Consider the following 51,517-nt stretch of genomic DNA (forward strand, 5'->3'; position numbering starts at 1 on the left):
CGACCCGGCCGAACGCGTCGGCCACGCCGTCGAGCCGGCGGCGCACGTCCCGGTAGTGCAACACCGTGCGCCTGTCGTCGTGCACCGTGCCTCGGGTGCCGTCCAGCCGCAGCGGCATCGCGATCGTGACCACCCGCCGGTGCCCCAGGTCGCGCAGGTAGCGGGCCATCTCGGCGATGCCTCGGCGCTCGTCGATGTCGATCAGCGGGACGCCGTCCGCCTTGGGGCCGTCCACCGCGACCAGCGGCACCCCACGCTGGCGCAGCAGCTCCAGCGCCGGGTCGTCCTCCAGCCCGCAGGTGGCGAAGATCGCGGCGTCCAGCGGGATCCGGGCCAGTTGGTCGAGCCCCGGGCGACCGGTCTCGCCGGCCAGCAGGAGCAGGCCCACGCCGTGCGGGCCGAGCACCTCGGTGATGCCGTCCAGCAGCTGGATGGCCACCGGGTCGCGGAACGCGTAGAGCAGCCGCTCGCCGACGAACGCGCCGACCACCCCGCTGCGGCCCCTGCGCAGCGACGCGGCCAGCGGGTCCGGCCCGGCGTAACCGAGCTCTTTGGCCGCCGCGAGCACCCGAGCCCTGGTCTCCGGCGCGACCCGGGGGCTGCCCGCGAACGCCAACGACGCCGTCGAGGCGGACACCCCGGCGCGGGCGGCGACCGAGGCGAGCGTCGGTCGGGGTTGCACCTTCACGGCCGAAACGCTAGTCGCCCCGCGCCCTACCTCGCCCGCAACCATCCACAACCCGTCGGAGCCGCCCACAGTCCGTCCGCGTCGCTTGCCGTCCGCGTTCCGTTCCGAGGCGCGGTGGCCGTGCCCATACCCGACACCGGCAAAGCCACCCCGCCTCGACGGCGCATCGGTTACGCTGGAGCCGTCGAATCGATTCGACAAGATGACGGGGCGGCGGGCGACGTCGGCGACGACAACAACGACAAAACGCGCATTGCAACGACAACGGGGGCACGGCCGCTGACGAGCGGGGGACGGGGGGATCTGTGACGAGGCTGGCGGTAGGCGTGCGGTCCGGCGAGCTGACGCGGGCGCGCACCGCCGTCGTGGCGGCGTTCGCGGTGAACGGGCTGTGCTTCGCCTCCTGGCTGTCCAGGGCGCCGGCCGCGCGGGACGCGCTGTCGCTGTCGCCCGCCCAGCTCGGGCTGTTGTTGCTGTGCCTGTCCGGCGGGGCGTGCGTGGCGCTGCCCACCTCCGGGCCGGCGGTGCACCGGTTGGGCGCCGCGCGGGTTGTGCTGCTCGGGTCGGTCGCGGTCGGCGTCGGGATGCTCGGGCTCGCACTGGGGCTGACCACCGGGTCGGTCTGGCCGGCGGCGGCCGGGCTGGTGCTGACCGGGGTCGGGATGGGCAACTGGGACGTGGCGATGAACGTCGAGGGCGCCGAGGTGGAGCGGCGGCGCGGGCGGACGCTGATGCCCCGGCTGCACGCGGCGTTCAGCCTCGGCACGGTGACCGGCGGTGGGGTCGGCGCGGCGTCGGCGGCGTTGACCGTCCCGCTGGCCGGCCAGGTGGTGGCGGCCGCGCTGCTCGCGCCGGTGAGCATGGCGCTCGCCACCCGCCGGTTCCTGCCGGTGGCCGCGCGCGAGCCGGGCCGGCCGAGGGAGCGGGCCGGCGGGCTGCGGGCATGGCGGGAGCCGCGCACCCTGCTGATCGGGCTGCTCACGCTGGCGTTCGGGTTCACCGAGGGGTCGGCGAACGACTGGCTGGCCGTCGCGATGGTGGACGGTCACCATGCCGGCGAGGTGTTCGGCGCGATCGGGTTCGGGGCGTTCGTGACGGCGATGACGGCCGGGCGGTTGTGCGGCGGCGCGCTGTTGGAGCGGTTCGGCAGGGTCGTCGTGCTGCGGGCCACTGCGGTGCTCGCGGTGGCCGGGCTGGTGCTGGTCATCCTGGCGTCCTCGCTGGCCTGGGTGTTGGTCGGCACGCTGCTCTGGGGGCTCGGCGCCTCGCTCGGGTTCCCGGTCGGGATGAGCGCGGCGGCCGACGAACCGGGTAGGGCGGCGGCGCGGGTCAGCGTGGTCAGCTCGATCGCGTACACCGCGTTCCTGGCCGGCCCGCCGCTGATCGGCTTCCTGGCCGAGCACGTCGGCATCTTGCGCGGGCTGTTCGTGGTGCTCGGCGCGCTCGTCGTCGGGGCGCTGGTCACGCCGGCGGCCAGACCGCCGCGACCCCAGCCGCCGCCTCCGAGCCCGCGGCCGCCGAGCCCGCCGCGTCCGCCGCGCCCTCGGCGGCCGGCCGATGATCGACGCGGCGTGCGCCCGTAGCCTCGGACCGTGAGCTACCGCTCGAAGCTGACCGACGACCGGATCGCCGAGCTGCGCGACTGGCACGAGCGTGCCTACCAGGAGCTTCGTACCGCGCGCGAGCGCACGCTGAGCTACCTAGGGCTCGAGCTGGTGGTGCCGCCCGGCGTCTTCCCGCCCACCCCGACCTCGGACCTGCTCGGCCGCGCGGTGATCGACGAGTGCACGGCCGCCGACCGGGTGCTGGACATGGGGACGGGCTCCGGGGTGAACGCCATCCTGGCCGCCCGCGCCGGCGCCGACGTGCTCGGCGTGGACGTCAACCCGGCCTCGGTGGCCGCCGCCGAGCGCAACGCCGCGCGGAACGGGGTGACCGCCCGGTTCGCGGTCAGCGATGTGTTCGAGGGCCGTGACGTCTCCGACGGCACGTTCGACCTGATGGTCATCGACCCGCCGTTCCGCTGGTTCGCCCCGCGCGACCTGGCCGAGCGGGCGATCACGGACGAGGGCTACGCCGCCACCGCGAGGTTCTTCGACGGCGTGCCGGAGCGGCTGCGCCCCGGCGGGCGGGTGCTGATGTTCTTCGGCACCTCCGGCGACCAGGAGCACATCCTCGGCCTGGCCGAAGGCGCCGGCCTGCGCGCCGAGGTCGTCGCCACCCGGCGCCTGACCCGGCGCGGCACCACGGTGGACTACTCCACGTTCCGGCTCACCCGGCCGGCACCCTAGGAAGGTGCGTTCGGGGAGCCGTCCGAGCCGCCGATGTTCGCGACCGTGTTGGCGAACGACGGCCGGGTGGCCATCGCGTAGGCGTAGACGGCGGCGGCGAACACGGCGATGGTGACCGAGCCGGAGACGATGCCGAGCGGGCCGCCGCCACCGGGCAGCAGCGACTCCTCCGAGCCGCCGAACTCGCCGAAGTAGCTGATGACGGTCATCCCGGCGATCCAGAGCACGCACCAGGACCCGCCCCGGAAGTCCAGCGCGGGCAGCGGGCGCCCGGCGAACCGGCGGTAGCCGGCCAGGAAGGCGTATCCGGCGACGATGGCCAGGAACAGCTTCTCGTTCACCGACCAACCGGTCCAGAACACGATCAGGTTCGCGGACAGGAACGCGAGGTAGGAGATGACGTCACCGCCGGGCAGCCGGAACGGCCGGGGCTGGTCGGGCAGCGTCCGGCGCAGGATGCCGTAGGCCACCGGACCGATGGCGAACGTCAGCACCGTGGCGGAGGTGATGAATCCGACGATCTTCTGCCACCCGGGGAACGGCAGGAACAGCAGGCAGCCGGCGACGAACGTCAGCGCGGTGGCCACCCACGGAATGCCCCAGCGGTTCAGCCGGGTCAACGCCGTCGGGGCATTTCCGTTCTGTGCGTTCGCGAACGCTATTCGGGTGGTGACGGCCGCGTAGATCAGGCCGGTGTCGCCGGGCGAGAGGATCGCGTCGGCGTAGATCGCGATCGCCAGCCAGGTCGCGCCGAGAATGGTGGCCAGGCCGGCGAGAGGCCCGGCGACATCGGTGAACGTCACGTTGGCCCAGCCGGCGCCGAGCAGTTCGCTGGGCAGGCCGGTGATGAAAGCGATCTGCAACAGCACGTACAGCGTCCCGGTGACCACGATCGACCCGATCACGGCGAAAGGCACGTTCCGCTGCGGGTTCGTCGACTCGCCGGCGAACTCGACGCCCTGGCGAAATCCGAGAGAGGCGAACACGATGCCGGCGGTGGGCAGCGCGGTGAACACCGACCCCACGCCGGAGGGGAACATCCCGCCGTGCGCGACCAGGTTGGCGCCGTGGAACGACAGCGCGAACAGCCCGCCGATGGTGACGATGATGATCGCCAGCTTCCACCACACCAGTACGTCGTTGAACCGCACGAACGCCTTCACGCCGAGCACGTTGATGACGCTGAACGCGGCCATCAGCCCGATCGCCACCAGCAGCCCCGACGACGTGGTGACCGGCACCCCGTCCGAGGTGGTCATCAGCCACGGCAGGTAGCGCTGCGCGTACTGGAGCACCGCGAGCACCTCGCTGGGCGCCGACGCCGCGCAGGCCACCCAGAGCGTCCAGCCGGCGAAGTAGCCGGCGAACGAACCCGACGCGTACTGGGCGAACCGGATGACCCCGCCGGCGACCGGGAACATCACCGCCAGCTCGGCGAAGGTCAGCCCGATCAGCGTGACCATGATCCCGCCGACCACCCAGGAGAAGATCGCGGCCGGGCCGGCGATCTTCGCCGCGTTCAGCGCGCTGAACAGCCAGCCCGAGCCGATGATCGATCCGACACCGGTGAACAGCAGGCTCCGCCGGCCGATGTCCCGGCGCAGCCCGGTGTCCATTCGTACGGCGGCGCGGCGGGCCACCGGGGTGGCCGATGGGGGTGTGGACATGGGCTCCATTGCCTCGCGATCGGGGTTGTCCTGTTTTCAGTCGCCGCGGTTGAGCAGTTCGCTGAGAAAGATCTGGGTCCGGGTGTGCGCGATTCCCGGGGTTCGCTGCAGGCGCAGGATGATCTGTTCGAGATGGTCGGTGTCTCGCGCCCTGATCAGGGCGAGGGCGTCGGCGTTTCCGGCCGTCGTCCAGGCCCGCACTATCTCCTCCTGTCCGGTGAGTGCGTCGGTCAACTGTTCGCGCGTGGTCCCGGTGGCGGCGAATATCCCGATCAGCGCCTGCAATCCCAGTCCGAGCGCGTGGTGGTCGAGCCGAACCGTGTATCCCTTGATCACTCCCAGTTCTTCGAGACGAGCTATGCGACGTTTGACGGAGGATGCGGCCAGGCCGGAAACGTGCGCAAGGTGAGCGAGCGAGGTTCGTGCGTCCTGGCCGAGTTCGTGCAAGATTCTGCGATCCATGTCGTCCATGGCGCCTGATCCTTGCATCGCGCCCGGATTCGCGCCCGGACTCGTCGACCGCCCCGGTGGCCGGGACATAGCGTCGCCGTCATGCAGATGCGCAGTTCGACGCCGATCGAGGCCCTCGCCGCGTTGGCCCGTGACCTGTTCGACGTGGACGCGGTGGCGGCGCCGCTGCCGGGCGAGCGGCACCGCAACGCCAGGCTGGACGTGGGCGGACGCCCGGCGTACCTGCTCAAGGTGTACGCGAGCGACTGCGGGGCCGACGACGGGGCCGATGACGAGCCGGAGCTGCAGGACGCCGTGCTCGCCCACCTCGCCGGCCGGGGCCTGCCGGTGCCGAGCCTCGCGGGGTCCGCGACCGCGCGCATCGACGGCCGGGAGCACCAGGTGCGGCTGTTGAACTGGGTGGACGGGCGGGTGTGGGCGAGCGCGGGTCCGCCGGACGCGCGGCGGCTCGCCGGCCTCGGGGCGGCGGTGGCCCGGCTGGATGCGGCGCTGGCCGGGTTCGAGCACCCGGCGCTGGACCGCGAGTACCGCTGGCATCCGCTGCGGGCCACCGCGCTGGCCCGGGTGCTGCCGCTGCTGGACGATCGGGACCGTGAGTTCGTCGGCTCCAGCCTGGGCCGGCTGGACGAGCTGGCGCCCGAGCTGCGGGCACTGCCCGCGCAGGCGGTGCACAACGACGCCAGCGAGAACAACGTGCTGGTCGGCGCGGACGGCCGGGTGGCCGGGATCATCGACTTCGGCGACGTGGTGCGGGCGCCCAGGATCTGTGGGCTGGCGGTCGCGGTGGCCTACGCCCAGCTGGGCGTGCCGGATCCGGTCGCGGCGGCGGCCGCCGTGGTGGCCGGCTACCACGCCGAGGCACCGCTCACCGCCGCCGAGCTGCGGCTGCTGCCCGACCTGGTGGACATCCGGTTGGCCATGAGCATCGCCAACGCCGCCGAGCAGCGCCTGGTTGACCCGGACAACGCCTACCTGGACGTCAGCCAGGAGCCGATCCGCGCGCTGCTCGCGGCCTTGGGTGACCAGCCACGCGAGCTGCTGGCAGCCCGGTTCCGGGACGCCTGCGGGTACCGGCCGGTCGCCAATGAGCGGGCGGTGGTGTCCTGGCTGCGGTCGGTGGGCTGCGACCCGGCGCCGATGCTGCGCACCGACCCCCGCACCGCGCGGATCCACCACGTCGACTGGACCGAGGACGGGCCGGAGGAACTGCGCATGAGCCACGGCCCGGAGCGGGTGGCGGCCGCCATCGAATCGCGGATGCGCGCGGGCGGCGACACCCTGGCGGTCGGCCGGTACCGGGAGGACCGTGTCGTCTACCAGGGCGACGCCTTCGGCCCCGGCAACGGATACGGCGGCCACGGAAACGAGAACGGAAACGGCGGCAACGGGAACGGCGGCAACGGGAACGGCGGCAACGGGAACGGCGGCGGGCCGGGGGAGCGGCGCAGCGTGCACCTGGGCATCGACCTGTTCGCCGACGCGGGGGAGCCGGTGTTCGCCCCGTTCGACGGCGTCCTGGCCGCTGTGGACTTCCGCGACCGGGACTACGACTACGGCGGTGTGCTGATGCTGGAGCACCGCACCGCCGACGGCACGCCGTTCTGGCTGCTCGTGGGGCACCTCAGCGAGCGCAGCTGTGCCGAGCTACGGCCCGGCGCGCGGGTCCGGCGCGGCGAGCGGATCGGACGGGTCGGGGCGGCGGCGGAGAACGGCGCCTGGCCCCCGCACATCCACGTGCAGCTGTTCACCACCCTGCTCGGCCGCTCCACCGACCTGCCCGGCGCGGTCCGCCCCAGCGAGCTGGACGTCTGGGAGAGCGTCTCCCCGGACCCGAACCTGCTGCTGCGCGCCCCGCTCACCCCGGCGGCCGCCCCGGACCGCACCGCCGCCCAGATCACCGCCCAGATCACCGCGCGCCGGGCGGCGAACCTGTCCGCCACCCTGTCGCTGAGCTACGCCGAGCCGCTGCACATCGTGGCCGGCGCCGGCGCGGAGCTGGTGGACGCGCACGGGCGGCGCCATCTCGACCTGGTCAACAACGTCTGCCACGTGGGGCACTGTCATCCGCGCGTGGTCGAGGCGCTGTCCACCCAGGCCGGGCTGCTGAACACGAACACCAGGTACCTGCACCCGAACATCACCGAGTACGCGCGGCGGCTGGCCGCCACGTTCCCGGACCCGCTGAACGTGGTGATGTTGACGAACTCCGGCAGCGAGGCCAACGACCTGGCGCTGCGGCTGGCCCGCACCGCGACCGGGCGCGAGCACGTGCTGGTGCTGGACTGGGCCTACCACGGCAACCTGGGCTCCCTGATCGAGATCAGCCCGTACAAGTTCAACCGCGCCGGCGGCTCCGGCCCGGGCGGGCGGGTGCGGGTGTGCGCGCTGCCCGATCCGTACCGGGGCGAGTTCGGCGGCGACGGGCCCCGGTACGCCGAGGATGTCGCGGCGCACTGCTCGGAGCTGGCCGCCTCGGGGACGCCGGCCGCCGCCTTCGTCCACGAGTCGATCCCGGGCTGCGCCGGCCAGGTCGAGCTGGCCGGCGGCTACCTGCAGGCCGCGTACGCGCACGCCCGCGCGGCCGGTGCGCTGTGCATCGCCGACGAGGTGCAGTGCGGCTTCGGGCGGGTGGGCACGCACATGTGGGCGTTCGAGCGGCACGGCGTGGTGCCGGACATCGTCACCCTCGGCAAGCCGATCGGGAACGGCCATCCGATCGGCGCCGTCGTCACCACACCCCGGGTGGCCCGCGTCTTCCGAACGGGCATGGAGTACTTCAACACCTACGGCGGCAACCCGGTGTCCTGCGCGGTCGGGCTGGCCGTTCTGGACGTGGTGCACGACCAGCGGCTGATGGCGAACTGCGCGCTCGTCGGCGAACGGCTCGAGGCGCGGCTGGCCGCGATGGCGTCGCGGTACCCGGTGATCGGTGACGTGCGCGGGCGGGGCCTGTTCCTCGGCGTGGACCTGGTGACCGACCGGGCGTCGAAGCGGCCCGACCCCGTGACCGCCGCCCGGGTGGTCGAGGCGGCCAAGCGGGACGGCGTGCTGCTGTCCACCGACGGCCCCGCCGACAACGTCCTCAAGATCAAGCCGCCCGCCGTGCTCACCGTGGAACAGGCCGAGCGCGCGGCCACCGTGATCGAGTCGGCCCTCGCCGAGCTGAGCCCGCGCCGGTGATCGAGTACGTTCCGGGACACGGACATGACACGGACACGGACACGACACGGACACGACACGTGACGGGGAGGCGGCCGGTGACGTCAGGGCGGAAACTGGAGCGGCTCGGCGACGGGCCCGAGCCGCAGTGGCTCACCGACGAGGCGATCGGCGCCGTCGAGGTGCTGGAACCGCCCCCGTTCGAGCCGGCGGAGTACGACGCTCGGATGCGGCGGGTGTGCGCCCGGCTCACCGAGCTGGACGCCGACGCGCTGCTGGTGTTCCGTCCGTCCAGCGTGGAGTACCTGTGCGGCTACCACACCCAGGAGACCGCGCCGCAGCCGTTGCTGGTCACCCACGAGGGCGCCCGGCTGTACGTGATGGACCTGGAGGTCGGCCGGGCGCTGGCCAGCTCGTCCGCCGACGAGATCGTCTACACCGGCTACGACAACACGCGTGACCGCGACGAGCTGGTGACCGCGCACGTGCGGCGGACGCTGGGTACGGGCGGGCGGCTCGCCGTCGAGCTCCAGGGCGCCACGACCCCGCCGGCGGTCATCGACCGGCTCCGGTCGCTCGGGCTCGCGCTGGTGGACGGGCGGTTCCTGGTGGAGACGCTGCGGCTGGTGCTCTCGCCCGCCGAGCTGCGGTGCATGGAGGAGGCGGCGCGCATCACCGCGCTCGGGCTGGACGCGGCCGTCGGCGCGGCCCGCGAGCCCGCCGCCACCGACTCCACGGTGGCCGCCGCGATCGCCGCCGCACTGCACCGGGAGGCCGACTCGCGCTCCGCCTGGGGGCCGCTGGTGGTCAGCGAACCGCGCGCGGGCGTCCCGCACTCGACGTTCCGCTCCGAGCCGCTCGCCGCCCCGGGCTCGACGTTCCTGGAGTTCGCCGGTACCCACCACCGCTACCACGCCCCGGTCATGCGCACGGTCGTCCGGGGGCGCCCGTCGCCGGTCACCCTGCGCCTGGCCGACCGTTCGCGCACGGCGCTGGCCGCCGTCCTGGCCCACGCCAAGGCCGGCGTGGCGTGCTCGGAGGTCGCCCGGCGGGCCCGCGAGGCGCTGGGCCCGCTCGAAGCCGACGAGGTGTTCCACTGGATGTTCGGATACCCGGTGGGGCTGGCGCACCCGCCGCACTGGATGGACGGCGCGCCGTTCTGCCTGACCGCCGACAACCCGGGCCTGCTCCAGGCGGGCATGACCTTCCACGTGCCGGCGTCGTTCCGCTCGTTCGGGGCGCAGTGCGTCGGCCTGAGCCAGACGTTCGTCGTGGAGCCGGACGGCGCGCGGGCGCTCACCCACGGCGCCGCGGAGCTGATCGAGCTGTGAGCGGGCGATAGGGTACGCCCGTGTCAGGTTTACCCGAGGTCACGCAGGTCGACGCGAGGGTCGTCGCGGACTCGGTGAACGACGCGGGCGACCGGCTGACCACGATGGTCGTGACGCTGCCGCGCTCCGCGTTGGCCGAGCTGAACACCCACCGCGCGTTTTCCCGCAACTCCGCCTCCTCGCGCGCCGTCCCGGTCAAGCGGATGATCGAGTACGTCCAGCGCACGCCGTACGTGCCGCGCGCGTTCTCGGTGAACAAGCCGGGCATGAACGCGCACGAGTTCATCGAGCCGGGCTCGCCCCGGTGGCCGGACGTGCACGCCTGGTGGATGCGCAGCGTCGAGACCGCGCTGGGCCAGGCGCGGGCGGGGCTCGAGCTCGGCGTGCACAAGCAGGAGGTCAACCGGATCCTCGAGCCGTACCTGATGCACACCGTGGTCATCTCCAGCACGGAGTGGGACAACTTCTTCGCCCAGCGCCTGGACACCGACGACACCGGCGCGCCGCTGGCCTACCTGCCGATCTACGACGCGGCGTTGGCGATGAAGGACGCCCTGACCGGCTCCAGCCCGTCATCCGTGGCCGTGGGGGACTGGCACACGCCGTTCATCACCGCCGAGGAACGGGACGCGCTCGCCCCGGAGCAGGCACGGGCCGTCGCGGCGGCGCGCAGCGCGCGGGTCTCGTACTTCACCCCGACCGGCGACCGGGTGGTCGGCGCCGGCCCCTCGATCGACGCGGACCTGCGGCTGTACGAGCGGCTGCTCAACCCCGGCCAGGGCTCCGCCCTGCACCTGTCCCCGTTCGAGCACGTGGCGACCCCGGCCACCCCCGGCAGCGGGAACTTCACCGGCTGGCGCCAGTGGCGCGCCGACGTCGAAGCGGGGGCCGTTACAGCGCGCCCAGAACCCGCGAGGTGATCAGCACCTCGGCGAGGGCGGTCACCGCGACGACGGCCAGCGCGATCGCGCCCACCACGAACGGCCGGAAGCCGGTGACCCGCATCTGGCGCAGGTCGAAGTTCAGCCCGACGCCTGCGAAGGTCAGCAGGAACGCCCACTTGGACAGGTTGCCCAGGCTGGTGATCTCGGGCTTGCTGAGCACGCCGGCGGTGGCCAGCGCGGACACCGCCAGGTAGCCGAGGACGAACTTCGGGAACCGCTCCCAGACGAACCCGGCGCGCGCGGCCAGCCCGGTGCCCACCGACGCGGCCTGCCCGCGCGAGGACCAGTACAGCGCGTAGAGCAGCACCACGAAGCCGATCAGCGCGTTGCGGGTGTTCTTCACCAGCACGGCGACGTCCTGGGCCTGCGGGGAGTAGAGCGCGCCGGCGGCGGTGGTCTCCGCCGTGTTGTCCACCGCGAGCCCGGCCCACACGCCGTACTCGGTGTCGGTCAGCGCCAACCCGTGCCCGATCAACGGGAACGTCAGCAGCGCCACCGCGCCCAGGGCCAGGATGGCCGCGATCGCGTACCCGGAGTCCTCCTCGTCGGCCTCGATGGCGCCGCGCCCGGCGATGATCGCGGATACCCCGCAGATCGCGGTGCCCATGGCCAGCAGCGAGGTGAGCTTGCCGCGCAGCCGCAGCCAGCGGCCGAGCAGCAGCACGATCCCGCTGGCGATCACGATGTCGATGAACACCAGCACCAGGCTGACCCCGCCCAGGCGCAGCACGTCACCGATCAGGAACCGGGCGCCGAGCAGCACGATGCCGATCTTGAGCCACAGCTCGTAGGTGCCGACGCCGGGCCGGAACACGCGCGGGATGCCGACGGTGTTGCGGATGACCGCGCCGAGCAGGATCGCCCAGAGCACGTACTCGATGTCCGGCAGGGCGGTGTGCGTGGCGGTGCCCAGCGCCTTGATCTCGCCCTGCGCCCACTTGCCGATCAGGCCGATCACCGCGAGCAGCGCCAGCCCCGGCAGGTAGGACACCAGGGTGGCCGGGGCGCGCCTGATCACGGTCGACGGGCTGGCCGCCCGGGTCACCACGGGATCACCGGCAGCAGCCCGAACCCGACGGCGAGCACCAGCACGCCGGCCACCAGCACGGCTATCCAGTCCACGGACAGCCGCCGGCGCGGTGGCTGGGTGTCGACGGGTTCTGGCGTGCTCACCTGGTCGCTCACCGGGTCGCTCACCGGGTCACCGCCAATCCGCGGGCTCGCAGCACCCGCCGCTCCACCGGCCGGAACACCAGCAGCTCGATGCCGATGCCCACGATCAGGATCAGGAAGATCGCCGCGATCACCTTGGGCATGTTGTTGTAGTCGCTGCCGTCCTTGAGGTACGCGCCGAGCCCGAACCCGAGCAGCGGACCTGCCGCGATGATCTCGGCGGCCATCAGGGACCGCCAGGAGAACGCCCAGCCCTGCTTGCAGCCGGCCAGGTAGCCGGGCAGCGCGGCCGGAAGCAGGATGTGCCGGGCGCTGGTCAGGCCGCGCGCGCCGAGCACCTGGCCGACCCTCGGCAGGATCGGTGGGATCTGGTCGATGCCCGCGACCAGGCCGTTGGCCACCGACGGGATGGAGCCGAGCAGGACGACGAAGTAGATGGTGGCGTCGGTCAGCCCGAACCACAGCACGGCGGCCGGCACCCAGGCCACCGAGGGCAGGCTCTGCAGCCCGTGCAGCAGCGGCCCGATCGCGGCCCGTACCACCCTTACCTTGGCCACCAGCAGCCCCAGCGGGGTGGCGACCAGCAGCGCGATGAAGAACCCGAGGAACGCCCTGCCGATGGACGTCCACAGGATCGACCACACCTGGCCGCTGTCCACGGCGGCCAGGAACTCCCGCCAGACTGCTAGGGGTTCGGGCAGCTTGAACTCCGGCCAGAACGCGGCCGCCCACAGCGCCTGCCACACCGCGAGGAACAGCACCACCGCGACCACCGGCGGCCCGAAGGCGGCCAGCGCACGACGCCAGCCGGGGGCACGCTGCTCGGTGGGGGTGTCCAGCGCGTCCAGGCCGGCGATCGCGGCCCTGTCGTCGGTCAGCTCGCCCGGGCGTTCGGCGGTGGTGGTCGCGGTGGTCGCGGTGGTCGTCGGCTCAGGCGGCATGACGGCTGATGACCTCGCGCAGCCGGCCGGTGATCTCGTCGTGCAGCTCGTCACGGCCGGTCGGGTCGTCCGGGCCGACCGTCGACCACTCGCCGACCACTGTGCCCGGCCGCGACGACAGCAGCACCACCCGCTGGGCCAGCCGCAGCGCCTCGCGCACGTCGTGGGTGACGAACAGCACGGTGGTCCCGGTGGCCCGCCAGACCCGCAGCAGCTCGCCCTGCAGCACGTCCCGGGTGATCGCGTCCAGCGCGGCGAACGGCTCGTCCATCAGCAGCAGCCCGGAGTCGGCCCCGGAGTCGACCCTGGAGTCGACCCTGGAGTCGACAGAGCCCGGCTGGGTGGCGTGTGCCAGCGCGCGGGCCAGCGCCACCCGCTGGCGCATGCCGCCGGACAGCTCGTGCGGCCGCTTGCCGGCCTGCCCGTCCAGCCTGACCAGCTCCAGCAGCTCGCGGGCCCGGCGCCTGCGGTCGCCCCGGCCCACGCCGCCCAGCCGCAGCGGCAGCTCGACGTTGCGCCCGGCGTCCAGCCAGGGCAGCAGCGCCGGCTCCTGGAACATGAACGACGGGCTCCCGGTGCCCAGCTCGATCGCGCCGGTCGTCGGCCGGTCCAGCCCGGCGACCAGGTTGAGCAGCGTCGACTTGCCGCAGCCGGAGGCGCCGAGCAGGCAGACGAACTCGCCCGGCCGCACCTTCAGGTTGATCTCCCGCAGCGCGGTGACCGCGTTCGCGCCGGAGCCGAACGTCTTGCCGACTCCGGACAGCGTGACCGCCGTCGTCTCGGCGTCCGAACGGGTGTCCTTGGTAGGGGCGTCGTTGAGAGCGGTGACGACTGTCATGCCCGGATCACCTCTGTGCCTTGTCGAGGCCGGCGGCGTCCACCGCCGGCTTGCCGGACGCTCGGAGGACCTTGTTCAGCTCGGTGACGTTCACGAATCCGGTCAGGTTGGTCTCGGTGGGGGTGGCGCCCGCCGTCACGCTGTCCTTGGCGAGCTGGGGGAAGGTGCCGGCCAGCGGGTCGAGCCCGAAGGACAGCTCGGTGAACGCCCGGTCCAGCACCGCCGGGGCCAGTGAGGCGCCGGTGAGCCGCTTGATCGCCTCGTTGGTGACGGTCCTGGCCTCGGCGGGGTTGGCGGCGGCGAAGTCCACGGACTGTTGCAGGCCGCGCAGCAGCCCGGCCACGGTGTCCGGGTGCTGCTGCAGGTAGTCGGTGCGCACGATCAGCACAGTGGTGGGGAACTGGCCGCCCGGCCACAGCGTCTTCTCGTCGACCAGCACCTTCGCCCCGGCGTCCACCAGCCGCGAGCTCCACGGCTCGGGCAGCCAGCCGCCGGCCACCTGGCCGGACTTGAACAGGTCGAGGGTGCGGGGGTTCTCCAGGTTCTGCACGGTGACGCCGTCCGCGCCCTGCGGGATCTTGTGCTCCTTGAGCCACTTCTTGAGCGCCACGTCCTGGGTGTTGCCGGCCTGCGGGGTGGCGATCGTCTTGCCCTTGAGCTGTTCCGGGGAGGTGATGTCCGGCTTGACCACGAGCTGTGCCCCGCCGGAGGTGGTGCCGGCGACGAGCCGGACGGTCTCGCCGTTCGACTTGGCGAAGGCGTTGATCGCCGGGCTTGACCCGATGAACGCGGCGTCCAGGGAGCCGCCGAGCAGCGCGTTGACCTCCTCGGGGCCGGCGTTGAACGGCTGGGTGATCAGCTTGGTGTTGCCGAGCTGGCCGGCGAAGTGGCCCTTGTCCTGCCCGATCAGCGCGGGTGCGTGGGTGATGTTCGGGAAGTAGCCGAGGCGCAGCTCGGCGGCCGGCCCCTGGTTGGCCTGGGCCTGGCCGGCGGTGCCGCGGTCGGCGCGCGAGCACGCGGCCGCCGTCGCGGACAGCGCCACCACAGCGAGCAGGGTGGCGAGGAGGCGGGCACGGCGCGTCATAGGTAATCCGATCAGTTTGATCAAGTTTCAGGCCGGACGATCGGTGCTTGCCGAGGACTGGTGAACAGCGCGGAAACGGCGCTGGAAGGACCGAGGGTCAGCGGCAGGATGTGGCGAAGACGCGCATCAGGTCGACGTGCAGCCGACGGACCAGCAACGGCCGGAGGGGCCGGTCGGTCCGGGAGCAGGCACGCACCCACCGATGCTTACATTCCTGAGCCGCTTAGTCAACAAAATCCCAGGTAACGGGCTGTGAGGCTGGTCGCCGCGCGCTGGGTGAGAATGACGGCGTGCAGATCTCGGCGAGGGCTGACTACGCGCTGCGGGCGCTGTGCGTGCTGGCCAGCGCGCCGGAACAGTGTGCGGTCAAGGCGGACGAGATCGCGGCGGCGCAGGGCATTCCGCGCACGTTCCTGGACGGCATCCTGGTCGAGCTGCGCCGGGCCGGGCTGGTGGAGAGCCGGCGGGGTCCGGACGGCGGGCACCGGCTGGCGCGGCCCGCGTACGGGATCTCCCTGGCCGACGTCATCCGCGTGACCGACGGCCCGCTCGCCCTGGTCCGAGGCCAGCGCCCGGAGAGCCACGCCTACGAGGGTGCCGCGCGTCATCTACAGGATGTCTGGGTGGCCGTCCGCGCCAGCCTCCGCGAGATCCTCGAGCTGACCACGGTGGCGCAGGTCGTCGAGGGGAACCTTCCGGACGCCGTGGTCGCCCAGACCAGCAAGGACCGGTCCTGGCGGTCGGTCTGGCCGACGGGCTGAGCTTCCGGTCAGGAGACGTGCGCGAGCCTTGCGGCGGCGTCGGCCAGCGCGCCCTGGTAGCGGTCGAGGACCACGTCGGCGACCGCGTCGTCGGCCCCGAGCGGGGCGGCCAGGCGCACGGCGGGGTCGGCGGCCAGCGCGGCGCGGGCCACCCGGCTCGGCAACAGCCCGGGGGCGAGGAACCAGCTGGCCACCGCGATCCGCCCGGCGCCCCGCGCACGCAGCAGCTCGACGGCCTCGGGGACGGTGGGGGACGCGGCGGTCGCGAAGGCCGCCACCGCGCCGCGCCAGCCATGCTCGGCCGCCAGCGTCGACGCGATCCCGGTGACGTGGTCGTTCGCGGCCGGGCGCGACGAGCCGGTGGCGGCGAGCACCACGCCCAGCTCGCGCTCGTCCGCCCGATCCACGGCGTCGCCCAGCCGGCGCAGCGCCACGTCCACCAGCCGAGGGTCGGCGCCGAGCACGTCGGCCACCCGCAACCGCAGCCGGGGGTGCCGGCGGGCCGCGCGGCCGACCATGTCCGGCACGTCCACCCGCGCGTGGAAAGCGTCCCCGAGCAGCAGTGGTACGACGACGGCCTCCCGGTGCCCGTCCGCCGCCACGGCGGCCAGCGCGTCGGACAGCCGGGGCGTACTCAGGCCGAGGAAGCTGACGCGCACGTCCAGGCCGGGACGCCGCAGGCGGACCCGCTCGACCAGCGCGGAGATCGTGGCCGCCGAGCGCGGATCCCGGCTGCCGTGCGCCACCGCGACCAGTGCGGGCATCAGGCGACGGTGCCCAACGTCAGCGGGGTGCCGACCAGGCCGGCGGCCAGGGTGTTGCCGGTCGGCGGGTCGATGAGCAGGAACGACCCGGTGGCGCGGCTGTCCGCGTAGTCGTCGACCGGCAGCGGGTCGGCGGTGCGGATGCTCACCCGGCCGATGTCGTTGATCTCGAGCCGGTCCGGCGTGGTGAGCGTCAACGTGTCGGTGTCCAGCCGGTCGTGCAGCGCGCCGACGATCGCCTGGGTCACCCGGGTGCCGTGCTTGAGCAGCAGCCGCGCGCCGGGCCGCAGCGGCCGCTCGGCCAGCCAGCACAGGGTGGCCTCCAGCTCGTCGGTCACCGCTGGCGGCTGCGCCGCGTCGACGATCACGCTGCCGCGCGCCACGTCCAGGTCGTCGGCCAGCCGGACGGTGACGCTGCGGCCCACACCGGCCTCGGGAAGCTCGCCGTCCGCGGTATCCACCGCCTCGACGGTGCTGGGCAGCCCCTCCGGGAGTACCAGCACCGGCTGCCCGGGGCGGACGGTCCCGGCCGCGACCTGGCCGGCGTAGCCCCGGTAGTCCGAGCGGGCCGGCCGGATCACGTACTGCACCGGCACCCGCAGCGGGGCGTCCGCGTCCGGGCTGCTGACCGGCACCGACTCCAGGTGCTCGAGCAGCGTCGGGCCGGAGTACCAGGGCGTGTTCGCCGAGGCGTCCACCACGTTGTCCCCGACCAGCGCGGACACCGGGATCGTGACCACCCGCTCCTCGGGGTAGCCCAGCGCCCTGGTCAGCCCGTTGAAGTCCTTGGCGATCGCGGTGAACACGGCCTCGTCGTAGTCCACCAGGTCGATCTTGTTGACGGCCAGCACCAGCCGGGGCACCCGCAGCAGCGCGAGCACGGCGGCGTGCCTTCTGGTCTGCTCGACCACGCCGTGGCGGGCGTCGACCAACAGCACGGCCAGCTCCGCGGTGGACGCGCCGGTGACCGTGTTGCGGGTGTACTGCACGTGCCCCGGGGTGTCGGCGAGCACGAACTCGCGGCGTGGCGTGCCGAAGTACCGGTACGCCACGTCGATCGTGATGCCCTGCTCGCGCTCCGCGCGCAGCCCGTCCACCAGCAGCGACAGGTCCGGCGTTGCCAGCCCCTTGTCCACCGAGGCGCGGTGCACGGCCTCGATCTGGTCGGCCAGCACCGACTTCGTGTCGTAGAGCAGCCGCCCGACCAGCGTGGACTTGCCGTCGTCCACGCTGCCGGCGGTGGCGAACCGCAACAGGTCGCGCTGGGTTGGCGAGCTCATCTCTAGAAGTAGCCCTCTCGCTTGCGGTCCTCCATGGCGGCCTCGGAGAGCCTGTCGTCCGCGCGGGTGGCGCCGCGCTCGGTCAGCCGGGACGCGGTGACCTCGGCGATCACCTCGTCCAGGGTGACGGCCGTGGACTCGACGGCGCCAGTGCAGGAGCCGTCCCCGACGGTTCTGTAACGCACTGTTTTCAGTTCGAGCAGCTCGCCGTTACGCGGGCCGCCCCACGGACCCTCGGCCAGCCACATGCCGTCGCGGCGGAACACCTCGCGCCGGTGCGCGTAGTAGATGGACGGCAGGTCGATCTCCTCGCGCTGGATGTAGCGCCAGACGTCCAGCTCGGTCCAGTTCGAGATCGGGAACACCCGCACGTGCTCGCCCGGCGCGTGCCGGCCGTTGTACAGGTTCCACAGCTCAGGGCGCTGCTTGCGCGGGTCCCACCGGCCGAACGCGTCGCGCAGGCTGATGATCCGTTCTTTCGCCCGCGCCCGCTCCTCGTCCCGCCGCCCGCCGCCGAACACCGCATCGAACCGGTGCTCGTTGATCGAGTCCAGCAGCGGCACCGTCTGCAGCGGGTTGCGCGTCCCGTCCGGCCGCTCGGTCAGCCGCCCGTCGTCGATCCACTCCTGCACGGGCGCCACCACCAGCCGCAGCCCCAACCGCGCCGCCAGCCGATCCCGGAACTCGATGACCTCCGGATAGTTGTGCCCGGTGTCCACGTGCAACAGCGGGAACGGCACCGGCGCCGGCGCGAACGCCTTCACCGCCAGGTGCACCAGCAGCGTGGAGTCCTTCCCACCGGAGAACAGGATCACCGGCCGGTCGAACTCGCCCGCGACCTCCCGAAAGATGTGTATCGCCTCGGACTCCAACGCGTCCAACGCATCAAACGTCCGCGTAATCGCAGGCGCACTCACAGCTCAACTCCGTTTCCCCAGCTCAGAGGCCGTGAGTGGTAAGCGGTGCCAGAGCACCGCTTACCACTCACGGGTTGTGACCTGCGCGTTCTCATGCGTGGAGGCCGCATTCGGTCTTGGCGCGGCCGGCCCAGCGGCCGGCGCGCTTGTCCTCGCCGGGCAGTGGCTTGCGGGTGCACGGCGCGCAGCCGATGGACGGGTATCCGGCGTCCACCAGCGGGTTGACCAGGATGTTGTGCTCGGCGATGTAGGCGTCCATGTCCTCGTCGGTCCAGGCCGCGAGCGGGTTGACCTTGACCAGGCCGAACTTCTCGTCGTAGGTGATCAGCGGGGTGTTGGCGCGGGTGGGGGCCTCGACGCGGCGTACGCCCGTGACCCAGGCGTCGTAGTTGGCCAGGGTGTTCTGGAGCGGGACGACCTTGCGCAGGAAGCAGCAGCGGTCGGGCTCGCGGGCGAACAGGTCCTTGCCCTCGGCGGCGTCCTGTTCGGCCACCGTGTGCTCGGCGGTGGCGTTCACGATCCGCACGCCGTGCACGGCCTCCACCGCGTCGCGGGTGCCGATCGTCTCGGCGAAGTGGTAGCCGGTGTCCAGGAACAGCACGTCCACGCCGGGGCGGGCGCGGGCGGCCAGGTCGACGAGCACGGCGTCCTGCATGTTGGACGCCACGATGAAACGGTCACCGAACGCGCGGGCGGTCCAGTCCAGGACCTCGTGCGCGGAGGCGTCCGGGCCCAGCTCGGCGGCCCCGCGATCCGCTAACTCGCGTAGGTCCTCGGCGGTGGTCACGCTCATTCCGAGATCGCCCCCTCCGGGACTCCGATTCCGACGAACTTCACCGCGAACGTGCGCAGGCAGCCCGCGCAGCGCCACGCGCCGTGCGGTTCCTCCACCGGCGCCAGGTCCTCCTCGCCGCAGTAGGGGCAGTAGAACGGCACCGCTCGTTCGGTCACGTCAGGCTCCTCACTGCAGGTCCGCCTCCTCGGCGCGGGCCACCCACTGGGCGAACCGCTCGCCCTCGGTGCGCTGCGCGGCGTAGCGGCGGACCACCCGGTCCACGTAGTCGCCCAGCTCGGACGAGGCCACCTTCAGCCCGCGCAGCTTGCGCCCGAACCCGGCGTCCAGCCCGAGCCCGCCGCCCAGGTGCACCTGGAAGCCGGCCACCTGGTTCCCGGACGCGTCGGTGATGATCTGGCCCTTGAGGCCGATGTCGGCGGTCTGGGTACGGGCGCACGCGTTGGGGCAGCCGTTGAGGTGGATGGAGATCGGCTGGTCCAGGTCGGGCACGTCGGCAAGCCGGGACTCCAGCTCGGCGACCAGGTCGGCGGCGCGCGCCTTGGTCTCCACGATCGCCAGCTTGCAGAACTCGATGCCCGTGCAGGCCAGCGTGTTGCGCCGCCACGGCGACGGGTCGGCGTGCAGGCCGAGCGTGGCCAGCTCGGTCTTGAGGCCCTCGACCTCGGCGTCCGGCACGTCCAGCACCAGCAGGTGCTGCTGGACGCTGGTGCGCAGCCGTCGCGAGCCGGCCCGCTCGGCCGCCTTGGCCACCTCGACGAGCATCGAGCCGGACACCCGCCCCGCGATCGGCGCGACGCCCACGTAGTTGCGCCCGTCGCGCTGGCGGTGCACGCCGATGTGGTCGCGCGCGCCGTCCGGGGTCGGCGGCGGCGGGCCGTCGACGAGCGTGCGGTGCAGGTACTCCGTTTCGAGAACCTCCCTGAACTTCTCCACGCCCCAGTCCGCGACCAGGAACTTCAGCCGCGCCCGGTGCCGCAGCCGGCGGTAGCCGTAGTCGCGGAACACCGAGGTGACGCCGGCCCACACGTCGGCCACCTCGTCCAGCGGCACCCAGGCGCCGAGCCGCTGGCCCAGCTTCGGGTTCGTGGACAGCCCGCCGCCGACCCACAGGTCGAAGCCCGGCCCGTGCTCGGGGTGCTCGACGCCGACGAACGCGATGTCGTTGATCTCGTGCACCACGTCCTGCCGGCGCGCGCCGGACACCGCCGTCTTGTACTTGCGCGGCAGGTTGGAGAACTCCTTGTTGTTCAGGTACCTGTCGGCGATCTCGCGGATGGCCGGGGTGCCGTCCACGATCTCGTCGGCGGCGATGCCGGCCACCGGGGACCCCAGGATCACCCGGGGGCAGTCGCCGCAGGCCTCCGTCGTGTACAGCCCGACCGCCTCCAGCTTGCGCCAGATCGTCGGCACGTCCTCGATCTGCACCCAGTGCAGCTGGACGTTCTGCCGGTCGGTGATGTCCGCGGTGTCGCGCGCGTAGGTCTGGGAGATCTCGCCGATCACCCGGAGCTGCTCGGTGGACAGCGCGCCGGAGTCGATGCGCACCCGCATCATGAAGTACTTGTCTTCCAGCTCCTCGGGCTCCAGCGCGGCGGTGCGGCCGCCGTCGATGCCCGGCTTGCGCTGCGTGTACAGCCCCATCCAGCGGAACCGTCCGCGCAGGTCGGCGGGGTCGATCGAGTCGAAGCCCCGGTGCGCGTAGATGTTCTCGATGCGGGCGCGGACGTTCAGCGGGTCGTCGTCGCGCTTGCTGCGTTCGTTCGGGTTCAGCGGCTCCCGGTAGCCGAGCGCCCACTGGCCCTCGCCACGTCGGCGCTTCGGTGCTGCCGGTCGCGCGGTCCGGGCGGGCCGCCTGGCCGGACTGCGCTGCGCAGCCTCGGTGGTGGTGCCGGCCGCCGGTGGTGGTGGGACCATCTGGTTCAGACCTCCAGGGTCGCGGCGGGGTCGCGCGGCGATCTGGGGCCTGATGTGGGCAGACGCCAGCCAGCCGGGCTACCCGGCCGGTATCACACGTGGTGGAAGAGCGGCGCGGGTCAGTCGGTCGACCGGCACATCGCGCTGGAGACGCGCTGGTAGTCGACGTGGCGGCGGGCCACCAGTCGCATGCTCAGCGCGCAGGACACATAGCAAGCGTGCCATCTCCGCCCGCCCGCTGACCAGCCCGGGCCCAGATGTTGGGAGGGCCGTCACAGCCGTTCCCGTCCTGCTTCGCCGTACGGTACCGTACGGAACGTCGCCATACGGTACCGAATGGAGGGCGTGACGATGATCCACAACGTCCACGAGCGGCTGCTGCCGGTGCCCGTCGAGCGGGTGAGCCCGCTGCTGGACACGATCGGGCGTCCCGGCGACCTGCTCTGGCCCTCGCCGGAATGGGTGCCGATGGTGCTGGACCGTCCGGTGTCGGTGGGCGCGGCCGGCGGGCACGGCCCGATCCGGTACCGGGTCACCGGGTACCGGGCGGGGCGGTCCGTCGAGTTCACCTTCGAGCCCGGCATGGGGTTGGACGGCACGCATACGTTCGTGATCGAGCCGGTGGGTCCGGAGCGGACGCTGATCAGGCACGTCGCGCGGGGGTCGGCGAGCGGTTCGATGCGGCTGGTCTGGCCGCTGGCGGTGCGCTGGCTGCACGACGCCGTGCTGGAGGACCTGTTCGACCGCGCCGAGTCGGCGCTCGGGATCGGCCCGGAGCGGCCGGCGCGGTGGTCGCCGTGGGTGCGGCTGCTGCGGGGCGTCGGTTTTGCCGGCCCGTCCGCTCGTTCGGTGGCGGTGCCCGCGACGCCGTTGCTGGCCGACGCGCTGCCCCGGGTGGACTTCTCCGACGCGCACGCCGTCTCGTGCCGGCCCGGGTTGCCGGCCGACCCTCAGGTGTGGGCGGACGCGGTGTTCCGGGATCCGCCGAAGTGGGTGGTCGCGCTGCTCGGGCTGCGGGAGGCGATCGTCGGGCTGGTCGGGATCGCGCGGGGCGGCTGGAAGTCGTTCGACACGGTCGCGCGCTCGGAGGACGAGGTGCTGCTGGGCGCCGACGAGCGGCACCTGGACTTTCGCGCCTCGGTGCTCCGGGAGCCGGACCGGGTGGTGGTCGGCACGGTCGTGCGGCTGCACAGTGCGCGCGGGCGGGCGTACTTCGCGCTGGTCCGGCCGGTGCATCCGGTGATCGTGCGGGCCATGCTGACCCGGGCCGCGCGCCGGCTTGCCGGCCGGTCGAGGGCCGAGCGGCTGGGCGCACAATGGAGTAGATGACCTCCGAGCTTGCCGTCTCCACGCCCGCGCCGCCGGCCGCGCCGCCCGCCGGGGTGTCCGTCGGGGTGTCCGTCGGGGTGTCCGCCGCCCTGCCGGATGCCGCGCTGGTCGGCCTGGGTGACCGGCCGTTCGGGGTGTACGTGCACGTGCCGTTCTGCGCGGTCCGCTGCGGGTACTGCGACTTCAACACGTACACGCCGTCCGAGCTTGCCGGGTCCGGCGCGTCGCCGTCGGGTTGGCTGGACGCGCTGCGCGCGGAGCTGGAGCTGGCCGCGTCGGTACTGGGGACGCCACCGGCCGCGGACACGGTGTTCGTCGGCGGCGGCACCCCGTCGCTGCTGGGTGCGGACGGGCTGGCGTCCGTGCTCGCCGCCGTCCGGGGGTCGTTCGGCCTGGCCGCCGGCGCCGAGGTGACCACCGAAGCCAACCCCGAGTCGACCTCGCCGGAGTTCTTCGCCGGCATCGCCTCGGCGGGCTACACCCGGGTCTCGCTGGGCATGCAGTCCGCCGCGCCAGGGGTGCTGGCCACGCTGGACCGCCGGCACACGCCCGGGCGTCCGGTGGCCGCCGCCCGGGAGGCACGGGCCGGTGGGATCGCGCAGGTCAGCATGGACCTGATCTACGCAACGCCGGGGGAGACGGACGACGACCTTCGTGGCTCGCTGGACGCCGTGCTCTCCGCCGGGGTCGATCACGTGTCGGCGTACTCGTTGATCGTCGAGGACGGCACCGCGCTGGCCAGGAAGATTCGCCGGGGCGAGCTGGCCGCCCCGGACGACGACGTGGCCGCCGACCGGTACGAGCTCATCGACGACGCGCTCTCGGCGGCCGGGATGGATTGGTACGAGGTGTCGAACTGGGCGAGCGCGGAGTCCACCCGGTGCCGGCACAACCTGGGCTACTGGCGCGACGGTGACTGGTGGGGCGCCGGGCCGGGCGCGCACAGCCACGTCGGCGGGGTGCGCTGGTGGAACGTCAAGCATCCGGCCCGGTACGCGGCGCTGCTGGCCGGCGGTGGGTCGCCGGCCGCCGGGCGCGAGGAGCTGACCGAGGCCGAGCGGCACGAGGAGCGGGTGATGCTCGGGCTCCGGCTGGCCGACGGGCTCGCGGTGGGGGCGCTGGACGACGCCGGGAGGGCCGCCGCCGAGCGCGCCGCCGCCGACGGTTTGCTGTCGGTCGAGTCGCTGCGGGCCGGGCGGGCGGTGCTCACCGGCCGGGGCCGGTTGCTCGCCGACGCCGTGGTGCGTGGGCTGCTCGGGGTTTAGCGGCCACGTTCGGTGTAGCGGCCGGTGGAATTTCTTCGTATGGCTTGAGCCGTTCGAGTGTTCTTTTTTGTGGCGTTGTTGGGCGCGGGTTTTTGTCGGGGGCGGCTGGACAATTGATGGCATGACGGAGAACGGGGTCGCGGCGGCGGGCGCCGGGTTTGTGGCTGCCTTGGCCGCTGCGTGTGATCCGTCGGTGGGTGAGGACGATGCGATCGCGGCATTGCGTGAATGCGCCGCAGTGCAGCGGTTGGTGGATTTTCAGCTGACGCGTTTGATAGCGGCGTTGGACAGGCGCGGCGTGTTCGCGGATCGCGGTGTCCGCACCGAGGACGCCGTCGCGGACCTCTTCTGCTGGGACCGGGGCGTGGCGCGGCGGCGGGTGGCCATGGCGCGTGCGGTGATCGCCCCGATCGGGCCGGGCGGCGAGGTCCTTGCGCCGAGGTTGGCGGCGACGGCCGAGGCGTTCGAGAACGGTGAGCTGGACGCGGCCCGGGTGGAGGCGATCCGCGCGGCGCTGGGCGGTGCCTCGGCGGAGCGGGCCGACCCGGAGGACTGGGCGGTCGTCGAGAAGCAGCTGGCCGGCTACGCCGCGAGCGGCGCCCGGCCCGCCGACCTGCGCACGGTGGCCAACCAGCTGATCGGCCTGGTGGACCAGGACGGGCCGGAGCCGGATCCGCCGCCTCGGCACCGGTCGTTGCGGCTGGTCGCCGACCCGGACCGGGGCGGCGGCTGGGTCCGCGGCGAGCTGGACGCCTCCGGGTTCGCGGCGGTGGCCACCGCGCTCGACGCGCTCTCCAAGCCGCTGCCCGGGGCGCCGCGCGGGTTGGCCCAACGCCAGGCCGACGCGCTGGTCGACGTGTGCCGGTTCGCGCTGGACCACGCCGAGCTGCCCGAGGTCGGCGGCGAGCGGCCGCACCTGAACGTCACTGTCGACCTGGAGGACCTGGAGAACCGCGCGCGCTCCGGCCGGCTTGACTTCGGCGGCATCCCGAGCCCGGGTGAGCTGCGAATGTTGGCCTGCGACGCGATGGTCATCCCAATGGTGATACGCGGGCGCAGCGAGGTGCTCGACCTCGGGCGCAAGGTCCGTGCCGCGACCGCCGGGATGCGCCGGGCGGCGGTCGCCCGGGACCGCTGCTGCGCCTTTCCCGGGTGCGGGCGTCCGCCGGCGTGGTGCGACCTGCACCATATCAAGGAATGGGCGCGCGACCGCGGCGAAACCAGCGTCGACAATGTCGTTCTCCTATGCCGGGTGCATCACCGAATGGTCCATTGTTCGGGTTGGTCGGTGCGTATGGGGGACGGCGGTGCGGAATTCATACCGCCGCCCTGGATCGATCCCGCGCAAACGCCTCGGCGGCGGCTGTAACCGCGCTGAACAAGATACGGTGAGCGGTCCGTTCAGCGGCAGTCGGTCGCCGGGTGGGCGATGACCTGCTTCAGCTCCGGTTGGAGGACCTGCAGGCTGACCACGGGATCGAGCGTCTGGGTGCCTTCGGCGTGCCAGTCGTAGCGGGCTTCGACCTGCTCGCGGCCGTTTCCGACCGGCTCGGTGATGACCGGGCCGGTGCCCGTCTCGCTGGTCCAGCCGTAGGCGATGGTGCCCTCCTCGCCGTTCGTGGTGATCACGCCGATCAAGGTGCACGTCGTGCCGACCTGGTGTTTCCACAGGGTGACGGAGTCGACCCGCAGTTGTGACGGGCCGCGCCTCTGTTCGAACACCACGAACAGCGTCACGGCGGCGGTGAGGACGACGGCCACGGTCAGGACGCAGAACGTCACGAAGATCCAGCGACGCTTGCGCCTGGGTTCGCCGGTCGGTTGTCCGGGCGTCGGCATGGGTCGCGCGGGCTGCCAGCTCGGTCGTCGCGGCGGCACGGGGGCGCCCGGCTGGGTGCCGGTCACGCCGTTCGGCATGCGTTGGCCGGGAGGCGTGTGGTGGCCCGGAGGCGCGGGCGGGCGGCCGGTGGGCGGCCGGGAGCCGTGCGGGGGAGTGAACGCCCGGCGCGGAGTGGTGGGCAGGCGCACCGGGGTGGTCGGCGGTGCGGGATCCGCGGGCGGGGTAGGCGTCGGCCTCGGTCGTGGCGTGGGGGTCGGCTTTGGTGGTGTCGCGGGCGGCGGCTTCGACGGGGTTTCGGTGGCGGGCTCCGGCGCGGCAGCGCGTGGTGATCGGGGTCTTGGCGAGGGTGTCGGCCTGCGCGGCGTCGGGGTTGGCTTCGGTTTCGGTTTCGCGGGTGTGTCCGGTGCCGGGGTGGCGGGTGCGTTCGCTGCGCGGGTGTCGGGTGTGTCCGCCGTTGGGCTGTCGGGTGTGTCCGGTGCCGGAGTGACGGATGCGTCCGGTGCCGCGGTATCGGGTCTGGTTGGTGCTGGGGTGGCGAGCGGTGGGGTGACGGGGTGAGACGGAGCCTCGGGCGGCGACGGCGTGGCCGAGGAGTCGCTGGCCGCGCCGTCGGCCGGTGTGGCGGGCTTTGGGCTCTCGACGGCGGGCGGTTCCGGGGCTTGTGGGGTCTCTGCGGCGGATGGTGCGGGTGTGTTGTTGGGCTGTGGGGTCGCCGTGATTGTGGTGGGTGGGGCGGGTGCCTGTGGGGCGGGTGGTGTTCGGGTTCCTGGGGCGGTGGTGGTCGGTGCGGAGGGCTCCGGTGTGTCGGCGGTGAGTTCCGGCGCGGGCGTTGGTGGATCGGGGGCGGGCTCGGTCTCGGGGTCCGGCTCGGTCTCGGGTGCGGCGTCGGCGGTGGCGTCGGCGGTGGCTGCGTCGGCTACGGGCGTTTCATCGGGCTTGGGGGGTTCGGGCGCGGCGGGAGGCGCGGGAGTGGGCGCCCTGGCGGCTGGAGGTGGGGCCGTAGGCGGTTCTTGGGGCGGGATGGGTGCGGGTGGCGGGGTTGGGGGCGGTTCCGGTGGGGCGGTTGGGGTGCGGGGCTTCGCGGTGCGGCGGAAGCGTTTGGGTTTGGGCGCAGGGAGCGCGGTGGGGGGTGGGGTGGGGCCGCCGAGCGTGGTGAGGGCGGCTTGGGCGGTCGCGGTGAGGGTGGTGCGGTCGGCGGAGGCGGCGAGGTCGGCGAGGTGGTTGATGGCGGCGGTCAGGCCGTCGGGGTCGGCCTTGGCGGTGGCTTCGGTGGCTTCGGTGGCTTCGATGGCTTCGATGGCTGCGGTGAGGGCGGGGGGTGGAGCGTCGTCGTCGAGGTGCCAGCGGTCGGCGAGGAGGCGGGCGAGGGCGGTCCAGGAGCGGACGTCGTCGGCGGGGGTTGCGGTGGTGCTGGTGCCCCAGTCGGTGAGGAGCGCGGTGCCGTGCGGGCCGAGCAGGACGCTGCGCTGGTCGACGTTGCCGTGGGTGAGGTCGGCCTGGTGTACGGCGAGCAGGGTGGTGGCGATGTCGGTGAGCAGGGCGGCGGCGTTGGCGGGGGTGCGGTGCGCGCCGTCGTCGAGGACGTCGGCGAGGGCGGGGACCGGAGGGCCGTCGGTGACCAGCCAGTTGCGGCCGGCCTGTTGGACCAGCTCGGGGTTTGGTCGGTGGACGCCGGGCAGGTTCAGGCCGGCGAGTCGCTCGATGGTCGGGAGCAGGACCTTCAGGTCCACGCCGGGGTGGACCAGCAGCAGGCCGGCGGGCTGGTCGGTCGGGCCGACGGCGGGGAACCAGGTGCCGGCCGGCGTCGTCCGTACGCGGCTTCCCCGCCGGTACTCACCGACCCGGGGTGCCTCGCGGGAGAGCTGCTGGCTCAGACTGGTGGACGGGCTCATCGCGGGTCTGACGATACGGGGCGCCCGAGATCGCAACCACCGTGGCGCGCGTCCTCAGGTCACTGTGCCTAGGCCGGCACGGGCATCTCGATGTCGAGCACCTCGAAGCGGTGCGGGCGCGCCTCGCCGGAGCAGACCGAGTGGCCGTGCACGCCCAGCGGGGTGTGGCGCACGCGGACGCGGAACAGCGCGCCCGTGGCCGTCCGCACCTCCACCACCGCCTGGTCGTCGCCCTGCCGGTCGGGGACGCCGGCGAGGGTGTCGTCCAGGCCGGTGAGGCCGGTGCGCTCCCGGATGGCGATCTCGGCGACCTGCGCGAACGGGTCGATGCCGACCCGCCCGCGCAGGTTGTCCAGCTCAACTTCGCCGCGCTGTGCGGCCGCGGCGACCGGCATCACGGAAGCCGGTCTGAGCTGTCCATACATGAAGCCGTGCGGGGCGACCAGCAGGTTGCCGGCCCAGCGGTCGCCGCCGAAGTGGGTGCACTGCCAGGTCTGGTCGGGGTACTCGGCGGCCAGCGCGTCGGCGACCGGGCGGCCCAGCATGGCGCAGCAGGCGTCCTTGCGGCCGTGCACGCAGACCAGCAGCAGCGGGTCGGCCACCGGCTCGCCGAGGCCGCCGGGGCCGAGGGCCACCTCGGTCAGGTCCAGGTCGGCGAGGTCGGTGCGGCGGTCCACCGGGAGGCGTTCCAGCCAGCGCCGGCCCGGTTCGCAGCCGCCGGCGAACACCGAGGGGCGCTCGGGCTTGGAGTTGCGGCCGGGGCGGCGGATCACCAGCGCGCGCAGCCCGCGCCGGACGTGCAGCTCGTCCATCCATTCCGGGGCGGACGGACCGAAGCACTCGGTCAGCACCCGTTCCCGCACGTCCACTGCCCACGGGCCGGTGTGCTCGATGAGCAACACCGACCTGATCCTGGACGCGGTGCCTGTCGGTCGCTCGCCGAGTTGGCGAGCCAGCGCCGCGCAGTGGGGCAACTTGATCACGCTCACGAGAATAAGGCTAGCCTAACTTCCGATCAACCCGGTGACACGGGGTCGTGCCTTCCCTTGACGGGATCGATGGTCACCTGCGTAGGTTACTGATGGCCCGGTTCACGGGCCGGCCGTGATCGACCGATTCGGTGTGTCGGGGCCCGAGGGGAGGTGAACATGGCTGCTCAGGACGCTCTGTTGCTCGGTGTCGAGGAGGAAAGCGTCGTTGTCCGTCGCGAGACGAACAGTGACAACGACGGTAGCGACCGGAGCTCGGACTTCGTCTGAGTGTAACTCTGTGTAGTCACGTGTGACGGTTGGTGAGCCGCGCGTGCCTACGCGTACAGCCGGTCTCGTCGGGGGTCGACATCGGCCTCCGGCGGGCCGGCCCTCATGTTCACCCCTTCGAGATCCTTCGAGACCCACGGAGAGCCGACGCATGCCGTCCGCGCAACTGTTCACCGAGAGCTTCCTCGCCCAGGTGGGTCCGGACTTCGCCGGCGAACGCCTGGGGCAGGACTTCGTACGGGCGTCGGTCGGCGCGGACTCGGTGCGCGAGCTGCTGACCTGGCCGGCCCTCAACGAGATCCTCAGCACGCACCAGCTCGGCGCGCCCCGGTTGCGGCTGTTCCGGGACGGCTCGCAGGTGCCGGTCGGCCGCTACACCCAGCGCGGCGGCGTCGATGGCTCAGGGGGCTCCGGCGGGTCCGGCGGGTCCGGCGGTCACGAGGTGCTGGTGCCCGACGCGCTGTACCGCGAGCTGCGGGAGGGCGCGAGCCTGGTGCTGGACTCGGTCGACCAGCTCCACCCGCCGGTCGCGGCCGCCGCCGACGACCTGATGCGGCTGGTCAAAGAGCTGGTGCAGGTGAACCTGTACCTGGTGTGGGGCGACCACCAGGGCTTCGACACGCACTGGGACGACCATGACACGGTGATCGTCCAGCTGGCCGGCACCAAGCACTGGACGGTGCGCGGACCCGGTCGGCCGTACCCGATGAAGCTGGACACCGACCACGACCACCGGCCGCCGGACGGCACGATCTGGGAGGGCACGCTCGCGGCCGGCGACATCATCCACGTGCCGCGCGGGTGGTGGCACGCGGTGCGCGGCACCGGCGACATGAGCATGCACCTGACCTTCGGGTTCACCCGGCGAACCGGCATCGACTGGGCGCGCTGGGTGGTCGAGCAGCTCTACGCCGAGGAGCTGTTCCGCCAGGACCTGCCCAGGTTCGCCGACGAGCGGCGGCGCCGGGCGCACGAGGACGAGCTGGTCAGGAGCCTGGCGAAGGTGATCGCCGGGCACCGGCCTTCGGACTTCCTCGCCGCCAGGGATCGCCGGTTCCCGCGCCGGCCGGAGATCAACCTGCCGTGGCCGGTGCGGTACGAGCCGCCCGCCGGCACCGCCCGCGTCGAGCTGACCGCGCTGCTGGAGCCCGCCGTGCGGGTGGAGGACGGCGCCGTGGCGGTGACCGTGGCCGGCAAGACGTTCCGGTTCGCCGCCGTGCTCGCGCCGCTGCTGGAACGGCTGGCCGCCGAGCGGTCCGTGCCCGTGACCGCCCTGCGCGCCACCGCCGGGCTCGACGAGAACCAGTTCGATGCCGCGCTCGAGTTGCTGTTGCGGCACCATCTGGTTGTCGTTCGAGAGTGATATGAATCACATAAAGTTAGCCTAGCTTATGCTCTGCGCATGATCCCTCTCGCTGAGCTGTATCCCGTTGAGGATGACGTGAGCCGCCGGTCCCTGCTTGTCGGTGGGGCCGCGGCGGCGGGGTTGGTCGCCTGCGGTGGTGCGAACACGAACTCCGGCCCGGCCGTGGCCCCGCCCGGCTTTCCGCGAGCCGTCGACCATCCTGGCGGGCGTACGGAGATCCCGGCGCCGCCGGGCCGGATTGTCAGCGCGATGGACTACGACGACCTGGACGCGGTGCTGGCCGTCGGCGTCACGCCCGTCGCGTTCGGCTTCTCGTCGTGGCTGGTCGAGGGACTCACGCCGTGGGCGAGCGCGGCCGAGGGCGGGACCCGGCTGGCCGGGCCGGTCGCCCACGTCTCGGTTGAGAGGATCGCCGCGCAGCGCCCGGACCTGGTCGTCGCCCAGGCCGACCTGGTCTCCGACGCCCTCGACGCGCTGCGACGGCTGGCGCCCACGGTGACGGTGGCGCTGCGCTCCGGCGACTGGAGGGCCGGCACCCGCACGCTCGGGCGCGCCACCGGTCGGGAGGCGCAGGCCGCCGCGACCATCGACAGGGCCGAGCTCGCGCTGGCCGACGCCAGGGCGCGGCTGGCCGGACTGAGCGGCCGCCGGGTCGCGGTGATCAACCGCCACGGCGGGCAGGTCCACGTCGAGACCTCGACCGTCGACGTGCACGGCGCCGGCACCGTGGTGTCCGAGCTCGGGCTCACGCCCGTCGACGCCGGCACCGTCGCACCGGCCGGCGCGCTGGCGGAGGAGGAGCTCACCCGCCTGGACGAGGTGGACGTCCTGCTCGTCCAGGACTTCGTGACCGAGACCGCCGCGCTGCTCGGCTCGCCGCTGTTCCAGAGCCTGCGCCCGGTGCGCGAACGCCGCGCCGCGTGCCTGAGCCGTGCCGCCACCCGGGCATGTTTCCTGCTCAGCGCGCTGTCGCTACCTTACGCGGCGCGCGAGATGGCCTCGGCGATCAGCGACGCGGCCGCCGGAAACGGCTCGCTCGCCCCGCCGCGCTGAGCGCCCGGTGCGGCGGTCGCCCTCGGTGGGCGACCGCCGGCCGCTATGCCGGTCAGGCCGGTCAGGCCTGGTCAGCAGGCGGACTTGTAGAGGGCCTCCTTGCCCTCGGGGGTGTCGACGTTCTGCTTGGTCACGATGGTGAAGCCGGTCTGGATCTTCGCGGTGACCGGCTGGCCCTTCAGCGCGGCGATGGCCTGCTGGACGCCCTGTTCGCCGATCTTGCCGGGCTGCTGGGCGACGAGCGCCTGCACCGTGCCGTCGCGCAGCGCCTTGACCTGGTCCGGGCCCGCGTCGAAGCCGACGACCTTGACCTGGTCCTGCTTGCCGGCCTGCCGGATGCCGGTCGCGGAGCCCTCGGCGGAGAACAGGTTGGTCGCGAAGACGCCCACGATGTCGGGGTCCTTCTGCAGGGCGGCGGTCACGATCTGCGCGGCCTTCTGCGGCTCGTTCATCGAGTACTGCACGCCGAGGTCGGTGTAGCGGGGGTCGGCCTTGACCGCGTCCTGGAAGCCCTTGGCCCGCGCGTCGGTGGTACTCACGCCCGGCTGCACGCTGACCACCAGCACCTTGCCGCCGTTCGGGGCGAGCTGCTTGATCGCGTCGAAGGCCGCCTTGCCGCCGCCCTCGTTGTCCGAGGCGATCGCGGACGCGGCGATGGACGGGTCCTTGAGCGTGGTGTCCACCAGGACGACCTTGATGCCCTGCTGGGTGGCCTGCTCGATCGGCTTCTGCATGGCCGAGACGTCGGTGGGGGCGATCAGGATCGCGTTCGGCCGCGAGGAGATGACCGACTGCAGGATCGGGGTCTGCATGGTCGGGTCGAACTTCTGGCCGCCCTGGGTGGCCAGCGAGGCGCCGGCGGCCTTGGCGGCGGCCTGCGCGGCGCAGTCCATCGTGATGTAGAACGCGTCACCGGCGACGCCCTGGACGAACGCGAGCTTGTACGAGCCCCCGGACCCGCCGCCCGAGCCGCCGGAGCCGCCCGAGCCGGAGCCGCCGGAGCCGCCGCCCGAGCCGCAGGCCGCCGTGAGGCAGAGCGCCACCGCTGCCGCGGCGGCCATCACTGTCTTCAACCTGATCATGTTGTATCCCTTCTAGCGCCGATGCCGAAATGGGAGAGGATCGAGGTGCGCGCCGAGGTGCCGCGTTGCGCGGCGGCGCGCCGTGCCTGGTCGACGTAGACGGCGGCGATGAGCACCGCGCCCACCACCACCTGCTGCCAGAACGGCTGGACGCCGAGGATCACGAAGCCGTTCTGCAGGGTGGACGGGATGAACAGCCCGATCACGGTGCCGAACACCGAACCCGCGCCGCCGAACAGGCTGGTCCCGCCGATGACCACGCCGGCGATCACGTTCAGGTTCGTGTTGGACTGCCCGGCGATCGTGGTGGACTGGAAGAACGCCAGGTTGAGCAGGCCGGCGAACCCGGCGAGCAGTCCGGCCAGCGCGTACACCTTGATCAGGTGCCGGTTCACCTTCACCCCGACCCGGCGGCCGGCCTCCGGGTTCGAGCCGATGGCGAACGTGTAGAGCCCGAACCGGGTGCGGTGCAGCAGCACGATGCCCAGGACCACGACCACCAGGGCGATCACCGACAGGGTGGGCACCTGGCCGACCAGGTTGCCGAAGCCGACGGTGTCCACCAGCACCTCGGGGGCGTCGCGCAGGTCGATGCCGCCGGTGATGATCTGCGCGATGCCCAGCGCGGCGCCCAGCGTGCCCAGCGTGACGATCAGCGGCGGCACCTTCGCCTTGGCCACCAGCACGCCGTTGACCAGCCCGCAGGCCAGCCCGGCCGCGCAGGCCACCAGCACGCCGATGCCGGCCACGCCCCAGCCCTGGCCGCCGGCCGCCGCCATCGCCTTGTCCGCCAGCACCCCGGAGAGCACCAGCACGCTGCCCACCGACAGGTCGATGCCGCCGGTGATGATCACGAACGTCATGCCGACGCCGAGCACCGCCAGGATCGAGGTGTTCACCACGATGCCCCGGATGTTGAACCAGGACAGGAACGCGTCCGGGTTCAGCACGCTGAAGATGATCATGATCACGGCGAGGATGAGCACGATCTGCAGCGCCTGCAGCCGCAGCACGCGGCCAAACCGACCGTCGGTCTGTTCGTCGGCGTCCGCGTCCGGAACGGCCAGGTGGTTGCGCGGCTCGGTCACGGCGCCCCCGGTCGCGGTGCTGTTGGTTGCGGCGCTGTTGGTTGCGGCGCCGGTAGCTCGGCCTTGGCCGGCGGGTCCCGTTGTCATCGCCCGGCCTCCCCGTTCGCCTCGCCGTTCCCGGCCCCGTTGCCGTCCAGCGCGCCGGTCATGGCGCCGACCAGCTCTTCCATCGAGGTGTCCGCCGCGTTGTAGCTGGCCACCCGCCGGCCCCGGCGCAGCACGTGCACCCGGTCGGAGACCTCCAGCACGTGCGGCATGGAGTGGCTGATGAACACCACGCCGATGCCGTTGTCCCGGACCCGCCTGATCAGGTCGAGCACGTTGCGGGTCTGCACCACGCCGAGCGCCGCCGTGGGCTCGTCCAGGAAGATCACCTTGCTGGCCCAGGCGGCGGCGCGCGCGACCGCGACGCCCTGGCGCTGCCCGCCGGACATCGAGCCGATCGGCCCGGACAGGTTGCGGACGGTGGCGCCGAGGTTATCGAAGGCCCGCCGGCTGCCCTCGCGCATCGCCTTGTTGTCCATGAAGCCCAGCAGCCCGAGCAGGCCGGGGCGCATCACCTCGCGGCCCAGGTACATGTTCCGCACCGGGTCCAGGTGCGGGGCCAGCGCCAGGTCCTGGAACACGGTCTCGATGCCCAGTGCCCGCGCGTCGCTGGGCGAGGCGAACCGCACCCGGCGGCCCTCGAAGTAGATCTCGCCGGCGTCCGGGGCCTCGCTGCCGGAGAGCAGCTTCACCACCGTGCTCTTGCCGGCGCCGTTGTCGCCGATCAGCGCGACGACCTCGCCGGCGTCGACGTCGAAGTCCGCACCGGCCAGCGCCTGCACGTGGCCGTACTCGCGGATCAGGCCACGGGCCTCTAGCAGGGTCATCGCGTCCTCACCGCCTCTCGCCACGGGCGGGCGCGGCCGGTCACGGCGGCCACGCAGGCCTCCAGCCGCAGCCGGGCCGTGCCGTCGAGGAACTCCGCGCGGGCCGGGCCGTCCAGGCCGACGGCCTCCTTCCACAGCGCCCGCCCGGCGATGAAGCCGGACGCGCCGCCCTCCTCGCAGGACACCCGCAGCACGTGCTCGAACTCGGCGAAGTCAACCCCGGCGGAGAGCACCGCCCACGGGCCGTCGGTGACCTCGGCGATGCGCCGGCAGCCCTTCGGCGAGCCGGGGTACTCCAACTTCAGCAGGTCGGGGCCGATCTCGGTGAGCATCCGGGCGCACTCGACGATGACGTCCTCGCGGTGGGCCGTGTTCATCTCGGTGAGCGGCTCCTCGCCGGGCAGCGGGTAGATCAGGTTCTCCACCACGGACGGCAGCCCGGCGCGGCGGCAGTCGGCGACCACCTCGGCCACCACGGAGAGCACCTCGGCGACCAGGTCCGGTTCTCCGGGCGTGCGCGGGCGGTCCGGGCGCAGCTGGATCAGGAACTTCACGGCGTTGCCGCCCATGCCGCGTACCCAGGCGGCGTCCTGCTCCGGGATGCGGAACGCCCTCGGCTCGCCGTTGTGGTTCCCCCGCGACGCCGGCTCGGCGGCGACCAGCAGGCCGGTGCCGTCCGCCAGCGCACCGGCGGCGCGCACGGCGGGCACGCCGAAGTCGGGGTCCAGCAGGACGGCGCTGGCGCCGGGGGACAGCGCGCCGATCACGTCCGCCTTGACCGCGCGCATGCCCTCCTCGGTGGCCTCCTTGTCGGCGGCGGCGAACATCCGGCGCAGGGTGTTGCGCTGGTCCATCGCCACGATCGAGAAGACACCGTCCGGGCCTGCTATCGCGTCCAGCGTCGTCGCGTCTAACGTCACAGTGCTACTCCTTCGTGCTGGTCGTCCGGACGTCCAGAGGCCGCCAGGGCGGTGCGCCGCAGCGGTTCGGCGAAGTCGAGAAGCTCGCCAGGGCACCCCGAGGCGGCGTAGCCCGCGCACAGCGCCGCGCCGAACGCGCCGGGCTCGGCCAGGTCGCTGAACCGCAGCTCGGGCAGCAGCCGCCGCTTGGCCGCGCGCACGCTGCGCAGCCGGGTCCAGCCGCCGGCCGCGACGGCCGCCCTGGGCGCGCCGACCACCTCGGCCATCGCGTCCAGCAGCCCGCCGGTGACCTCGCCGACGTGCGCCAGCGCGGCGGCCCACAGCGCGTCCGGGGTGGCGGTGTCGCCGACGCGGACGGTCACCGCGTCGTCGGACGGCCGTGCGCCGAGCACCGTGGCCCCGGTGTGCAGGTTCGGCGTCCACGCGTGGTCGAGCCGGGCGCGGCCGGCCGGGTCGTCGGCGCCGAGCAGGGCCAGCACCCGGCGCAGCACCAGCCCGCCGCGCAACCCGCCGATCAGCGCGGAGCGGCCCTCGATGACGTGCCGGCCGGCCTCGATGCCGCGACCGACCAGTTCTTCGCGCTGGTCGTCGGTCAGCCCGGCCGGCACCGAGCGCAGCACCACGTCGGCGGTGCCCGAGGAGTTCAGCAGGTCGTGCGGGCCGACCGCGCCGACGCCGAGCGCGGCCACCGGGTGGTCGTGCCCGACCACGGTGAGCACGGCGCCGGCCAGCGCGGGCGCGGCGGCGGCCTTGACCCGGCCGGCGGGGCGGCCGGCGGGCACCAGCGGCGGCAGGAACGAGTCGGGGTCGGCGTCGAGCAGCGCCAGCGGTTCGGGCCACGGCCGGCCGGTGGACTGGTCGAGCAGGCCGGTGCGGGAGGCCAGCGAGGGTTCGGTCACCTGCTCGGCGCCGAGCGCGTGCGCGATGTACTCCGGGACGTTCAGCCAGCGGCTGCCCGGCGGCAGCGGCAGGCCCTCGGCCCGCATCCAGAGCAGCTTGCCGAACGTCCACTGCGGGCCGACCGGCAGCCCGGTGCGGCGCGGGAACTCGGTGCGGAACGCGGGATCGAGGGCGGCCAGCTCGGCGTCACCGCGCTGGTCGAACCAGGCGATCACCGGGGTGACCGGCGATCCTGACGGGTCGAGCACGACGCCGCTCTCGGCGAACCCGGCGATGCCCACGCCCCGGGGGACGACCGGTGTGCCCGCGTTGCGTCCGGCGTCGACCAGCGCCGCCCCGGCGGCCGCCACCACGTCCGCGAGCAGCGCGTCGCCGGTGGTCTCCGAGCGCCCGTCCGGGTACCTGGTCCAGGTGGTGCGGCGGCCGGCGAACCCGAGCGGCGTGCCGTCCGCGCCGATCACCAGCGCCTTGGTCTCCGTTGTGCCCAGGTCGATGCCGACCAGCACGTCCAGCCGGGCCGTCATGCCGGCACCTCGCCGGAGCCGCGCGGGACCAGCCGCAACGGCACGGTCAGGGTGGCCGGCTCCGGCGCCTTGCCGGCGATGCGGTCCATCAGCCGCTCGGCGGCCAGCCGTCCGATCACGTCCGGCGGGTGGTCGATCACCGTCACCCCCGGGGAGATCGACTCGGCCAGCGGCAGGTCGCCGAAGCCGACGAACGCGACGTCGCGGCGGCCAAGCCGGTGCAGTACCGGCAGCACCCGCAGCGAGCACCGGGTGCTGGGGGAGAAGATCGCGGTCGGCGGGTCGGCGCTGTCCAGCAGCCGGATCGTCTCGGCGTCCAGTTGCTCGCTGTCCGGGTCGCAGGTCACCACCAGTTCGTCGTCCAGCTTGCCGGACGGTTCGCCGGGCGGCTTGCCGGCGGGGGCGATGCCCGCCTCGGCGAGCGCGGCGCGGTAGCCGTCCAGCCGCAGCCGGGTGGTGTCCAGCTCGGGCTCCAGGCCGAGGAACGCGATCCGCCGGTGCCCGTGCGCGATCAGGTGCCGCACGGCGGTGCGCGCCCCGTCGGCGTCGTCGACCACCACCGAGTCGGAGTCCGCGCCGGAGGGCCGGCGGTCGACGAACACGACCGGGCAGCTCAGCGCGGACACGTGGGAGTGCTCGGTGGAGATCGGCGCCAGGATCAGCCCGGCCACCCGCCGCTGCACCATCCGGGTCAGCAGCTCGCGCTCGTGGCGCTGGTCGCGGTTCGTGCTGGCGATCATCACGGAGATCCCCCGCGACAGCGCGACCCGCTCGATCTGGCCGGCCACGCTGGCGAAGAACGGGTCGGCCACCGAGTCCACCACCACGCCGATGGTGTCGTCGGTGCCCCGGCGCAGCGAGCGGGCCAGCGGGTCGGGCTGGTAGCCGAGCGCGAGCACCGCGCGCTGCACCCGGCCCCGGGTCTCGGGTGCCACCCGGGGGTCGCCGTTGATCACCCTGGAGACGGTCTTCGCGCTGGTCTCGGCGGCCGCCGCGACGTCCCGCAGCCGCACCCGCCGCCCGCCGTCCCGGCCGTTCATCCCGCGTCTCCGGTGCGCGCGGCGGTGTTCATAGCTCCGGCGGTGTTCGTGGCTCCGCCGGTGTTCGTGGCTCCGCCGGTGTTCGTGGCTCCGGTGGTGTTCGCGTCCTTGGTGGCCAGAGCGCGCAGCTGGGCGAGCAGCTCGTCGGCCCTGGCCGGGTCGACGCCGCCGGCGAGGAGCCGCTCGCAGGACGCGGTGGCGGTGGCCGCGCCTCGGATCACGGCGTCGAGCCACTGCTCGTACTCCAGCCCCGCCGGGCTCCCGCCGGCCTGCAACAGCCCGAGCGCCAACCCGCCCACGAACGAGTCGCCGGCCCCGACCGCGCTCACCACCCGGGTAGGCACCGTCCGTACCCACTCCGTCCGTACCCCGTCGGAGAACGCCACCCCCGCCGCGCCGGCCGTGACCGCCGCTCGCCGGGCGCCGAGGGCGCACAACGCGCGCGCCGCATCCCCGGCGCGCCCGGCCACGCTCGCGCCGTCGTCGGACCCGTTCTCGGACTCCGCGCCGACCAGCAGCGCGCCGCTGCCGCCGTGGATGGCCGCCTCGGCCTCCTCCAGGTTCGGCGTGACCAGGTCCGGCCCGCTGGCCAGCGTGGCGTGCAACGGGGCGGGCGCGGTGTCGAGCACGGTGGCCACTCCGGCCTCGGCGGCCAGCGCGACCAGCTCGGCGTACCCGTCCACCGGCGCGCCGGGCGGCAGGCTGCCCGCGCAGACCAGCAGCCGCGCGCCCGCTGCCGCCCGCTCGGCGACAGCGTCCCGGTACGCCGCCCAGGTGGCCTCGTCCAGCGGGGTGCCCGGTTCGTTGAGAACGGTGGCCCGGCCGGACTCCTCGACCATGATCGTTCCCACCCGGGCGTACCCGGGGGAGGCCACCGGCACGACGTCCGCGCCCTCGTCGGCGAGCAGCCCGAGTATCCGGTCCCGGTCCCGCTCGGCGACCAGCGCCACCAGCGTGGCCGGCCGGCGGTAGGCGCGCGCCACCCTGGCCACGTTCACGCCCTTGCCCCCCGCCGTCACCTCGACCGCGCGCGCCCGCAACACCCCGCCGGGCACGACCTCCGGCACCCGGGAGGTCCGGTCCACGCAGAGGTTGGGGGTGGCGATCAGCACGCGCGCTCCTCGTCGTTGCGGAGTTGCCGGAGTTGCCGGAGTTGCCGGGTTGTCGGAGTGGCCGGGGGTTGTCGGGCTGCGGGGTTGCCGGGGTTGCCGGGGTTGCCGAGGCCGTTCACCGGGGGAGGTAAACGATGTCACACACAGAGGTAAACGATGTCACGCTCTGGTGCAGCGAAGTCTGAGCCCGCGTCGGGGCGGTGTCAAGAGCTCGAAGTGAAGTGCACGCCGAACGCACCAGCGGAGCCGAACACGGTGTCACCAGCGCGGTGTCACGAGCGCGGGGCCAGGAACCGCTGGAGCGTCGTGGCCAGCCGTTCCACCGGCCAGCTCGCGTCCAGCTCCAGGTGCTCGGTCCGGGGCGCGGTGAGCACGCCGGTGGCCAGGAACGCCGTGGGGTCGGCGAGCTTGGCGCGGTCGCGCGCGGCGCCCCGGCTCCGCAGCCGGCGCAGCAGCTCGTCGGGGTCCAGCCGCAGCCACACCAGCACCGGGCTCCCGCCGGCCGCGACCAGCCGGTCCCGGACCGCCGCCCAGGCCGCCGGGTCGGAGCGCTCGGCGGTGAACGGCGCGACCGCGACCACCGGGCGACCGATCTGCAGGTTGTCCACCGCGGTGGCCAGCAGCGCCTCGTAGCGGGCCGCCCGGGTGGGGCCGGCCAGCACCGGGTCGTCCAGGTCGTCGGAGCCCACCAGCGCGCCGACGACCGAGGTCAGCGGGCCGGTGAGCACGTCCTGGTCGAGCAGCGCGGCGCCGAGGCGGGCGGCCAGCGCCGCGCCCAGCGTCGACTTCCCGCTGGCCGCCGGCCCGCTGATGAGCACCGCGAGCAGCATGGCTACCGGCGCACCGGCACGTACGTCGCTTGCATACCCGTCTAGTACCCCGGACCCGCGCCGAAGTACGCCTGCGAACCGCGAACCGGTGTCACAGGGTGGACGCCAGCGCGCCGAGCACCTCGGAGCACCCACCGTCCACCTTGACGACGGCGAACTCGTCCCCCCGGGTCGGACCCCGGTTGACGATCACGACCGGGATGTCCCGCTGGTGCGCGCGGCGCACGAACCGCAGCCCGGACTGCACGGTCAGCGACGACCCGGCGACCAGCAGCGCGCCCGTCCGGCCGTCCTCGGGCACCAGCGACTCGACCATCCCGTAGGCCAGCGCCACCCGACCCGGCGGCACGTTCTCGCCGAAGAACACCACGTCAGGCTTGAGCGTCCCGCCGCAGTCCGTGCACGGCGCGACCCGAAACCCGTCCACCGACTCCAGCGCGGCGTCACCGTCCGGGTTGCTCGCCACCCCGGCCCCGTGCGCCTCGGCGAACCCGGGGTTGAGCTCGGCCAGCCGCAGTTGCAGCTCCGCGCGCGAGCCTCGGCCCCGGCAGTCCAGGCAGACCACGTCGGCCAGCCGTCCGTGCAGGTCGATCACGGACCGCTGGCCGGCCGCCCGGTGCAGCCCGTCCACGTTCTGCGTGATCAACCCGCGTACCGCGCCGGCGCGCTCCAGCTCGACCAGTGCGCGGTGCCCGGCGTTCGGCTCGGCCGCGCGCATCCGTGCCCACCCGACGTGGCTGCGCGCCCAGTAGCGACGCCGCGCCGCCTCGCCGGAGCGGAACTCGCCGAACGTCATCGGCGTGGCGCGCGGCGAACCCGGCCCCCGGTAGTCCGGGATGCCGGAGTCGGTGGACAGCCCGGCCCCGGTGAGCGCCACCACCGCACGACCGGCAAGAACCTGACACGCCCGCTCCAGCGCACCGGGCAACGAATCGACGCGCACCAGCCCAGAATAGGGCCCCGTGAGTGGCTGGAGCCGTCATAGCGGCCCTGGCCACTCACGGGTCCGCGGGGCCTGTGAAAACGTAGACTGGGTAACGAACGGCCGGGGAGGTGCACGGTTGAACGCCGAGGAACGTCGTTTCGAGGTGCTGCGCGCCATCGTCGCCGACTACGTGGCGACCCAGGAGCCGGTCGGGTCGAAGGCGCTGGTCGAGCGGTACAACCTCGGGGTGTCCAGCGCGACAGTGCGCAACGACATGGTGACCCTGGAGGAGGACGGCTACATCGCCCAGCCGCACACCAGCGCGGGCCGGATCCCGACCGACAAGGGCTACCGCCGGTTCGTGGACAGGCTCAGCGAGGTCAAGCCGCTATCGGGGGCCGAGAGGCGGGCCATCCACTCCTTCCTGGGCGGCGCGATGGACCTCGACGACGTGCTGCGCCGCAGCGTCCGGCTGCTGGCCCAGCTCACCCGCCAGGTGGCCGTCGTGCAGTACCCGACGCTGACCCGGTCCACCGTGCGGCACCTGGAGCTGGTCTCGCTCACCCCGGCCAGGCTGATGCTGGTGCTGATCACCGACAGCGGGCGGGTGGACCAGCGGATGGTGGACCTGGGTGAGGTGATCACCGAGGACGCGGTCGGCCGGTTGCGCACGCTGTTCAACGGGGCGCTGGAGGGGCGCCGGCTGGCGGACGCCTCGGTGCTGGTCGCCGAGCTGCCCGAGCAGTCCCCGAGCGAGCTGCGCGACGCGGTCACCACGCTGTCCATGGTGCTCATCGACGCGCTGGTGGAGCACCCCGAGGAGCGGCTGGTGCTCGGCGGCACCGCGAACCTGACCCGCAACGTGGCCGACTTCCCCGGCTCGCTGCGCCAGGTGCTCGAGGCGCTGGAGGAGCAGGTCGTGGTGCTCAAGCTGCTCGCCTCGGCGCACAGCCCGGGTACCGTGCGGGTGAGTATCGGGGAGGAGAACGAGGCCGAGGAGATGCGGTCCACCTCGGTGGTGTCCATCGGGTACGGGCCGGGCGAGACCCTGCTCGGTGGCATGGGCGTGGTCGGGCCGACCAGGATGGACTACCCGAGCACGATCGCCGCGGTGCACGCGGTCGCCAGGTATGTAGGTGAGATCCTGGCCGGGCGGTAAGCCCTAGGAGGACATCCCGGGGCGGTCGCCGCCGGGCACGAGCGAGCTTGTTCGAGGGACATGAGGAACACAAGGGTGGCGAGGGACTACTACGGGTTGCTCGGCGTCAACACTGACGCGAGCGGGGACGAGATCAAGCGGGCCTACCGTCGGTTGGCCCGTGAGCTGCACCCCGACGTCAATCCCGATCCGCAGGCCCGGGAACGGTTTGCCGAGGTCACGAAGGCCTACGAGGTGCTCTCCGACCCGGAGAAGCGGCGGATCGTGGACCTCGGCGGCGACCCGCTGGACAACGGCGCCGGCCGGGGCGGCGGCGCCGGGGATCCGTTCGCCGGGTTCGGTGGCCTGGGCGACATCATGGACGCCTTCTTCGGCGGCGCCGCCGGGATGGGCGGCATGGGCGGCGGCCGGGGCCCGCGCAGCCGGGTCCAGCCGGGCGCGGACGCGCTGATCCGGATGCGGCTGACCATGGAGGAGTGCGCGGCCGGGCTCACCAAGGAGCTCACCGTGGACACCGCCGTGCTCTGCTCGGAGTGCACCGGCTCGGGCTGCGCGCCGGGCACCGAGCCGTCCATGTGTGACATCTGCGGCGGCCGCGGCGAGGTGCAGAGCGTGCAGCGCTCGTTCCTCGGCCAGGTGGTCACCAGCCGCCCGTGCCCGAACTGCCGGGGCCAGGGCCAGGTCATCCCGGACCCGTGCCGGCAGTGCGGCGGCGACGGGCGGGTGCGGGCACGGCGCTCGGTCACGGTGAAGATGCCCGCCGGGGTGGCCGACGGGATGCGGGTGCGGCTGGCCGGCCAGGGCGAGGTCGGCCCCGGCGGCGGCCCGGCCGGCGACCTGTACGTGGAGGTCGAGGAGGCGCCGCACGAGGTGTTCACCCGCGAGGGGGTGGACCTGCACTGCGTGCTGCCGCTGCCGATGACCGCCGCCGCGCTGGGCACCACCGTGCGGCTGCCCACCCTGACCGACGACGTGATCGAGCTGGACGTGGAGCCAGGCACCCAGACCGGCAAGGTGCACACGCTGCGCGGCAAGGGCATGCCCCGGCTGCGCTCCAGCGGCCGGGTGGACGGGCGCGGCGACATGATGGTGCACATCGAGGTCGTGACGCCGACCAAGCTGGACGCCAAGCAGACCGAGCTGCTGCGCGAGCTGGCCGCGCTGCGCGGCGACGAGCAGCCCGACGTGGCGATGAACGGCCGCAACGGCGGCGGGTTGTTCTCCCGGCTGCGCGGCGGCCGAGGCGGCCGGTGACGCCGGCGGTGACCCGGGGATGACCGGGTGACGCCGCCGCTCCACCTGGTCGACGAGCTGCCGGCCGGCGAGCTGGCCGAGCTGGCCGGCGCGGAGGGGCGGCACGCGGTGACCGTCCGGCGCACCCGGGTGGGGGAGCGGTTGCTGCTCGGCGACGGGCGCGGCGGGCTGGCCGACGCCGAGGTGACCGAGGTCGGCCGCGACGCGCTGACCGTCCGCATCCTGGCCCGGCGCCGGGTGCCCGCGCCCAGGCCCACCGTCACCCTGGCGCAGGCGCTGGTCAAGGGCGATCGCGGCGAGCTGGCCGTGGAGCTGGCCACCGAGGCCGGCGTGGACGCGATACTGCCGTGGCGGGCCGCCCGCTGCGTGGCCCGCTGGGACGACGGCCCGCGCGGGGCGAAGGCGCTGGCCCGCTGGCGCTCGACGGTCCGAGCCGCCGCCAAACAGTCCCGCCGCGCCTGGCTGCCCGAGATCGGCGAGCCGGTTGGCACGGACGAGCTCGCCGCACAACTGACCGCCGCACAACCGACCGCGGCGTTCGTCCTCCACGAGTCGGCCGACCTACCGATCGCGACAGCCGTCCACGACCTAGGCCCCGACGCGCACAACCTGCTGCTCATCGTCGGCCCGGAAGGCGGCATCACCGACGACGAACTGGCCACCCTGCGAGCCGCCGGAGCCCGCGCGGTCCGGCTCGGGCCGGAGGTGCTCCGAGCGTCCACGGCCGCCACGGTGGCTCTGGCCGCGATCGGGGTCCTGACCGACCGCTGGACGCGCACCGTCCGTAACGACCAGATACCGGACCTGGTCCGTTCGAGTGAGCGTACGGTGTAGTTGAGAGCGATATGGGTTTACCATCTGTACTCCTGGTCCCCGGTGCTCAGGCCGAGGATCGGTGAAGATGTCGGGTGTGAGCACCCGATGAGGCCGCCGGTCGAGTCCCCCTTTGCCGGCGGCCGCCGTGCCGCGGCGGGCGTCCCCCCACGGTCGCCGCGGCACGGTTTCCACCCCACGTCCGCGTCCGCTGCCCGATGGTGGTTACCTGCCTGCGCCCAGGTCGCCGCCCCGCTACCATTTGCGGGAGAAAGCGTAGTGGCGAGCACAGGGAAGCAGGGCAGCACATCTAGTGATCGGTACTGAATCGGAGCGTCCCAACACCGGACCCTCCGCGCAGTCCCGCATAGCGATCCCTGACTCCGCGCTGCTCGCGGTGCTCGGCTCCCGGGACGAGAACCTGCGCGCCGCCGAGGACCTGCTCGACGCCGACGTGCACGTCAGGGGCAACGAGCTCACCCTCACCGGCACGCCCTCGGACGTGGCGTTCGCCGAGCGGGTGTTCGCCGAGCTGGTCACGCTGGCCAGCAGGGGCCAGCAGCTGGGCGCGGACACCGTGCGCCGGATGGTCACGATGCTCTCCGACGAGGGCGAGGGCACCGACGGCGAGTCCCCGGCCGAGGTGCTCAGCCTCAACATTCTTTCGAGGCGCGGCCGCACCATCCGTCCCAAGACGCTCAACCAGAAGCGCTACGTCGACGCCATCGACAAGCACACCATCGTCTTCGGCATCGGCCCCGCCGGCACCGGCAAGACCTACCTGGCGATGGCCAAGGCGGTGCAGGCGCTGCAGGGCAAGCAGGTCAACCGGATCATCCTGACCCGCCCGGCCGTCGAGGCCGGCGAGCGCCTCGGCTTCCTGCCCGGCACGCTCTACGAGAAGATCGACCCGTACCTGCGCCCGCTGTACGACGCGCTGCACGACATGATCGACCCGGAGTCCATCCCGAAGCTGATGGCCGCCGGCACCATCGAGGTCGCGCCGCTGGCCTACATGCGCGGGCGGACCCTGAACGACGCGTTCATCATCCTGGACGAGGCGCAGAACACCACGCCCGAACAGATGAAGATGTTCCTGACCCGGCTCGGCTTCGGCTCCCAGATCGTGGTCACCGGCGATACCACGCAGATCGACCTGCCCGGCAACGCCCGCTCCGGCCTGCTGGTGGTCCGGGACATCCTGGAGGGCGTCGACGACGTCCACTTCGCGCAGCTGACCAGCACCGACGTGGTGCGCCACCGGCTGGTCTCGGACATCGTGGACGCCTACGCCCGGTGGGACGCGAACCAGCCCTCGGACGCCAGGCTGGTGCCCAACCGCGCCGACCGCCGCCGGCGTCGCTGACCGGAGACGAGCACGTGGGTATCGAGATCTGCAACGAGTCGGGCGTGGCCGTCGACGAGGCCGCCATCGCCTCCGTGGCCAGGTACGCCCTGGACGCCATGCGGGTCAACCCGCTGGCCGAGCTGAGCGTGCTGCTGGTCGAGCTGGACGTGATGGCCGAGCTGCACCAGCGCTGGATGGACCTGCCCGGCCCGACCGACGTGATGTCCTTCCCGATGGACGAGCTGGACGCCACCCGCCGCCCGGACTCCCTGGACGACCCGGAGTCCATCCTCGGCGACATCGTGCTCTGCCCCGAGTTCGCCCGCAAACAGGCCGAGGCCGCCCGCCACACCCTGGACGACGAGCTGCACCTGCTCACCGTGCACGGCGTCCTCCACCTGCTCGGCTACGACCACGCCGAACCCGACCAGGAGCGCGAGATGTTCGGCCTGCAGAACGAGCTCCTGGCCCACTGGCGCGAAGAACACGCCGCCGCCCAAGCTCGCGAACGCCGCCACCGCGCCGACTCCGCCGTACTCCGCACCGCGAGCCTAGAACCCCCACCGGACCCACAATGACCCGCGAGTCGGGCGTCCTGGCACACCGAGTCGGGCGTTTCAGCACACCCGCGCGCACGCCGTGACCCCCACCACCGCCTGGCTCCTGGTACTGGCCGTCCTGCTGGTCCCGCTGGCCGGCCTGTTCGCCGCCGCCGACGCGTCGCTGGGCACCGTCTCGCGCGCCCGGGTGGACGCGCTGGTCCGGGCGGGGCGTACCGGCGCGCGCCAGCTCGCGGTCGTGGTCGCCGACCGCCCCCGGTACGTCAACCTGCTCCTGCTGCTCCGGCTGGCATGCGAGACGGTGGCCACCGTGTTGGCCACCCTGGTGGCGATCCAGCTGGTCACCCCGGTGTGGCTGGCCGCGGTGGTGGCCGGCGCGGTGATGCTGGTGGTCAGCTACGTGCTGATCGGCGTCGGCCCGCGCACCATCGGCCGCCAGCATCCGTACCTGGTCGGGCTGCTGCTGGCCGCCCCGGTGCGCGCGCTGGCCGCGCTGCTCGGCCCGCTGACCCAGCTGCTCATCGTGGTCGGCAACGCCATCACGCCCGGCCGGGGCTTCCGGGAGGGGCCGTTCTCCTCCGAGGTGGAGCTGCGCGAGGCCGTGGACCTGGCCGGGGCGCGCGGCGTGGTCGCCGAGGACGAGCGGCAGATGATCCACTCGGTGTTCGAGCTGGGCGACACGCCGACCAGGGAGGTCATGGTCCCGCGCACCGAGCTGATCTGGATCGAGCGGGAGAAGTCTGTCCAGGACGGGCTGACCCTGGCGCTGCGCAGCGGCTACTCCCGGATCCCGGTGCTCGGCGAGGACGTCGACGACGTGGTCGGCGTCGTCTACCTGAAGGACCTGGTGGCGGCCGTGCAGATCGGCCCGTCGGACCGGACGGTCGGTGACGTGATGCGGACGGCCACCTTCGTGCCCGACTCCAAGCCGGTGGCCGACCTGCTCAGGGAGATGCAGCGCGGACGGTTCCACATGGCGATCGTCGTCGACGAGTACGGCGGCACCGCCGGCGTGGTGACCATCGAGGACATCCTGGAGGAGATCGTCGGGGAGATCACCGACGAGTACGACACCGAGGAGATCCCGCCGGTGCGGCAGGTGGACGAGCACACCGTGCGGGTGGCCGCCCGGCTGCCGGTCTCCGACCTGGGTGAGCTGTTCGGGGCCGGCACGGGGGCCGGGCTGGAGCCGGAGCTGGCCGAGGCCGACGTGGACACCGTGGGCGGCCTGCTGGCCCAGCGGCTGGGGCGGGTGCCGCTGCCGGGCGCGCGGGCCGAGGTCGCCGGGTTGACCCTGCTCGCCGAGGGCGGCAAGGACGCCCGAGGCAGAATACGGATCACGACGGTCCTGGTCAGCCCGACCGAGTCGAAGGCGGGCGAGCCGGACCACGCCGCCGGAGAGCCCGAGCGGCGGGAGGGGAGCGATGTCTCGAGCCGAGACCGGAGCTGACGGCACGCCCGAGCTGGACCCGGAGGACGCCAAGATCGTGGTGCTTGCCCGGTCGTCCCGGGCCCGCACCGGGGCCGCCGAGGGCGCCGCCGTGCGGGACACCGACGGGCGGACCTACGCGGCGACCACCGTCGTACTGCCCTCGCTGCGGCTGTCCGCGCTGCAGGCCGCCGTGGCCGCCGCGGTGGCCAGCGGGGCGGAGGGGCTGGAGGCGGCGGCGGTGGTGAGCGCGGACGCCGGCGATCCCGACCCCGCGTCGCTGGCCGCCGTGCGCGACCTCGGCCCGGAGGCGCCACTGCTGCTGGCCGACGCCGCCGGGCAGGTCCGCGCGGTGCGCACGCCTTGACCGGCCTGCCCAGCACCCCGCGCTACGACGCGGTGGTGGTCGGGGCCGGGATCGTCGGCCTGGCCACCGCCCGCGAGCTGTGCCGCGCCGGGCGCTCGGTGGCGGTCGTGGAGGCCGAGCCCCGGGTCGCCGCGCACCAGACCGGGCACAACTCGAACGTGATCCACTCCGGGCTGTACTACCGGCCGGGCAGCCACAAGGCGCGCCTGGCCGTGGCCGGCAGGGACGAGACCGTCGCGTTCTGCCGCACCCACGGCCTGCCGCACCGGGTCGGCGGCAAGCTGGTGGTCGCCACCGAGCCCGAGGAGCTGCCCCGGATGGCCGAGCTGGCCCGCCGGGGCGCCGCCAACGGCGTGGAGTGCCACGAGCTGGACGCGGCGGGCGCGCGCGAGCACGAGCCGAACGTGCGCGCGCTGGCCGCGCTGCGGGTGCCCGGCACGGGGGTGTGCGACTTCCGGCTGGTCGCGGAGAAGCTGGCGTGGCTGCTGGCCGCGGCCGGCGGGGAGCTGATGCTCGGCCGGCGGGTGCTGGCGCTGGTCCCCAGGCGCGGCGATGTGGTGGTGCGGACCGAGGCCGGCGACCTGCTGGCCACCCGGGTGGTGTGCTGCGCGGGGCTGCACGGCGACGAGCTGGCCCGCGCGGCCGGCGGCCCGGACCCCGGCGTGCGGATCGTGCCGTTCCGGGGCGAGTACGCCGGGTTGCGCCCGCCGGCGGACGGGCTGGTCCGCGAGCTGGTCTACCCGGTTCCCGACCCCGGGCTGCCGTTCCTGGGCGTGCACGCCACCCGGGGCCTGGACGAGCACGTGCACGTCGGCCCGAACGCGGTGCTCGCGCTGGCCAGGGAGGGCTACGACTGGCGCGCGGTGCGACCGGAGGAGCTGGCCGCCACGCTGGCCTACCCGGGGCTGTGGCGGCTGGCGCGGCGGCACTGGCGCGTCGGGCTGGACGAGGTGCGCGGCTCGCTGTCCCGCGAGGCGATGGCCGCCAGGGTGCGCCGGATGCTGCCGGACGTGCGGGCGGCCGACCTGGAGCCGGCCGGTGCCGGGGTGCGCGCGCAGGCGGTCCGCCCGGACGGCACCCTGGTCGACGACTTCCTGTTCCATCGACAAGGTCCGGTGTTGCACGTGCTCAACGCGCCGTCCCCGGCGGCCACCGCCGCGCTGCCGATCGCCAGGAAGATCGCCGCCGAGGTCACCGGCGAACAGGAGCCGGCACCGGAGACGGCGGCGTCGCAGTGACCGCCCGTACCAACGAGACCGGTGACACCACACACCGCTCCGGGTTCGCCTGCTTCGTGGGCCGCCCCAACGCCGGCAAGTCCACGCTGACCAACGCGCTGGTCGGCGGCAAGGTGGCGATCACCTCCAGCCGTCCGCAGACCACCCGGCACGCCATCCGGGGCATCCTGAGCAGGCCGGACGCGCAGCTGGTCGTGGTGGACACCCCCGGCCTGCACAAGCCGCGCACGCTGCTCGGCAGCCGGCTCAACGACATCGTGCGGGAGACCTGGGCCGAGGTCGACGTGATCGGCTTCTGCGTGCCGGCCGACGCCCCGGTCGGCAGGGGCGACGAGTTCATCGTGAACGAGCTGCGCACGGTGGCCCGCCGTACGCCGGTCCTCGGCGTGGTCACCAAGACCGACCTCGCGCCCCCGGCCGCCGTCGCCGAACGCCTGACCCAGCTGTCCGGGCTGATGGACTTCGCCGAGATCGTGCCCTGCTCGGCCGTCGACGGCTTCCAGGTCGAGACGGTCGCCGACCTGCTGGTGGCCCGCCTCCCGGAGGGTCCGCCGCTCTACCCCGACGGCGAGCTGACCGACGAGCCGGAGACCACCCTGGTCGCCGAGCTGGTCAGGGAGGCCGCGCTGGAGGGGGTCCGCGACGAGCTGCCGCACTCGCTGGCCGTGCTGGTCGAGGAGATGCTGCCGCACGAGGGCCGCGACGACATGCTCGACGTGCACGCGATCATCTACGTGGAGCGGCAGAGCCAGAAGGGCATCGTGATCGGCAAGGGCGGCGCCCGGCTCAAGCACGTGGGCAGCGCCGCCCGTCGCCAGATCGAGGCGCTGCTCGGCACCAAGATCTACCTGGACCTGCACGTCAGCGTGGCCAAGGACTGGCAGCGCGACCCCCGCCAGCTCCGCAAGCTCGGGTTCTGAACCAGCATGCCGCCGACACGAGCGTGGCTGGTCCGGCACGGCCAGAGCGAGGCCAACGCCGGGATCCCCGGCCCGGACCCGGGCGCCACGCCGTTGACCCCGCTCGGGCGCCGGCAGGCCGAGCGGGTGGCCCAGGCCGTCCCCGAGGCCCCGGCCCTGATCGTCACCTCGCCGTTCGCGCGGGCCAGGGCCACGGCGGAGCGGACGATCGCGCGGTTCCCCGGCTCGCCCGTCCAGGAATGGCCGGTGCAGGAGTACCACTACCTGGGCCAGTTCCACGACCTGGCCACCACCTCCGGCGAGCGCGAGCCGTACGTGCGGGCGTACTGGGAGCGGGCCGACCCGCATCTGGTCAACGGCGACGCCGAGTCGTTCGCGGACCTGATCGACCGCGTCGAACTGTGCCTGACCCGGCTCGACCAGCGGCCCGAGGGGCTGGTCGCCGTGTTCACCCACGGGATGTTCACCATGGCGCTGCTCTGGTGGCTGCTGACCGGGCGCGGCGAGGTGACCACCGACGCGATGCGACGGTTCCGCACGTTCGCCGACGCGTGCCGGATCCCCAACGGCTGCATCGTCGAGCTCCGCTACCCGGGGCCGGTCGCCCTGCCCGGCTCGACGGCCCACCTGCCGGCCGCGACCTAGCACTCGACCGGCACGCCCGCCGAGGGCGACGTGACGACCTTGACCGGTCGTCCATGCCGACGTAGCGTACGAGCCGATCAATCGATCGACAGATTCAAGGCTCGCCTCCTTCGAAGCGCACGGCGCCAAATCCGCGGAATCGCCTGGTCAGGAGTGGATATGAAGGTTGTTGTGGCCGGCTGCGGGTTTCACGGCCGTGGGATCGCCTACCAGCTCGGCGGCCGGCGGCCGGAGATCGAACTTCTGGTCGTGGACGGCGACGCGGCGCGAGCACGGGCGGTCGGCGCCAAGGCCGGGGTGCCCTGGCGGCAGGTGGACGTCACCGATCGCGGTGCCCTGCGCGGGCTGCTGGGCGCGGCCGACGTCGTAGTGAACGCCGTCGGGCCCTATCACCGGACCGCGCTCGCCGTGATCGAGGTCGCTCTCGAGACGAACACGCACTACGTGGACATGAACGACGACCACGAGGTGGCGGAGGCGCTGCTGCTCGATCGTTCCTGGGACGACCGCGCCCGGCGGGCCGGGCTCACCGTCCTGATCGACTGCGGGGTGGTCCCGGGCCTGAGCGGGATGCTCGTGCGGTACGCCAGCGACCAGCTCGACGACGTCCGGCACGTCGCGATCCGTTTCGCCTGGAACTACAACCGCGCATACCCGGCGGCCGTCCAGCACTTCCTCAGGATCAACAGCGGTCGCGGGCCGCAATACGTAGACGGCCACCTGGTTCGGAAGGGGCCATTCGAGGGCGGCGGCGAGGTTCACTTCCACGAGCCGGTCGGGGCGACGCACACCTACTTCACCGGCGTTCCGGATCCCGTGGCGATCTCCCGGTTCATCCCCGGTGTCGTGACCGCGACCGCAACGGGCGCGTTCTACCAGCCGGAGGCGAACCGGCTGCTCCGCGACATGATCCGGTGGGGGTTCGCCTCGTACGAGCCGCCCGATTCGACAGGGCCGAGTCCCATGGACTACCTGATCGACTATCTCCGCTCACCGCACGGCGAGCGGTACTTCGAGATCCCGCGCCGGGACGTGCCGCTGGCCCTTCGCGTCGAGGTCACCGGCGGCCGTTCGGGCGTCCCGACCAGCCTCGGCTTCGAGGTTCACGATCATTCGCGGCGGGCGACCACCGCGTTCACCGCGCTCGCCGCCCAGGCCGTGATCCGCGGCGAGCTCGGGGCCGGGGTCCACGCCCCGGAGGCGTGGCCGCACGCGGCGCGGTTCCTCCGAGAACTGCTGGCCGATCCGCATGTCCAGATCATGGAATGGCGTGACGACCGGCCCGCGCGGCCGCTGTCCCTCGCCGGGTAGGACTAGAGCGTGTCCCGCGGATCATCCAGCCGGCTGCGCGGCGCCCAGATCGCGCCTCGCGGCGTTCTCGTCGCCGCCGATACAACAGCGGTATCGGCGGCTCCTCGGCCTTGCGAGCCACAATCTGGATCACCGCTCGCTCGGCATAGATCCACGG

48 protein-coding genes (1 of these 48 cut by a window edge) are annotated in these 51,517 nt (G+C 73.3%); 22 read left to right on the plus strand and 26 right to left on the minus strand.

The genetic code is table 11. The features are described from left to right. Positions 1-688 carry the 5' portion of a LacI family DNA-binding transcriptional regulator gene (locus tag N912_RS0137730; RefSeq protein WP_028926499.1) on the minus strand. Its footprint begins 383 nt before the window's first position, so only the first 688 of its 1,071 coding nucleotides appear in the window; its start codon is at positions 686-688; its stop codon lies off the left edge, out of view. Between the two features lie 305 nt (positions 689-993). On the opposite strand from N912_RS0137730, the gene N912_RS57160 reads away from it, so the two are divergent. Next, positions 994-2,271 (plus strand): MFS transporter, encoded by a 1,278-nt coding sequence (locus N912_RS57160; protein WP_064745508.1) that lies wholly within the window; start codon positions 994-996, stop codon positions 2,269-2,271. Positions 2,272-2,280: 9 nt separating this feature from the next. Next, entirely contained in the window at positions 2,281-2,979 is a 699-nt protein-coding gene (locus N912_RS0137740) for a methyltransferase (protein ID WP_028926500.1), read from the plus strand. Here N912_RS0137740 and N912_RS0137745 read toward each other — a convergent pair. Both N912_RS0137745 and N912_RS0137750 read right to left on the minus strand, forming a co-directional pair. After that, entirely contained in the window at positions 2,976-4,646 is a 1,671-nt protein-coding gene (locus N912_RS0137745; RefSeq protein ID WP_028926501.1) for an APC family permease, read from the minus strand. The genes N912_RS0137740 and N912_RS0137745 overlap by 4 nt on opposite strands. 36 nt (positions 4,647-4,682) lie before the next feature. Next, complete coding sequence (locus N912_RS0137750) at positions 4,683-5,117, minus strand: Lrp/AsnC family transcriptional regulator (RefSeq protein ID WP_037068756.1); 435 nt, start codon at positions 5,115-5,117, stop codon at positions 4,683-4,685. Between the two features lie 81 nt (positions 5,118-5,198). On the opposite strand from N912_RS0137750, the gene N912_RS0137755 reads away from it, so the two are divergent. The 3 genes from N912_RS0137755 to N912_RS61090 all read left to right on the plus strand — a co-directional run bounded on the left by N912_RS0137755 (position 5,199) and on the right by N912_RS61090 (position 10,527). Further along, positions 5,199-8,297 carry an aminotransferase class III-fold pyridoxal phosphate-dependent enzyme gene (locus N912_RS0137755; protein WP_037068672.1) on the plus strand — a complete coding sequence of 1,033 codons (3,099 nt, stop codon included), beginning with the start codon at positions 5,199-5,201 and terminating at the stop codon, positions 8,295-8,297. Positions 8,298-8,374: 77 nt separating this feature from the next. Further along, on the plus strand, positions 8,375-9,607 hold the full coding sequence (locus tag N912_RS0137760) for a M24 family metallopeptidase (RefSeq protein ID WP_245645715.1): 1,233 nt from the start codon (positions 8,375-8,377) through the stop codon (positions 9,605-9,607). A gap of 20 nt (positions 9,608-9,627) precedes the next feature. Continuing rightward, positions 9,628-10,527: a hypothetical protein gene (locus N912_RS61090; RefSeq protein ID WP_051581365.1), complete on the plus strand. Its 900-nt coding sequence runs from the start codon at positions 9,628-9,630 to the stop codon at positions 10,525-10,527. Here the strand turns inward: N912_RS61090 and N912_RS0137770 are convergent. Genes N912_RS0137770 through N912_RS0137790 form a run of 5 tightly spaced genes read right to left on the minus strand, consistent with a single transcriptional unit; the run spans position 10,499 to position 14,587 of the window. Then, positions 10,499-11,599 (minus strand): YeiH family protein, encoded by a 1,101-nt coding sequence (locus N912_RS0137770; RefSeq protein ID WP_028926505.1) that lies wholly within the window; start codon positions 11,597-11,599, stop codon positions 10,499-10,501. The genes N912_RS61090 and N912_RS0137770 overlap by 29 nt on opposite strands. Beyond that, on the minus strand, positions 11,593-11,748 hold the full coding sequence (locus tag N912_RS64075) for a hypothetical protein (protein ID WP_156994282.1): 156 nt from the start codon (positions 11,746-11,748) through the stop codon (positions 11,593-11,595). The genes N912_RS0137770 and N912_RS64075 overlap by 7 nt, the downstream gene beginning before the upstream one ends. Beyond that, positions 11,745-12,665, minus strand: coding sequence for an ABC transporter permease (locus N912_RS0137780; RefSeq protein ID WP_084211557.1), 921 nt, complete (start codon positions 12,663-12,665; stop codon positions 11,745-11,747). Before N912_RS0137780 ends, N912_RS64075 begins: the two co-directional genes overlap by 4 nt. Continuing rightward, entirely contained in the window at positions 12,655-13,503 is an 849-nt protein-coding gene (locus N912_RS0137785) for an ABC transporter ATP-binding protein (protein ID WP_028926507.1), read from the minus strand. The genes N912_RS0137780 and N912_RS0137785 overlap by 11 nt, the downstream gene beginning before the upstream one ends. Before the next feature lie 7 nt (positions 13,504-13,510). Then, positions 13,511-14,587: an ABC transporter substrate-binding protein gene (locus tag N912_RS0137790; RefSeq protein WP_028926508.1), complete on the minus strand. Its 1,077-nt coding sequence runs from the start codon at positions 14,585-14,587 to the stop codon at positions 13,511-13,513. A 290-nt stretch (positions 14,588-14,877) separates the two neighbouring features. Between N912_RS0137790 and N912_RS57170 the strand changes: the two genes are divergently transcribed. Next, the gene (locus N912_RS57170; protein WP_037068675.1) at positions 14,878-15,348 is read left to right on the plus strand and encodes an RrF2 family transcriptional regulator; all 471 of its coding nucleotides are present in this window, start codon (positions 14,878-14,880) and stop codon (positions 15,346-15,348) included. A gap of 8 nt (positions 15,349-15,356) precedes the next feature. On the opposite strand, the gene N912_RS0137800 is transcribed toward N912_RS57170, so the two are convergent. The 7 genes from N912_RS0137800 to N912_RS66845 all read right to left on the minus strand — a co-directional run bounded on the left by N912_RS0137800 (position 15,357) and on the right by N912_RS66845 (position 21,228). Continuing rightward, the gene (locus N912_RS0137800) at positions 15,357-16,112 is read right to left on the minus strand and encodes a sirohydrochlorin chelatase (protein WP_028926509.1); all 756 of its coding nucleotides are present in this window, start codon (positions 16,110-16,112) and stop codon (positions 15,357-15,359) included. Next, on the minus strand, positions 16,112-17,392 hold the full coding sequence (locus N912_RS0137805; protein ID WP_028926510.1) for a sulfate adenylyltransferase subunit 1: 1,281 nt from the start codon (positions 17,390-17,392) through the stop codon (positions 16,112-16,114). Before N912_RS0137805 ends, N912_RS0137800 begins: the two co-directional genes overlap by 1 nt. Positions 17,393-17,394: 2 nt before the next feature. Continuing rightward, positions 17,395-18,294: a sulfate adenylyltransferase subunit CysD gene (gene cysD / locus N912_RS0137810; protein WP_211261545.1), complete on the minus strand. Its 900-nt coding sequence runs from the start codon at positions 18,292-18,294 to the stop codon at positions 17,395-17,397. A gap of 106 nt (positions 18,295-18,400) precedes the next feature. After that, the gene (locus N912_RS0137815; RefSeq protein ID WP_211261546.1) at positions 18,401-19,096 is read right to left on the minus strand and encodes a phosphoadenylyl-sulfate reductase; all 696 of its coding nucleotides are present in this window, start codon (positions 19,094-19,096) and stop codon (positions 18,401-18,403) included. A gap of 2 nt (positions 19,097-19,098) precedes the next feature. Then, positions 19,099-19,260 (minus strand): hypothetical protein, encoded by a 162-nt coding sequence (locus N912_RS64735; protein ID WP_169748027.1) that lies wholly within the window; start codon positions 19,258-19,260, stop codon positions 19,099-19,101. Positions 19,261-19,270: 10 nt separating this feature from the next. Then, on the minus strand, positions 19,271-21,019 hold the full coding sequence (locus N912_RS0137825; RefSeq protein ID WP_028926513.1) for a nitrite/sulfite reductase: 1,749 nt from the start codon (positions 21,017-21,019) through the stop codon (positions 19,271-19,273). A gap of 119 nt (positions 21,020-21,138) precedes the next feature. Then, positions 21,139-21,228 carry a putative leader peptide gene (locus N912_RS66845; protein ID WP_342670892.1) on the minus strand — a complete coding sequence of 30 codons (90 nt, stop codon included), beginning with the start codon at positions 21,226-21,228 and terminating at the stop codon, positions 21,139-21,141. Positions 21,229-21,370: 142 nt separating this feature from the next. On the opposite strand from N912_RS66845, the gene N912_RS0137835 reads away from it, so the two are divergent. The 3 genes from N912_RS0137835 (at position 21,371) to N912_RS61095 (ending at position 24,982) form a co-directional block, all read left to right on the plus strand. Beyond that, positions 21,371-22,348, plus strand: coding sequence for a DUF2867 domain-containing protein (locus N912_RS0137835; RefSeq protein ID WP_037068760.1), 978 nt, complete (start codon positions 21,371-21,373; stop codon positions 22,346-22,348). Next, positions 22,345-23,613: a radical SAM family heme chaperone HemW gene (gene hemW, locus N912_RS0137840; RefSeq protein WP_084211558.1), complete on the plus strand. Its 1,269-nt coding sequence runs from the start codon at positions 22,345-22,347 to the stop codon at positions 23,611-23,613. Before N912_RS0137835 ends, hemW begins: the two co-directional genes overlap by 4 nt. A 121-nt stretch (positions 23,614-23,734) precedes the next feature. Continuing rightward, the gene (locus tag N912_RS61095) at positions 23,735-24,982 is read left to right on the plus strand and encodes an HNH endonuclease signature motif containing protein (RefSeq protein ID WP_084211559.1); all 1,248 of its coding nucleotides are present in this window, start codon (positions 23,735-23,737) and stop codon (positions 24,980-24,982) included. A 32-nt stretch (positions 24,983-25,014) separates the two neighbouring features. Here the strand turns inward: N912_RS61095 and N912_RS64080 are convergent, their stop codons facing one another. Together N912_RS64080 and N912_RS57185 are read right to left on the minus strand one after the other, a co-directional pair. After that, entirely contained in the window at positions 25,015-27,345 is a 2,331-nt protein-coding gene (locus N912_RS64080; protein WP_037068677.1) for a protein kinase family protein, read from the minus strand. Between the two features lie 68 nt (positions 27,346-27,413). After that, positions 27,414-28,328 (minus strand): ferredoxin family protein, encoded by a 915-nt coding sequence (locus tag N912_RS57185; protein WP_156994283.1) that lies wholly within the window; start codon positions 28,326-28,328, stop codon positions 27,414-27,416. Between the two features lie 427 nt (positions 28,329-28,755). Between N912_RS57185 and N912_RS0137870 the strand changes: the two genes are divergently transcribed. Both N912_RS0137870 and N912_RS0137875 read left to right on the plus strand, forming a co-directional pair. After that, entirely contained in the window at positions 28,756-29,967 is a 1,212-nt protein-coding gene (locus N912_RS0137870) for a JmjC domain-containing protein (RefSeq protein ID WP_028926518.1), read from the plus strand. Positions 29,968-30,045: 78 nt separating this feature from the next. Continuing rightward, complete coding sequence (locus tag N912_RS0137875) at positions 30,046-31,023, plus strand: ABC transporter substrate-binding protein (RefSeq protein WP_169748029.1); 978 nt, start codon at positions 30,046-30,048, stop codon at positions 31,021-31,023. 71 nt (positions 31,024-31,094) lie between these two features. Here N912_RS0137875 and N912_RS0137880 read toward each other — a convergent pair whose 3' ends face one another. The 9 genes from N912_RS0137880 to N912_RS0137920 all read right to left on the minus strand — a co-directional run bounded on the left by N912_RS0137880 (position 31,095) and on the right by N912_RS0137920 (position 40,334). Next, positions 31,095-32,105: an ABC transporter substrate-binding protein gene (locus tag N912_RS0137880; protein ID WP_028926520.1), complete on the minus strand. Its 1,011-nt coding sequence runs from the start codon at positions 32,103-32,105 to the stop codon at positions 31,095-31,097. Continuing rightward, positions 32,102-33,280, minus strand: coding sequence for an ABC transporter permease (locus N912_RS57190; RefSeq protein ID WP_084211561.1), 1,179 nt, complete (start codon positions 33,278-33,280; stop codon positions 32,102-32,104). Before N912_RS57190 ends, N912_RS0137880 begins: the two co-directional genes overlap by 4 nt. Beyond that, positions 33,277-34,065, minus strand: a complete 789-nt coding sequence (locus N912_RS57195) for an ATP-binding cassette domain-containing protein (protein WP_051581383.1) — start codon at positions 34,063-34,065, stop codon at positions 33,277-33,279. Before N912_RS57195 ends, N912_RS57190 begins: the two co-directional genes overlap by 4 nt. Beyond that, positions 34,062-34,985 (minus strand): hypothetical protein, encoded by a 924-nt coding sequence (locus N912_RS0137895; protein ID WP_028926521.1) that lies wholly within the window; start codon positions 34,983-34,985, stop codon positions 34,062-34,064. The genes N912_RS57195 and N912_RS0137895 overlap by 4 nt, the downstream gene beginning before the upstream one ends. Beyond that, positions 34,982-36,409, minus strand: a complete 1,428-nt coding sequence (locus N912_RS57200; RefSeq protein WP_051581369.1) for an FGGY family carbohydrate kinase — start codon at positions 36,407-36,409, stop codon at positions 34,982-34,984. The genes N912_RS0137895 and N912_RS57200 overlap by 4 nt, the downstream gene beginning before the upstream one ends. Next, the gene (locus N912_RS0137905) at positions 36,406-37,449 is read right to left on the minus strand and encodes a LacI family DNA-binding transcriptional regulator (RefSeq protein WP_028926522.1); all 1,044 of its coding nucleotides are present in this window, start codon (positions 37,447-37,449) and stop codon (positions 36,406-36,408) included. The genes N912_RS57200 and N912_RS0137905 overlap by 4 nt, the downstream gene beginning before the upstream one ends. After that, positions 37,446-38,561, minus strand: a complete 1,116-nt coding sequence (locus N912_RS57205) for a 1-phosphofructokinase family hexose kinase (protein WP_051581370.1) — start codon at positions 38,559-38,561, stop codon at positions 37,446-37,448. Before N912_RS57205 ends, N912_RS0137905 begins: the two co-directional genes overlap by 4 nt. 272 nt (positions 38,562-38,833) lie before the next feature. Further along, positions 38,834-39,391 carry a P-loop nucleotide/nucleoside kinase family protein gene (locus tag N912_RS61110; protein WP_051581371.1) on the minus strand — a complete coding sequence of 186 codons (558 nt, stop codon included), beginning with the start codon at positions 39,389-39,391 and terminating at the stop codon, positions 38,834-38,836. Positions 39,392-39,482: 91 nt separating this feature from the next. Continuing rightward, positions 39,483-40,334 (minus strand): Sir2 family NAD-dependent protein deacetylase, encoded by an 852-nt coding sequence (locus N912_RS0137920; RefSeq protein ID WP_084211563.1) that lies wholly within the window; start codon positions 40,332-40,334, stop codon positions 39,483-39,485. Between the two features lie 118 nt (positions 40,335-40,452). Here N912_RS0137920 and hrcA point away from each other — a divergent pair, with 118 nt between their 5' ends. The 11 genes from hrcA to N912_RS0137975 all read left to right on the plus strand — a co-directional run bounded on the left by hrcA (position 40,453) and on the right by N912_RS0137975 (position 51,360). Continuing rightward, the gene (gene hrcA, locus N912_RS0137925; protein ID WP_028926524.1) at positions 40,453-41,475 is read left to right on the plus strand and encodes a heat-inducible transcriptional repressor HrcA; all 1,023 of its coding nucleotides are present in this window, start codon (positions 40,453-40,455) and stop codon (positions 41,473-41,475) included. A 75-nt stretch (positions 41,476-41,550) separates the two neighbouring features. Next, a complete protein-coding gene (dnaJ, locus tag N912_RS0137930) occupies positions 41,551-42,729 on the plus strand; it encodes a molecular chaperone DnaJ (RefSeq protein ID WP_028926525.1) in 1,179 nt (392 codons plus the stop codon). Positions 42,730-42,756: 27 nt separating this feature from the next. Further along, positions 42,757-43,563, plus strand: a complete 807-nt coding sequence (locus N912_RS57215) for a 16S rRNA (uracil(1498)-N(3))-methyltransferase (protein ID WP_051581372.1) — start codon at positions 42,757-42,759, stop codon at positions 43,561-43,563. A 292-nt stretch (positions 43,564-43,855) separates the two neighbouring features. Next, positions 43,856-44,908 (plus strand): PhoH family protein, encoded by a 1,053-nt coding sequence (locus N912_RS57220; RefSeq protein ID WP_037068688.1) that lies wholly within the window; start codon positions 43,856-43,858, stop codon positions 44,906-44,908. Positions 44,909-44,922: 14 nt separating this feature from the next. Further along, positions 44,923-45,468 (plus strand): rRNA maturation RNase YbeY, encoded by a 546-nt coding sequence (gene ybeY, locus N912_RS0137945; protein WP_028926526.1) that lies wholly within the window; start codon positions 44,923-44,925, stop codon positions 45,466-45,468. 61 nt (positions 45,469-45,529) lie between these two features. Next, positions 45,530-46,900 carry a hemolysin family protein gene (locus N912_RS57225; protein ID WP_051581373.1) on the plus strand — a complete coding sequence of 457 codons (1,371 nt, stop codon included), beginning with the start codon at positions 45,530-45,532 and terminating at the stop codon, positions 46,898-46,900. Next, a complete protein-coding gene (locus N912_RS0137955; RefSeq protein ID WP_037068690.1) occupies positions 46,875-47,246 on the plus strand; it encodes a hypothetical protein in 372 nt (123 codons plus the stop codon). The genes N912_RS57225 and N912_RS0137955 overlap by 26 nt, the downstream gene beginning before the upstream one ends. Next, positions 47,243-48,484, plus strand: a complete 1,242-nt coding sequence (gene lhgO, locus N912_RS57230; protein WP_051581374.1) for an L-2-hydroxyglutarate oxidase — start codon at positions 47,243-47,245, stop codon at positions 48,482-48,484. Before N912_RS0137955 ends, lhgO begins: the two co-directional genes overlap by 4 nt. Further along, the gene (era, locus tag N912_RS0137965) at positions 48,481-49,404 is read left to right on the plus strand and encodes a GTPase Era (protein ID WP_028926528.1); all 924 of its coding nucleotides are present in this window, start codon (positions 48,481-48,483) and stop codon (positions 49,402-49,404) included. Before lhgO ends, era begins: the two co-directional genes overlap by 4 nt. 6 nt (positions 49,405-49,410) lie before the next feature. Then, positions 49,411-50,049 (plus strand): histidine phosphatase family protein, encoded by a 639-nt coding sequence (locus tag N912_RS0137970; protein WP_028926529.1) that lies wholly within the window; start codon positions 49,411-49,413, stop codon positions 50,047-50,049. Positions 50,050-50,208: 159 nt separating this feature from the next. After that, positions 50,209-51,360 carry a saccharopine dehydrogenase family protein gene (locus N912_RS0137975; RefSeq protein WP_084211564.1) on the plus strand — a complete coding sequence of 384 codons (1,152 nt, stop codon included), beginning with the start codon at positions 50,209-50,211 and terminating at the stop codon, positions 51,358-51,360. The last annotated feature ends 157 nt before the right edge of the window (positions 51,361-51,517 follow it).

The sequence above is a fragment of the Actinospineispora acaciae DSM 45401 genome (genome assembly GCF_000620785.1).
Classification (GTDB): domain Bacteria; phylum Actinomycetota; class Actinomycetes; order Mycobacteriales; family Pseudonocardiaceae; genus Pseudonocardia; species Pseudonocardia acaciae.

Excerpts from the sequence above, each read along its gene's own strand:
- N912_RS0137745 (WP_028926501.1), bottom strand. The coding sequence starts at position 4,646 with ATGTCCACACCCCCATCGGCCACCCCGGTGGCCCGCCGCGCCGCCGTA.
- N912_RS0137750 (WP_037068756.1), bottom strand. The coding sequence starts at position 5,117 with ATGGACGACATGGATCGCAGAATCTTGCACGAACTCGGCCAGGACGCA.
- N912_RS0137755 (WP_037068672.1), top strand. The coding sequence starts at position 5,199 with ATGCAGATGCGCAGTTCGACGCCGATCGAGGCCCTCGCCGCGTTGGCC.
- N912_RS0137780 (WP_084211557.1), bottom strand. The coding sequence starts at position 12,665 with ATGCCGCCTGAGCCGACGACCACCGCGACCACCGCGACCACCACCGCC.
- N912_RS0137785 (WP_028926507.1), bottom strand. The coding sequence starts at position 13,503 with ATGACAGTCGTCACCGCTCTCAACGACGCCCCTACCAAGGACACCCGT.
- N912_RS0137790 (WP_028926508.1), bottom strand. The coding sequence starts at position 14,587 with ATGACGCGCCGTGCCCGCCTCCTCGCCACCCTGCTCGCTGTGGTGGCG.
- N912_RS0137800 (WP_028926509.1), bottom strand. The coding sequence starts at position 16,112 with ATGCCCGCACTGGTCGCGGTGGCGCACGGCAGCCGGGATCCGCGCTCG.
- N912_RS0137805 (WP_028926510.1), bottom strand. The coding sequence starts at position 17,392 with ATGAGCTCGCCAACCCAGCGCGACCTGTTGCGGTTCGCCACCGCCGGC.
- N912_RS0137825 (WP_028926513.1), bottom strand. The coding sequence starts at position 21,019 with ATGGTCCCACCACCACCGGCGGCCGGCACCACCACCGAGGCTGCGCAG.
- N912_RS0137835 (WP_037068760.1), top strand. The coding sequence starts at position 21,371 with ATGATCCACAACGTCCACGAGCGGCTGCTGCCGGTGCCCGTCGAGCGG.
- hemW (WP_084211558.1), top strand. The coding sequence starts at position 22,345 with ATGACCTCCGAGCTTGCCGTCTCCACGCCCGCGCCGCCGGCCGCGCCG.
- N912_RS61095 (WP_084211559.1), top strand. The coding sequence starts at position 23,735 with ATGACGGAGAACGGGGTCGCGGCGGCGGGCGCCGGGTTTGTGGCTGCC.
- N912_RS64080 (WP_037068677.1), bottom strand. The coding sequence starts at position 27,345 with ATGAGCCCGTCCACCAGTCTGAGCCAGCAGCTCTCCCGCGAGGCACCC.
- N912_RS0137870 (WP_028926518.1), top strand. The coding sequence starts at position 28,756 with ATGCCGTCCGCGCAACTGTTCACCGAGAGCTTCCTCGCCCAGGTGGGT.
- N912_RS0137880 (WP_028926520.1), bottom strand. The coding sequence starts at position 32,105 with ATGATCAGGTTGAAGACAGTGATGGCCGCCGCGGCAGCGGTGGCGCTC.
- N912_RS57190 (WP_084211561.1), bottom strand. The coding sequence starts at position 33,280 with ATGACAACGGGACCCGCCGGCCAAGGCCGAGCTACCGGCGCCGCAACC.
- N912_RS57195 (WP_051581383.1), bottom strand. The coding sequence starts at position 34,065 with ATGACCCTGCTAGAGGCCCGTGGCCTGATCCGCGAGTACGGCCACGTG.
- N912_RS57200 (WP_051581369.1), bottom strand. The coding sequence starts at position 36,409 with ATGACGGCCCGGCTGGACGTGCTGGTCGGCATCGACCTGGGCACAACG.
- N912_RS0137905 (WP_028926522.1), bottom strand. The coding sequence starts at position 37,449 with ATGAACGGCCGGGACGGCGGGCGGCGGGTGCGGCTGCGGGACGTCGCG.
- N912_RS61110 (WP_051581371.1), bottom strand. The coding sequence starts at position 39,391 with ATGCTGCTCGCGGTGCTCATCAGCGGGCCGGCGGCCAGCGGGAAGTCG.
- N912_RS0137955 (WP_037068690.1), top strand. The coding sequence starts at position 46,875 with ATGTCTCGAGCCGAGACCGGAGCTGACGGCACGCCCGAGCTGGACCCG.
- N912_RS0137970 (WP_028926529.1), top strand. The coding sequence starts at position 49,411 with ATGCCGCCGACACGAGCGTGGCTGGTCCGGCACGGCCAGAGCGAGGCC.
- N912_RS0137975 (WP_084211564.1), top strand. The coding sequence starts at position 50,209 with ATGAAGGTTGTTGTGGCCGGCTGCGGGTTTCACGGCCGTGGGATCGCC.